42 protein-coding genes and 1 pseudogene (2 of these 43 only partly in view) are annotated in these 57,671 nt (G+C 66.5%); 29 read left to right on the forward strand and 14 right to left on the reverse strand.

All coding sequences use genetic code 11. From position 1 onward, the window contains the following. From ttcA to QTI04_RS14600, 8 genes are all read left to right on the forward strand, one after another. Positions 1-100: the final stretch of a tRNA 2-thiocytidine(32) synthetase TtcA gene (gene ttcA, locus QTI04_RS14565; protein ID WP_286601857.1), read on the forward strand. The gene continues 812 nt to the left of window position 1, outside the view; the window shows 100 of its 912 coding nt (coding positions 813-912); its start codon lies beyond the left edge, outside the window; its stop codon occupies positions 98-100. Positions 101-104: 4 nt separating this feature from the next. Next, the gene (locus tag QTI04_RS14570) at positions 105-752 is read left to right on the forward strand and encodes a DUF4136 domain-containing protein (RefSeq protein WP_286616257.1); all 648 of its coding nucleotides are present in this window, start codon (positions 105-107) and stop codon (positions 750-752) included. 32 nt (positions 753-784) lie between these two features. Beyond that, entirely contained in the window at positions 785-1,426 is a 642-nt protein-coding gene (locus tag QTI04_RS14575; protein ID WP_286601854.1) for a histidine phosphatase family protein, read from the forward strand. 349 nt (positions 1,427-1,775) lie between these two features. Next, complete coding sequence (locus QTI04_RS14580; RefSeq protein WP_286616258.1) at positions 1,776-9,146, forward strand: polyketide synthase; 7,371 nt, start codon at positions 1,776-1,778, stop codon at positions 9,144-9,146. Next, positions 9,143-14,155: a non-ribosomal peptide synthetase gene (locus tag QTI04_RS14585; RefSeq protein ID WP_286616259.1), complete on the forward strand. Its 5,013-nt coding sequence runs from the start codon at positions 9,143-9,145 to the stop codon at positions 14,153-14,155. Before QTI04_RS14580 ends, QTI04_RS14585 begins: the two co-directional genes overlap by 4 nt. Before the next feature lie 14 nt (positions 14,156-14,169). Further along, positions 14,170-14,883, forward strand: a complete 714-nt coding sequence (locus QTI04_RS14590) for a 4'-phosphopantetheinyl transferase superfamily protein (RefSeq protein ID WP_286601850.1) — start codon at positions 14,170-14,172, stop codon at positions 14,881-14,883. After that, positions 14,880-15,686 (forward strand): alpha/beta fold hydrolase, encoded by an 807-nt coding sequence (locus tag QTI04_RS14595; RefSeq protein ID WP_286601849.1) that lies wholly within the window; start codon positions 14,880-14,882, stop codon positions 15,684-15,686. The genes QTI04_RS14590 and QTI04_RS14595 overlap by 4 nt, the downstream gene beginning before the upstream one ends. Continuing rightward, positions 15,679-16,623 (forward strand): alpha/beta fold hydrolase, encoded by a 945-nt coding sequence (locus QTI04_RS14600; RefSeq protein WP_286601847.1) that lies wholly within the window; start codon positions 15,679-15,681, stop codon positions 16,621-16,623. Before QTI04_RS14595 ends, QTI04_RS14600 begins: the two co-directional genes overlap by 8 nt. Before the next feature lie 136 nt (positions 16,624-16,759). On the opposite strand, the gene QTI04_RS14605 is transcribed toward QTI04_RS14600, so the two are convergent. Together QTI04_RS14605 and QTI04_RS14610 are read right to left on the reverse strand one after the other, a co-directional pair. Further along, the gene (locus tag QTI04_RS14605) at positions 16,760-19,915 is read right to left on the reverse strand and encodes an efflux RND transporter permease subunit (protein WP_286601846.1); all 3,156 of its coding nucleotides are present in this window, start codon (positions 19,913-19,915) and stop codon (positions 16,760-16,762) included. After that, positions 19,912-21,165 carry an efflux RND transporter periplasmic adaptor subunit gene (locus QTI04_RS14610; protein WP_286616260.1) on the reverse strand — a complete coding sequence of 418 codons (1,254 nt, stop codon included), beginning with the start codon at positions 21,163-21,165 and terminating at the stop codon, positions 19,912-19,914. Before QTI04_RS14610 ends, QTI04_RS14605 begins: the two co-directional genes overlap by 4 nt. Positions 21,166-21,375: 210 nt before the next feature. On the opposite strand from QTI04_RS14610, the gene QTI04_RS14615 reads away from it, so the two are divergent. The 7 genes from QTI04_RS14615 (at position 21,376) to mdoH (ending at position 29,344) form a co-directional block, all read left to right on the forward strand. Next, complete coding sequence (locus tag QTI04_RS14615; RefSeq protein ID WP_286616261.1) at positions 21,376-21,870, forward strand: hypothetical protein; 495 nt, start codon at positions 21,376-21,378, stop codon at positions 21,868-21,870. Positions 21,871-22,014: 144 nt separating this feature from the next. Next, on the forward strand, positions 22,015-23,385 hold the full coding sequence (gene miaB / locus QTI04_RS14620) for a tRNA (N6-isopentenyl adenosine(37)-C2)-methylthiotransferase MiaB (protein ID WP_286616262.1): 1,371 nt from the start codon (positions 22,015-22,017) through the stop codon (positions 23,383-23,385). Further along, the gene (locus tag QTI04_RS14625) at positions 23,385-24,812 is read left to right on the forward strand and encodes a sensor histidine kinase KdpD (protein ID WP_286601840.1); all 1,428 of its coding nucleotides are present in this window, start codon (positions 23,385-23,387) and stop codon (positions 24,810-24,812) included. The genes miaB and QTI04_RS14625 overlap by 1 nt, the downstream gene beginning before the upstream one ends. 68 nt (positions 24,813-24,880) lie before the next feature. Continuing rightward, complete coding sequence (locus QTI04_RS14630; RefSeq protein ID WP_286601839.1) at positions 24,881-25,495, forward strand: hypothetical protein; 615 nt, start codon at positions 24,881-24,883, stop codon at positions 25,493-25,495. A 71-nt stretch (positions 25,496-25,566) separates the two neighbouring features. Next, positions 25,567-26,931 (forward strand): sigma 54-interacting transcriptional regulator, encoded by a 1,365-nt coding sequence (locus QTI04_RS14635; RefSeq protein ID WP_286601952.1) that lies wholly within the window; start codon positions 25,567-25,569, stop codon positions 26,929-26,931. A 197-nt stretch (positions 26,932-27,128) separates the two neighbouring features. Continuing rightward, on the forward strand, positions 27,129-27,329 hold the full coding sequence (locus QTI04_RS14640; protein WP_286601838.1) for a hypothetical protein: 201 nt from the start codon (positions 27,129-27,131) through the stop codon (positions 27,327-27,329). A gap of 8 nt (positions 27,330-27,337) precedes the next feature. Then, entirely contained in the window at positions 27,338-29,344 is a 2,007-nt protein-coding gene (gene mdoH, locus QTI04_RS14645) for a glucans biosynthesis glucosyltransferase MdoH (RefSeq protein ID WP_286616263.1), read from the forward strand. A gap of 89 nt (positions 29,345-29,433) precedes the next feature. On the opposite strand, the gene ffh is transcribed toward mdoH, so the two are convergent. Beyond that, positions 29,434-30,819, reverse strand: a complete 1,386-nt coding sequence (gene ffh / locus QTI04_RS14650; protein WP_286616264.1) for a signal recognition particle protein — start codon at positions 30,817-30,819, stop codon at positions 29,434-29,436. A gap of 160 nt (positions 30,820-30,979) precedes the next feature. Here ffh and QTI04_RS14655 point away from each other — a divergent pair, with 160 nt between their 5' ends. The 8 genes from QTI04_RS14655 (at position 30,980) to QTI04_RS14690 (ending at position 41,132) form a co-directional block, all read left to right on the forward strand. Beyond that, positions 30,980-31,789: an inner membrane protein YpjD gene (locus QTI04_RS14655; RefSeq protein ID WP_286601835.1), complete on the forward strand. Its 810-nt coding sequence runs from the start codon at positions 30,980-30,982 to the stop codon at positions 31,787-31,789. After that, the gene (locus QTI04_RS14660; RefSeq protein ID WP_286601834.1) at positions 31,786-32,028 is read left to right on the forward strand and encodes a PP0621 family protein; all 243 of its coding nucleotides are present in this window, start codon (positions 31,786-31,788) and stop codon (positions 32,026-32,028) included. The genes QTI04_RS14655 and QTI04_RS14660 overlap by 4 nt, the downstream gene beginning before the upstream one ends. Further along, the gene (locus QTI04_RS14665) at positions 32,025-33,704 is read left to right on the forward strand and encodes a nitrogen regulation protein NR(II) (RefSeq protein ID WP_286616265.1); all 1,680 of its coding nucleotides are present in this window, start codon (positions 32,025-32,027) and stop codon (positions 33,702-33,704) included. The genes QTI04_RS14660 and QTI04_RS14665 overlap by 4 nt, the downstream gene beginning before the upstream one ends. 4 nt (positions 33,705-33,708) lie before the next feature. Next, positions 33,709-35,226, forward strand: a complete 1,518-nt coding sequence (locus tag QTI04_RS14670) for a sigma-54 dependent transcriptional regulator (protein WP_286616266.1) — start codon at positions 33,709-33,711, stop codon at positions 35,224-35,226. Then, positions 35,219-35,809 (forward strand): 1,6-anhydro-N-acetylmuramyl-L-alanine amidase AmpD, encoded by a 591-nt coding sequence (gene ampD, locus QTI04_RS14675; protein ID WP_286616267.1) that lies wholly within the window; start codon positions 35,219-35,221, stop codon positions 35,807-35,809. Before QTI04_RS14670 ends, ampD begins: the two co-directional genes overlap by 8 nt. Before the next feature lie 346 nt (positions 35,810-36,155). Next, a complete protein-coding gene (locus QTI04_RS14680; protein WP_286616268.1) occupies positions 36,156-39,074 on the forward strand; it encodes a ribonucleoside-diphosphate reductase subunit alpha in 2,919 nt (972 codons plus the stop codon). A gap of 150 nt (positions 39,075-39,224) precedes the next feature. Continuing rightward, positions 39,225-40,463, forward strand: coding sequence for a ribonucleotide-diphosphate reductase subunit beta (locus tag QTI04_RS14685; RefSeq protein WP_286601829.1), 1,239 nt, complete (start codon positions 39,225-39,227; stop codon positions 40,461-40,463). A 198-nt stretch (positions 40,464-40,661) separates the two neighbouring features. Next, positions 40,662-41,132 carry a histone H1-like DNA-binding protein gene (locus QTI04_RS14690; RefSeq protein ID WP_286616269.1) on the forward strand — a complete coding sequence of 157 codons (471 nt, stop codon included), beginning with the start codon at positions 40,662-40,664 and terminating at the stop codon, positions 41,130-41,132. Between the two features lie 67 nt (positions 41,133-41,199). Here QTI04_RS14690 and QTI04_RS14695 read toward each other — a convergent pair whose 3' ends face one another. From QTI04_RS14695 to QTI04_RS14730, 8 genes and pseudogenes are all read right to left on the reverse strand, one after another. Next, a complete protein-coding gene (locus QTI04_RS14695; RefSeq protein ID WP_286601827.1) occupies positions 41,200-42,102 on the reverse strand; it encodes a carbohydrate kinase family protein in 903 nt (300 codons plus the stop codon). A 51-nt stretch (positions 42,103-42,153) separates the two neighbouring features. After that, entirely contained in the window at positions 42,154-43,041 is an 888-nt protein-coding gene (locus QTI04_RS14700) for a DUF3426 domain-containing protein (protein WP_286616315.1), read from the reverse strand. A 279-nt stretch (positions 43,042-43,320) separates the two neighbouring features. Beyond that, positions 43,321-43,425 (reverse strand): annotated as a pseudogene (locus tag QTI04_RS14705) (zinc-ribbon domain-containing protein); the annotation flags it as partial. 44 nt (positions 43,426-43,469) lie between these two features. After that, on the reverse strand, positions 43,470-44,354 hold the full coding sequence (gene prmA / locus QTI04_RS14710; protein WP_286616270.1) for a 50S ribosomal protein L11 methyltransferase: 885 nt from the start codon (positions 44,352-44,354) through the stop codon (positions 43,470-43,472). A 148-nt stretch (positions 44,355-44,502) separates the two neighbouring features. Next, a complete protein-coding gene (gene accC, locus QTI04_RS14715; RefSeq protein WP_286601824.1) occupies positions 44,503-45,852 on the reverse strand; it encodes an acetyl-CoA carboxylase biotin carboxylase subunit in 1,350 nt (449 codons plus the stop codon). A gap of 2 nt (positions 45,853-45,854) precedes the next feature. Then, positions 45,855-46,316, reverse strand: coding sequence for an acetyl-CoA carboxylase biotin carboxyl carrier protein (gene accB, locus QTI04_RS14720; protein WP_286601823.1), 462 nt, complete (start codon positions 46,314-46,316; stop codon positions 45,855-45,857). A 109-nt stretch (positions 46,317-46,425) separates the two neighbouring features. Next, the gene (locus QTI04_RS14725; RefSeq protein ID WP_286616271.1) at positions 46,426-46,959 is read right to left on the reverse strand and encodes a TlpA disulfide reductase family protein; all 534 of its coding nucleotides are present in this window, start codon (positions 46,957-46,959) and stop codon (positions 46,426-46,428) included. Then, the gene (locus QTI04_RS14730; protein WP_286616272.1) at positions 46,956-47,549 is read right to left on the reverse strand and encodes a hypothetical protein; all 594 of its coding nucleotides are present in this window, start codon (positions 47,547-47,549) and stop codon (positions 46,956-46,958) included. The genes QTI04_RS14725 and QTI04_RS14730 overlap by 4 nt, the downstream gene beginning before the upstream one ends. A gap of 67 nt (positions 47,550-47,616) precedes the next feature. On the opposite strand from QTI04_RS14730, the gene mpl reads away from it, so the two are divergent. Both mpl and QTI04_RS14740 read left to right on the forward strand, forming a co-directional pair. Beyond that, positions 47,617-49,065 carry a UDP-N-acetylmuramate:L-alanyl-gamma-D-glutamyl-meso-diaminopimelate ligase gene (gene mpl, locus QTI04_RS14735; RefSeq protein WP_286616273.1) on the forward strand — a complete coding sequence of 483 codons (1,449 nt, stop codon included), beginning with the start codon at positions 47,617-47,619 and terminating at the stop codon, positions 49,063-49,065. Beyond that, positions 49,062-49,574 carry a cupin domain-containing protein gene (locus QTI04_RS14740; protein WP_286616274.1) on the forward strand — a complete coding sequence of 171 codons (513 nt, stop codon included), beginning with the start codon at positions 49,062-49,064 and terminating at the stop codon, positions 49,572-49,574. The genes mpl and QTI04_RS14740 overlap by 4 nt, the downstream gene beginning before the upstream one ends. Before the next feature lie 18 nt (positions 49,575-49,592). Here the strand turns inward: QTI04_RS14740 and QTI04_RS14745 are convergent, their stop codons facing one another. The 3 genes from QTI04_RS14745 to rodA form a co-directional block, all read right to left on the reverse strand. Beyond that, the gene (locus tag QTI04_RS14745; RefSeq protein WP_286601816.1) at positions 49,593-50,711 is read right to left on the reverse strand and encodes a 3-deoxy-7-phosphoheptulonate synthase; all 1,119 of its coding nucleotides are present in this window, start codon (positions 50,709-50,711) and stop codon (positions 49,593-49,595) included. A 202-nt stretch (positions 50,712-50,913) separates the two neighbouring features. Next, positions 50,914-52,374, reverse strand: a complete 1,461-nt coding sequence (gene tldD / locus QTI04_RS14750; RefSeq protein ID WP_286601814.1) for a metalloprotease TldD — start codon at positions 52,372-52,374, stop codon at positions 50,914-50,916. A 33-nt stretch (positions 52,375-52,407) separates the two neighbouring features. Then, positions 52,408-53,562, reverse strand: coding sequence for a rod shape-determining protein RodA (gene rodA, locus QTI04_RS14755; RefSeq protein WP_286616275.1), 1,155 nt, complete (start codon positions 53,560-53,562; stop codon positions 52,408-52,410). A 94-nt stretch (positions 53,563-53,656) separates the two neighbouring features. Between rodA and QTI04_RS14760 the strand changes: the two genes are divergently transcribed. The 4 genes in view from QTI04_RS14760 to aroE are tightly spaced (at most 50 nt apart) and all read left to right on the forward strand, a layout consistent with a single transcriptional unit that may run on beyond the window. Next, positions 53,657-54,247, forward strand: coding sequence for a YqiA/YcfP family alpha/beta fold hydrolase (locus tag QTI04_RS14760; protein ID WP_286601810.1), 591 nt, complete (start codon positions 53,657-53,659; stop codon positions 54,245-54,247). A 50-nt stretch (positions 54,248-54,297) separates the two neighbouring features. Beyond that, positions 54,298-56,358, forward strand: coding sequence for a ribonuclease catalytic domain-containing protein (locus tag QTI04_RS14765; RefSeq protein WP_286616276.1), 2,061 nt, complete (start codon positions 54,298-54,300; stop codon positions 56,356-56,358). Positions 56,359-56,377: 19 nt separating this feature from the next. Next, positions 56,378-57,235, forward strand: coding sequence for an energy transducer TonB (locus QTI04_RS14770; RefSeq protein ID WP_286601807.1), 858 nt, complete (start codon positions 56,378-56,380; stop codon positions 57,233-57,235). A 10-nt stretch (positions 57,236-57,245) separates the two neighbouring features. Next, on the forward strand, positions 57,246-57,671 hold the 5' portion of the coding sequence (aroE, locus tag QTI04_RS14775) for a shikimate dehydrogenase (RefSeq protein ID WP_286616277.1). The gene runs 417 nt beyond the window's last position; only the first 426 of its 843 coding nucleotides appear in the window; the start codon lies at positions 57,246-57,248; the stop codon falls past the right edge of the window.

The raw sequence follows: 57,671 nt of genomic DNA on the forward strand, positions 1-57,671 counted from the left end.
TCTGAAGGCGACGGGCATCGCCGATGCCGACGGGGACAAGGCCTTCGACGCACCCGAATTCCCGACGGCGCCTTCGCCACTGCGCATCGTCCAACTCTGACGCCATGAGGATCCTGCTCGCCGCCCTTGCGCTGACCGCCAGCCTCACCGGCTGTGCGACGCGCTGGGTCGTCGACAGCGACGTCCGGACCTTCTCGAAGATCGAGACGGTCCCGGCCGCCTCGACCTACCGCTTCGAGCGCCTGCCTTCGCAGCAGTACGAGGAGGCGGCGCAACTGCAACTGGAGGCGATGGCGACCGCCGCTCTCGAAGGCGTGGGCCTGCGCCGCGACGACGCGGACCCGCGCTACAGCGCACTGATCGGTGCGCGCGTGACCACCGAACTGTCGCCCTGGGCCGATCCATGGTTGTATGGCGGCGGCCCGTGGTGGGGACCCGGCCCGCGCTTCGGCGGTGCTTGGGGCTACGGCCGGGGCTGGGGTGGCTGGGGCGGCCCGGGCTGGTATGGAGGTGGCTGGTGGGGGCCCGCTTTCCCGCCCCCCTCTCCCTGGTACGCACGCGAGGTCAGCATCGTGCTGCGTGAACTGCCTTCCAACCGCGTGGTGTACGAGACCCATGCGCGCAACGACGGTCCCTATACCGCGAGCGAGGCCGTCCTGCCCGTCATGTTCCAGGCTGCCCTGCAGGGCTTTCCAAATCCTCCCAAGGGCGAACGCCGCGTCAACATCGAGATCCCCACGGCGAAGAACTGAGGGATTAAGGGTTCCCCCTAGAATCCTTTCGGATGGAGCCCACCCGACTCATCGCCGTTCGCCACGGCGAGACCGCCTGGAACGTCGACAGCCGCATCCAGGGCCAGATCGACATCGCGCTCAACGACACCGGCCTGTGGCAGGCCCGGCGCGTTGCGCAGGCGCTCGTGGAGGACCCCATCGCGGCCATCTACGCCAGCGACCTCGCCCGGGCGCGGCAGACGGCGCTCGAGATCGCCCAGTCACATGGCATCGAAGTAGCGTTCGACACGGGTTTGCGCGAACGATCGTTCGGCCTCTTCGAAGGCCGCACCTTCGCCGACATCGACGCCGCCTTGCCGGATCAGGCACGCCTCTGGCGGACCCGCGATCCAGAATTCGCCCCCGAAGGGGGTGAGTCTCTGCTCACTTTTCGTGAACGAGTGACGAGTACCGCGGCGCGGCTTGCGGCGCGGCATCCGGGCGAACTCGTGGTCCTGGTGGCACACGGCGGCGTGATGGACGTCCTCTATCGCGCTGCAACAAGACAGGAACTGCAGGCACCACGCACCTGGCACCTCGGTAATGCAGCCATCAACCGCCTGCTGTGGACACCGCAAGGCTTTACGCTGGTCGGTTGGGCCGACACCGCCCACCTTCAGGGCGACGGGACGCTGGACGAAGCGACCGCCTGAACTGCGTTCTCTTCGTTTCCGCAGTGCAACAAACGATTGACGTCAGTCGTTTGTACTCATTTTGTAAAAATGAGCGCAGAATCGTATCTACACGAAGCATCTCCAGGCGGGAAACGCAACCAAGTGCGTCGAATGTTGCAAAGCATCCAAACGACATAGGCTGGCCGACATGGCTTTCGTCCGGTGGCGCGAGGGGGTTCTAGAGGGCAATATGGAGCCTCGGTCAAAAATGAGCGCTTTGTGACTACTCTTCGGCGCTGATACATCTTTCGCCGAAAAGACGTAACGGTTGAAACAGCAGGGGTTACCTGAAGGGCATCGGACCATTCATTCGCGGAGTCAGCAGTTCATGGAACAACAGCCTCTTTCCCCACCATCGTCCGAGGCGGCGGTGCTCTCGCTCATCGACTTGTTCGTGCGTCCGTCCGGCAGCCAGACCCAGGCTCGCCAAACAGGCAGCGCCGCGCTGTCCCCGGACCTCGGCGCGAGGTGGGCGGACCTGGTTCAAGCATCCCGATTCCTTCCGGACACGCTTTTCGCCGCGGCCTGGTGCCTCCTGCAGTCGCGTTGGCTAGGTTCCGCGATCGTCGAACTTGGGGAGTTCCTCGGCGAAGCGCCTGCCCGCACGGTGAGCGTCGCGATCCGTTGCGACGATACGGCCACGGCGGGCCACTGGCTCTCGGAGGTCGATCAGGCCCGTCGCAGTGCGTCCGCCGCCGTCCCGGCGGCCGAGGCACAGCCCTTTGCCTTGTGGCTTCGCGATGGCGCGCCCGCAGCCAGCGGCGAAGGCCCCCTGCTTCAGTGGCGCACCACTTGGGCCGGCCAATCCGCCGCACTCCACCTGACCGCCGCCGCCGCAGTCCTCGAAAGCACAGCCGCCGAAAGCCTGCTGGCAGCACTGATAGATACAGCATCCGATCTGCTGGAGCGGCCCACGGCCACCCTGCGCGAAATCCGGACCCTGACGGCACCTGACCGGCAGCAGCAACTGGATGTCTGGAACACCCCACCGTCCCCCTACGATCCGACGCTGACGGTTCACGCGATGTTCGACCGCCAGGTCGCGGCCCGCGAAGACGCCATCGCCCTGATCGGCGAGGATGGTCTCCTGAGCTACCGCGAACTGGCGGACCGGGCCGAGCGCATGGCACGCAGGCTGCAGGCGCGGGGCGTCCGCGCCGGAGACACTGTGGGCGTGATGCTCGACCGATCGAGCGCAGCCGTGGTCGCGCTGCTCGGCATCCTGAAGGCCGGCGCGGTCTACGTTCCGGTGCAGCCGGACTTTCCGGCCGAACGCATCGCGTTCATGCTGACGCATTCCGATGTCGGGCTGGTCGTGACCCAAACCGCGCATCGACAACTCGTGCCCACCGGACGGGCGCTGCTGTCGATCGACGAGGCCATGGACGACGACGCCTCGCTGCCGCCGCTCGCGCCCGCGCCGGCAGGCGGCGAATCGGTGGCCTACGTGATGTACACCTCGGGCTCGACCGGCACGCCGAAGGGCATCGAGATCTGCCACCGCTCGATCCTTCGTCTCGTGGTCGATGCCCGCTACGTCGAACTCCCGCCCGGCGAAGCCATGCTGCACGCCGCGCCACTGGGCTTCGATGCCTCCACGCTCGAGATCTGGGGCCCTTTGCTGAATGGTGGCATCTGCGTGGTCCATGACGAGCAGGTGCCCACCGGCGCCGGACTGGCGCGCACCATCGCACAGCATTCGGTCAAGACCGCCTGGCTCACGGCCGCGCTCTTCAACGCGGTGGTGGATGACGATCCCGCGCAACTGGTCGGCCTGCGCCAGTTGCTCACCGGCGGCGAGGCGCTGTCGGTGCCGCATGTGCGGCGCGCAATGGCCGCCCTGCCCGGCCTCACGCTGATCAACGGCTACGGGCCGACCGAATGCACGACCTTCGCGGCCACGCACCGCATTCCGCGCGACTTGCCGGCCGACGCTCGCTCGGTGCCGATCGGACTGCCCATCAACGAGACCGCGCTGCGCGTGCTGAGTCCGACGATGGCGATGCTGCCCGCCGGTCTCGTCGGCGAACTCTGCATCGGCGGACGCGGCCTGGCGCGTGGCTATCTGCAGCGGCCCGACCTGAGCGCGGAGCGGTTCATCCGTGATCCGTTCGGCGGGCCTGACGACCGCCTCTACCGGACCGGCGACCAGGCGCGATGGCTTCCCGACGGCACCATCGAGTACATCGGCCGCATCGACGGGCAGGTCAAGATCCGTGGCCATCGGATCGAGACCGGCGAAGTCGAGGCCGCACTGCTCGCGCACTCTGGCATCAAGTCCTGCGCGGTGATCGCACGTGCCGACGCGGCTGGCCGCCTTCGCCTGGTGGCTTACCTGGTGGCCCGCGGCGCCGAGGTGCCGTGGACGGCCCTGCGCCAACACCTCGCCGAGCGCCTGCCCGAAGCAATGCTGCCCGCGGCGCAGGTCTGGCTCGAACAACTGCCGGTCACGACCAACGGCAAGCTCGATCGCCGTGCGCTGCCCGAACCCCCGAGGCAACGGCCGGAACTCGCGCAGACCTTCGAAGAACCGCGCGACGACGCCGAACGCAGGGTGTGCGCGGCCTTCGCACGCGCCCTGGGTATCGACCAGGTCGGCCGCAACGACAACTTCTTCGACCTCGGCGGCGATTCGCTGCTGGTGCTCAAGGTGTTGAAGGATCTGCAGAGCGGCAGCGAACGCCGTCTCTCGACCAATCTGTTCTTTCGCCAGCCCACGCCCGCGGCCCTGGCCGCCGGGATGCAGGACAACGAGGCGGCCGCGCCGCAGCGCGAGGCCACCAGGCCAGTGCCGCAAGCGACGCACGGCATGGAACCGGTCGCGCTGATCGCCATGGCCGGCCGCTTCCCGGGTGCCGCGGACGTCGAGCAGTTCTGGGACAACCTGATGGCGGGCCGCGAATCGATCACTTTCTTCGACGATGCGACGCTGGACGCCGGCGTCAGCGCCGCTTTGCGGGCCGACCCCGCCTACGTGCGCGCACGCGGCGTGATCGACGACATCGAGCAGTTCGACGCAGCCTTCTTCGGCATCAACCCGAAGGAAGCGGAACTGATGGACCCGCAGCACCGCGTGTTCCTCGAGATCTGCTGGGAATGCCTCGAGCGCGGTGGCTACGTGCCCGATCAGGCGCCCGGCCCGGTGGGCGTGTACGGCGGCATGTACAACGCGACCTACTTCCAGCGCCACGTGACGGCGCACCCGGACCTGATCGACATGGTCGGTGAGTTCCAGGTGATGCTCGGCAACGAGAAGGACTACATCACGACCCGCGTGGCGAACAAGCTCAGCCTGACCGGCCCGGCCGTGAGCGTGCACACCGCGTGCTCGACCTCGCTGGTGGCAGTGGCGCAAGCCTTCCATGCGCTGCGCACCGGCCAGTGCAGGATGGCGCTGGCGGGCGGCGCATCGGTCACCTGCCCGCCACGCAGCGGCTACCTCTACAACGAAGGCTCGATGCTGTCGCCCGACGGCCATACGCGCAGTTTCGACGCCAAGGCGAAGGGAACGGTCTTCAGCGACGGCGCGACGGTCGTGCTGCTCAAGCGGCTGTCCGACGCGATCGCCGACGGCGACACCATCTATGCCGTGCTGCGCGGTGCGGCGATCAACAACGACGGCGGCGCCAAGGCCAGCTTCACGGCGCCGAGCGTGGACGGACAGGCCGCAGTGATCGAGGCCGCGCTGGCATCGGCGGGCGTCGAGGCCCGGAGCATTTCCTACGTCGAAACCCACGGCACGGCGACGCCGATGGGCGACCCGATCGAAGTCGAAGGCCTCACGCGGGCCTACGCGGCGCACACTGCAGATACCGGCTTCTGCACCATCGGATCACTGAAGAGCAACGTCGGCCACATGGTCACGGCCGCCGGCGCCGCCGGGCTCATGAAGGCCGCGCTCTCGATGCATGCGGAGGCGATTCCCGCGAGCCTGCACTACGAGTCGCCGAACCCGGCCATCGATTTCGACACCTCGCCCTTCCGGGTGAACGACCAGCTGCGCCCGTGGCCGCGCGAAGCAACGCCGCGCCGCGCGGGTGTGAGCAGCTTCGGCGTGGGTGGCACGAACGCGCACGTGATCATCGAGGAAGCGCCGCTGCGCGTGCCCTCCGATGCCGCGACGGGTCCACAGTTGCTGACCCTTTCCGCCCGGTCGCCCGCAGCGCTCGCCGCGGCGGCGACCCGCCTGGCCGATCACCTCGACACGCATCGCGATGCCGCGCTGGCCGACGTCGCCCACACGCTGCGTGTCGGTCGCAAGCAGTTCGCGCATCGCGCCTGCGTGGTCGCCGAGTCTTTCGATGAAGCCGTCGCGGCATTGCGCACGGCCGACTCGCCCGCTCGCGCCGGTGGCTCGGTCAATGCCTGGGTGCCGAAGCCGGTCTTCATGTTCCCGGGTCAGGGCGCGCAGTACGCCGGCATGGGCCGCGCCCTCTACGCCGGTGACGCCGTCTTCCGCGCTGCCTTCGACGAGTGCCTGAAGGCCTTCGACGACGTGCTGGGCTTCGATCTCCGCGAACGCATGTTCTCGGACGATGCGTCGGCGCTCACCCCCACATCGGTCACGCAGCCGGCCACCTTCGCACTCGAATACGCGCTCGCGCGCCAGCTCATGGCGCTGCGCGTGACGCCGGCCGCCATGATCGGCCACAGCGTGGGCGAATTCGCCGCCGCCGTGCTGGCCGGCGTGATGCGCCTCGAAGACGCCGCGCGGCTCGTGGCACAGCGCGGCGCGCTGATGCAAGCGCTGCCTGCCGGCACGATGCTGTCGGTGCGCCTCGCGGCCGCCGAGCTGCTGCCGCTCCTGCCCGAAGGCATTTCACTGGCCGCCGACAACGGCCCGGCCGTCTGCGTCGCCGCCGGTCCGAGTGATGCGATCGAGAACCTGCGCGCCGCGCTGGAGGCCAAGGGCATCGTCGCGAAGACGCTGCAGACCTCGCACGCCTTCCACTCCGCCATGATGGACGCCGCCGTCGCGCCCTTCGAGGCGCTGGTGCGCCAGACGCCGCTGTCGGTGCCCAGCCTGCCAATCTATTCGACGCTCACGGGCCGCCTGCTGACGGACGAGGAAGCGACCGACCCGCACTACTGGGCCCGGCACTTGCGCGAGACCGTTCGCTTCTCGCCCGCCGTGCGCGAAGTGCTGGGCCAGCTCGCGCATCCGTTCTTCGTCGAGATCGGCCCCCGCAACACGCTCGCAACGCTGGTGCGCCAGCACGCGACCAAGGCGGTGCCCGCACCTGCCGGGTCGCTGTTGCCGGACCCGGCACAGGGCGAGAGCGCCGCATGGCGGCTCGCCGCCGGGCGTCTCTGGGCGCAAGGCGTCGAGATCGACCTCGGCGCCCTCGATCCGCGCGAGCGCAAGCATCGCGTGCGCCTGCCCACCTATCCGTTCGAGCGCAAGCGCTTCTGGGTCGAGATGGCAACGGCTTCCGCCGCGCCAGTCGTGCCGGTTGCACCTGTCGCTCTTGCCCCTTCTTCAGACCTTTCCGCCCTTTCAGCCCCTCCTTCCACATCGATTTCGGAGTTGACAATGACTGTCGCTGCTGTCGCCACATCCGCGCCCCCCGCGCGCCGTGCATCCCTCGTCACGCGCCTGCGCGAACTGTTCGAGAACCTCTCGGGTGTCGACATGAGCGACGTCGAGGGCGCAGCGCCCTTCGTCGAGATCGGCCTCGATTCGCTCACGCTCACGCAGGCTGCGCTGCAGGTCAAGAAGAACTTCAAGGTCAACCTCACCTTCCGGCAGCTGATGGAAAGCTATCGCAGCTTCGACGCGCTGGCCGAGTTCCTGGATGCCACGCTGCCACCCGACCCGGCAGCACCCGTGGCCGCAGTGCCAATGGCGGCACCCGCAGCGGCGGCGGCCATGCCTCAACAGGTGGCGGCCATGTCGATCCCTGCGATGCCGGCGATTCAGCCCTCGGCTGGCCTTCCGGCGGGCAACGGCACCCTGATGCAGCAGGTCATCGCGCAACAGATGCAATTGATGCAACAGCAACTCGCATTGCTGTCGGCGGCGCCGACGGTTCCGGTCAGCCCAGCGCTGCCGGCATCGGTGGCGGAGCAACCCACGCCCATGGCCACCGCCGCGGCCACGGCGTCCAATTCCCCCACGCCGGCTGCCGCCGAAGAGCCCGCCGCGCCGCTGCAGAAGTACGACGTCAAGAAAGCCTTCGGCGCCATCGCGCGCATCCACACGCAGAGCAAGGAGCCGACCGAACGGCAGAAGGCGCGCCTGGCGGCCTTCATGCGGCGCTACGTGGAGCGCACGCGCAGCAGCAAGGCCTTCACCGAGCGCAACCGTCCGCACATGGCCGATCCGCGCGTGGTCAACGGCTTCCGTCCCGCGACCAAGGAGATCACCTACCAGATCGTTATCGAGCGCTCCAAGGGCTCACGCCTCTGGGACATCGACGGCAACGAATACGTCGACACGCTGAACGGCTTCGGCATGAACCTCTTCGGCTGGACGCCGGACTTCATCAACGACGCAGTGCGCAAGCAGTTGGACCTGGGCTATGAGATCGGCCCGCAGCATCCGCTCGCGGCCGACGTCACGCAACTTCTGTGCGACCTCACCGGCTTCGACCGCGCAGGCCTGTGCAACACGGGCTCGGAGGCCGTGATGGCCGCGCTGCGCATCGCGCGCACGGTCACCGGCCGCAGCACCGTGGTGCTGTTCACGGGCTCCTACCACGGCACCTTCGACGAAGTGCTGGTGCGCGCAGGGCGCAATGCCAAGGGCATGTCGGCGGCGCCGGGCGTGCTGCAAGGGATGTTCGGCGACGTCCGCGTGCTCGACTACGGCACGCCGGAAGCGCTGGAGTTCATCCGCGCCAATGCCGACGACCTGGCCGCCGTACTGGTCGAGCCGGTGCAGAGCCGCCGGCCCGACTTCCAGCCGCGCGAGTTCCTGCGCGAGGTGCGGGCCATCACGGAGAAGTCCGAAACCTGCCTGATCTTCGACGAGGTCATCACCGGCTTCCGCTGCGACCTGGGCGGCGCGCAGGCCGTGTTCGGCATCCGCGCCGACCTCGCGACCTACGGCAAGGTGCTCGGTGGTGGCTTCCCGGTCGGCGTGATCGCCGGCAAGCGCACCTACATGGACGCGCTCGATGGCGGCCCCTGGCAGTACGGCGACGACTCGGTGCCCACCGTGGGCGTGACCTACTTCGCCGGCACTTTCGTTCGGCACCCGCTGGCGCTCGCCGCATCCAAGGCCGCGCTCGAACACCTGAAGCAGGACAACAACAAGCTGCAGACCCAGCTGAACCTGCACACCGCGGCCATGGCCGACGAACTCTCGGCCTTCTGCCGCGAGGTCGGCGCGCCTCTCGAGATTCGCTACTTCTCATCGCTGTGGCGCGTGAGCTGGCTGGAAGACCACCCGCTGCAGGACTTGCTGTTCGCCATGATGCGCAGCCGCGGCGTGCACATCCTGGACAACTTCCCCTGCTTCATGACGACCGCGCACACGCAGCAGGACATCGCGACCATCAAGTCCGCCTTCAAGGAATCGATCGCCGAGATGCAGGAGGCCGAACTGCTGCCGCGCCGTGCGGCGCCGAAGCCGGCCTTCGACCCGTCCAACCCGCCCGTGCCCAACGCGCGTCTCGGCCGTGACAAGGACGGCCAGCCCGCATGGTTCGTTCCCGATCCGACCGCCCAAGGCAAATTCATGAAGTTCCAAGCATGACCACAGCCGTCCTCACCCCCTCCGACGACAGCGCCGTGGACGAGTTCGACCCGTTCGCCGTGGGCCTGATCGAGCGCATCGTCGCGACGACCGAAGCGCAGCGCGAAGTCTGGCTCGGCGACCGGCTGAGCCCCCAGGCATCGCTGGCCTACAACGAGTCGATGCGGCTTCGCCTCAAGGGCCTGCTGGACACGCCCGCGCTGGGCGCGGCACTCGACCAGCTGATCGCACGCCATGAATCCCTGCGCTCGACGATCTCGCCCGACGGCACCCAGTTGCTGATCGGCGAGGCCGCTCCGGTGCAGATGGGCCAGCATGACCTGCGACACCTCGACGCGGCCGCGCAGCAGCGCCGGCTGGAGGAAGACGGGCTTGCCGCCGTGCAGGACCCCTTCCTGCTGGAGAAAGGCCCGTTGTTCCGGGCCGCGCTGTATCAGCTCTCTCCGACCGACCATGTGCTCGTGATGACCGCGCACCACGCCATCTGCGACGGCTGGTCGTGGGGCGTCATCAGCGAGGACCTCGGCGCGCTCTATGCGGAGCAGACCGGCGCCGGCCCGGCGCTCGAACCGGCCGCGCGCTACTCCGACTACGCCACGTGGGAGGCCGAGGAAGCGTCGAGCCCCGACATGCAGACGCACATCGACTACTGGCTCTCGCGCTATGCCGGGGGCAGCCTGCCGGTGCTGGAACTGCCGCTCGACCGCCCAAGGCCTGCCGTTCGGACCTTCAGCTCCTACCGCATCGACCACGTGCTGGACCAGTCCCTGATCGACGGGCTGCGCAAGGTCGGCTCGGGAACGGGCACCAGTCTCTTCGCGACGATGTTCAGCGCCTTTGCCGCGACGCTCCACCGGCTGACGGCGCAGGACGATCTGGTGGTCGGCATCGCCGCCGCGGGGCAGATGCCCAGCGACATGCCGGACCTCGTGGGCCACTGCGTGAACCTCCTGCCGATTCGCGTGGCAGTCGACGCGAATGCGCCTTTCGATGCGCTCGCACGCCAATCGGGCAGCGCGCTGCTCGATGCCTTCGAACACCAGACGCTGACCTACGGCTCGCTCCTCAAGAAGCTGCCAGTGCCGCGCGACCCGAGCCGCCTGCCGCTGGTGAACGTGCTGTTCAACGTCGACCGCGATGCGGCGCCCAACGACGGCAACTTCCCGGACCTGAAGGTCGAGCAGAGCACCATTGCGCGCCGCTACGAGAACTTCGAGCTCTTCCTCAACATCACGCCCGTGGTCGGCGGCATGCAGATGGAGGCGCAATACAACGCCGACCTGTACGACGATGCCACTGTGCGCCGCTGGCTGGTCATGTACGAATGCCTGCTGCGCTCCGTGGTGAATGACCCGGCGCAGGCCGTCGGCAAGCTGCAGGTGCTGTCGGCCGACGAGGCGCGTGCGATCACCGCGTTGCAGCCGGCACCGACGCCGATCGAAGGCGATCCGCTGATGCACGCCGGCTTCGTGGCGCATGCGGCCGCGCAGCCCGAGCGGCCGGCCCTGCGCGACGGCGCGCGAAGCATGAGCTACCGCGAACTCGACGTGCGGTCGAATCGCCTGGCGCACGCCTTGCGCGCACGCGGCATGGGCCGCGGCCAGCGCGTCGGCCTGTGCCTGGACCGCGGCACCGACATGTTCGTGGCCCTGCTCGCCGTGCTGAAGAGCGGCGCCGCCTACGTGCCACTGGACCCCGCCTTCCCGCAGGCCCGCCTCGACTATTACGCCGAGGATGCGCGCCTGGGACTGCTGCTGACCGCATCGTCGATCGCCGCCGCACCGGTCAACTGGTGCGCCGATGCGGCCCAGCGCGTGTTCCTGCTCGACCGCGAGACCGCCTGGCTCGACGAGCCGGCAACGCCGCTCGCGGCGGGATCCCAGGACGCGCAGGCCGAGGACACGGCCTACGTGATCTACACCTCCGGCTCCACCGGCAAGCCCAAGGGCGTGTGCGTGCCGCACCGCGCGGTTGCGAACCTGATGCAGACCATGCAGCGCGAGCCCGGCATCACGGCGCAGGACCGCCTGGCCGCCGTGACCACGCTGTCCTTCGACATGGCTGTGCCCGAAGTGATGCTGCCGCTGGCGGCGGGCGCCGAGATCGTCATCGTGCAGCGCGAGGTCGCCATGGACGGCAACCGCCTGCGCGCGCTGCTCGAATCCGAATCCATCACCATCTTGCAGGCCACGCCCGGCATGTGGCGGCTGCTGCTCGATGCGCAATGGTCGGGTGCACGCGGCTTCCGCGCCTGGATCGGCGCCGAGCCGGTGCCAGCGGACCTCTCGCTCGAACTGCTGGATCGCAGCTCCGAGCTGTGGAACTTGTATGGGCCCACCGAGACCACCGTGTGGTCGACGGTCTGGCGCATGGAGCGGCCGCGCATCGCGGCGCGTGGCGTCTCGATCGGCCGCCCGATGGCGAACACCGGCGTCTGGATCCTCGACAACAACCTGCAACCCTGCCCCATCGGCGTGCCGGGCGAGATCTGCATCAGCGGAATGGGCGTCACGCTCGGCTATCTCGATCGCCCCGAGCTGACCGCCGAACGCTTCGTGACCACCGCCATCGACGGCGTGGACACGCTGATCTACCGCAGCGGCGACCGCGGCCGCTGGCGCAACGACGGTCTGCTGGAGCACATGGGACGCTTCGACTTCCAGGTGAAGGTGCGCGGCTACCGCATCGAGCTCGGCGAGATCGAGGCGCGCTGCAACGAGGCACCCGGCGTGGCCCGCAGCGTGGTGGTCACGCGCGAAGACCAGCCCGGCGACGTGCGACTGGTGGCCTACCTCGCGAATTCCCCCGGTGCGACGGTCGACCTCGCGGCGCTGGACCGCCATCTGCGCAGCCGCCTGCCGCAGTACATGGTGCCGCAGCACGTCGTCTCGCTCGACGCCATTCCGCTGCTGCCCAACGGCAAGGTCGACCGCAAGGCCCTGCCCAAGCCGAGCGCGACCCGGCAGGAAACGACGGAACGCGTCTTGCCGCGCAACGAGCGCGAGCGCGTCGTGATGGAAACCATGGAGCGCGTGCTCAACCTGCCCGGGCTCGGCATCCGCGACGACTTCTTCGCGCTGGGGGGACATTCGCTGCTCGCGGCTCGCGTGTCGACGCTGCTGAGCCGCGAGTTCGGCATCACGGTGCCGCTTCGCACTCTGTTCGAAGCCCCGACCGCCGAGCGGCTGGCAGCGGCGATCGACAGCCTGAGCGGCGATGACGCGCCGCGCAGCGAGCCCATTCCGCACATGGCCGGCCGCCGCAGCGCGCCGCTCACGCCGATGCAGGAGCGCATCCGCTTCGTCGAGGAGTTGCACCCGGGCCGCTCGGTCTACAACGCGCCTTCCGCGCACCGGCTCGGCGGGCCGCTGGACGTTCCCAAGTTCAATGCGGCGCTCCGCGAAATCATCCGCCGGCAGGCTTCGCTGCGCACCTCGGTGGGCATCGATCCACAGACCGGCGAGCCGGTGGCGCTGATCGCCGACAGCATCGACTACGAACTGCCTCTGGTCGACCTCGGCAGCCTGCCTGCGGACCAGCGCGAGGACGAGTTGCTCGAACTCATGCAGGAGCTGGCCGACCGCCCGATCGACATCCACAAGGCCCCGCTCTTCCATGCCGCGCTGTACAAGGTCGCGGAAGACGACCATGCTTTTGTCTTCGTGCCGCACCACCTGGTGTGGGATGGCTGGTCCTTCGACATCCTGCAGAGCGAGCTGTCGCAGATCTATGGGGCGCTGGTGCGCGGCGAGCCGCACGGACTGCCCGAGCCCGTCCTGACCCACGGCGACTACGCCGAGTGGTACGCGAACTGGCTGGAACAGCCGGAGCTGGAGACCCAGCTGCAATACTGGAAGAACCGTTTCGCGAATTCGCCGACGCCCAAGGCACCCCAGACGGACATGCCGCGCCGCGCGGGCATGAGCGGCCAAGGCGGCACGCACTGGATCAGCGTCGACAAGGCACTGACCGAGCGCCTGCGCGACGCCGGGCGCGGCCACAACGTCACGCTCAACATGCTGACGCTCGGCGTCTACATCCTGATGATGAGCAGCGTCATCGAGACGCGTTCCATCGTGATCGCGACGCCGGTGCGCGGCCGCGAAGCGCCGGAGACCGAGTCGATCATGGGCTTCTTCAACAACGTGCTGCCGCTGTCCTTCCAGGTCGACGGTTCGCTGCGTTTCGGGGAGTTCATGCGCTACGTCAAGCAGGAGTTGCTGTCAGTCATGAACTACCAGCAGGTGCCCTTCGAGCGCCTGGTGGTCGAGCCCGAGTTCGTCGAGCGCGCCCAGGGCGTGGGGCTCTACCAGGCCCTCTTCTCCTTCCAGGATGCGCGCGAACGGCCGCCGGGCATCGGCGATCTCCAGGACCGTCAGATGCACCTGCTGCAACGCGGCGCGACGGACGACCTCGGCATCTGGCTCATGGACAAGCCGAAGGGGCTGGAAGGCGCGATCACCTACAACGCCGACATCTACCGCCGCGAAACGGGCGCCGCCTTCAAGGAGCGCTTCGTCGAACTGCTGCACCTCGTCGCACAACGGCCGGACGACACACTGGAGGCGCTCTGGACCTCGGGCGACTCGGAAAGCGCCAAGTACCTCCAACGCCTCGCCGCCGGCGACACGCCGCCGCAGCAGGCCGTGTCCGCAGCAGCCCCGATCCAGGAGGAGAAAGGGCCGCCGGCGCTGCTGCTGCCCGAACAGGCCCGGCTTGCGCAGATCTGGGCGAGCGCACTGAACATCGACGTCAACGACATCCGCGCCAACGACAACTTCTTCGACCTCGGCGGCGATTCGCTGCTGGCGATGCGTGTGCTTCGGCAGGCGGAGCAGAGCCTCGGCTTCCGTGTGGAGCCGCGCCGCTACGTGTTCGAAAGCCTGGCGCAACTCGCCTCGACCGCCGCGGGCACCGCCATCGAGGCGACCGCGCAGGCGTCGGAAGAGAGCGGATCGAAGCGCGGCCTGCTGGGCCGCGTGTTCGGGGGCTGGAGCCGCAAGGGCTGAAGAGGGCGACGGCCATGTCCATCGTCCAGATTCCTTCCGTGGCGCACTGCCAGTTGTGGCGTGTGGATCTCGATGTCGTGCCGGGGCCGGAAGCGGCCGCCTGCCTGTCGAACGAAGAATGGGAGCGGGCCCACCGCTTCGTCTTCGCGCGGGACCGCCATCGCTACGTCGCCGCCCACTCGGCGCTGCGCAGCACGCTGTCGGCGCACACCGGTATCCCGGGCGCGTTCCTGGACTTCACGCATGGCGCCTTCGGCAAGCCCACACTGGTCGAGCCGGCCGGCGTGCGCTTCAACCTGAGCCATAGCCAGTCGGTGGGACTGATTGCGATCAGCACGGATGCGGAGGTCGGCGTCGATGTCGAGTTGTTGCGCCACATGCCGGATGCCGAGGCTCTGGCCGACGCGCATTTCACGGAAACGGAGCGGTGTGCATTGGAAGAGTTTCGACCGGACGAGCGTGACCGCGCCTTCCTGCGCTGCTGGACGCGCAAGGAAGCCTGCCTGAAAGCCACGGGGATGGGCCTCAGCGCCGACACCCGCAGCTTCGAGGTGGGCCTGGCCGGCGATGCGCGCGACGTGCAGATCGCCAGCGACGGGAGTCTGGTGCGCCTGGCGCTGAGTTCATTCGATGGCGGGCAGGGAGTGGTGTGCGCGATCGCCCGAGTGGTGGCGGTCGATGCGATTGCGCCGCGCCCCATGATGCAGGAAAGCGAGTTGTACGCATGACCCCGATGCTCTTCGGCCCGGCCTCACGCCAGTTGTTCGGGCTGTTCCATGCCCCCGAACGCGACGGCAGCGTGGCCCTGCTGATCTGCCAACCCTTCGGCCAGGAAGCCATCCGGGCGCACCGGCTGTTCCGCGTGCTGGCCGACCGCCTCGCACGCGGCGGCGTGGCGGTGCTGCGCTTCGACTATTACGGCACCGGCGACTCGCCAGGCGAGGACACCGACGGCGAGCTCGAAGGCTGGCGCCGCGACGTCTGCTCGGCGCACGAGGAATTGCGCCGGCGCGCGGGCTCGCGCCGCATCTTCTGGCTCGGCTCGCGCCTGGGCGCCGCGATGGCAGTGCTGGCGGCCAAGAGCGGCCGCTGCGACCCGTCGCGGCTCGTCCTGTGGGACCCGATCGTCGATGGTGCCCGCTACCTGGACACGCTGCGCGCCGGCCACGTCGACGCGCTCGAACGCTCCTTTTGCGTGCCCGACCCGACGTGGCGCCGCCGCCTCGCGAAAGACCCCGACGCCTTCACCGAAGAACTGTTCGGCTTCGGCATCTCGCCCACCATGCGGCAGCAGCTGCGCGCGCTCGCTCCGCAAACCCTCCAATTGACCGCACTGCACGAAACCGTGATGCTGGCGAACGCGGAAGACCAAGCAGCGCACCAGTGGGCGCAAGCCGAAGCCGCTCGTCACATGCCGGTGAAGATCTCCCAATTCCAGCACCCGCTGATCTGGACCTCGGACCCACACCCCAACAACGCCATGGTCCCGACCGAAGCGCTGCAACGTCTGATGGCAGAAGTTCATGAATGATTGCAAGGAAACCCCGGTCCAGTTCGGCGCCGATGGCTCGCTGATCGGGATCGTCACGACCCCCGGCGAAGGTTCGATGGCGCCGGTCGCCTGCCTCATGCTCAACATGGGCGCGAACCACCACATCGGGCCGCGTCGCATCAACGTGAAGCTGGCGCGCCAGCTCGCCACGCGCGGCATCAGCAGCATCCGCCTGGACCTCTCGGGCCTCGGCGACAGCGGACCGGCCAGCGGCTCGGAGCACTTCCTCACGCAAGCTGTGTACGACCTGCAGGCCGCGATGAGCCTGATCGAGACCATGCTCGGCGTGCGCCGCTTCATCGTGATCGGCCTGTGCTCTGGCGCGACCAACGGCCTCTCCCTCGCGGTCGCGGATGCGCGGGTGGTCGGGCTGCTGATGTTCGACAGCTATTCGTTCCCCGGACGCCGCACCCGCCTGGAACGCATGGTGCGCCGGGCGCTGGCCGCGCCGACCAATCCGGCCTTCATCGGCAAGCTCGGGCGTTGGGTCCAGCGCAAGCTGTCCCCGAGCGCGGCGGCGGCAGCGGCACCCCACATCTTCGACCCCGATCCGCCGGAAGTTACGGCCGCGACCTTCCGCCGGTCGATGTCTCAGGTGGCAGCGCGGAATCTCGCCGTGCTGCTGCTCTATACCGGGACCCTGCACGTCACGGACCGGAACCGCGACCAGCTCGGCCCCTTTGCCAACGAACCCTTCATGCGTCAGTTCGAGTACGAGTTCATCGGCGAGATCGACCACGGCCTGACCTCGATGGCTGCGCAGCAGACCTTCATGAACGTGGTGTGCGACTGGGTGCTGCGTGTGACGCACGGCGGACAGTCCGCATCGCCACAGCAGGCAGCCACCGCGACCGAACGGCCTTCGGCACGCATGCCGCTGGCAGCGCAGGCCTTCGCACGCGACGCTTTACCTTGACGCTCGCCCCCAGTCTTCGCGCACTTCGTGTCGCTTCGCCAACCCCCTGCCGGGGGCAATACGAACGGCCCGGCAAAGCCAGTTCCGCGGTATTCCTGGAACACTGACACCGGCGCGCAGCAGCGGCCCGGCCCGTTCAGGTCGCCGTGCCGGCAGCGGGCTGCGGCAGCTTGTTCTCTCCCGGTAGTTCCTGCATCGGCCCGCTGCCGCTGTAGCGGTCGAGCGCGAGGTAGATCGCCGGCGTGATGTAGAGCGTGATGACCTGCGAGAAGATCAGACCGCCGACCACCGCCACGCCCAGCGGCTGGCGCAGTTCGGCGCCGGCGCCCAGGCCCAGCGCGAGCGGCAGCGCGCCCATCATCGCGGCCAGCGTGGTCATGAGAATCGGGCGGAAGCGCAGCCGGCAAGCCTCGCGGATGGCGTCGATCGGCTTCATGCCCTCGGTGCGCTGCGCTTCGAGGGCGAAGTCGATCATCATGATCGCGTTCTTTTTCACGATGCCGATGAGCAGCAGGATGCCGATGGTCGCGATCAGCGTCAGGTCGAAGCCGAAGAGCTTGAGCGACAGCAGCGCGCCCACCGCAGCCGAGGGCAGGCCGGCCAGGATGGTGAGCGGATGGATGTAGCTCTCATAGAGCACGCCCAGCAGCACGTAAATCACCAGCACCGCCAGCACGAGCAGCACCGCCTGGCTGCCTTGCGAACTCTGGAACACCGCCGCATCGCCGCCGTAGCTGGTGATGATCGAGGGCGGTATCTTCAGCTCGGCCTTGAACTGGTCGATCTTGGCCGTGGCATTGCCCAGCGGCACGTCGGGCGCGAGGTTGAACGACACGGTCACCGCCTGGAGCTGGCCCTGGTGGTTGACCGAGGTCGGCCCCACCGTGCGCTTGACGGTCGAGAAGGCTGAGAGCGGCACCAACTGGCCCGCCTTGTTGCGCACGGACAGGCGCGACATGTCTTCCTCGAACTGGCGGTCGCTGTCGGCCGCCGAGAGGATCACCTGGTAGGTGTTGCTCGCGCCGTAGATGCTGCCGATCTGGCGGTCGCCATAGGCGTTGTAGAGCGCGGTGCGCAGGTCGCCCACCGCGACGCCGAGCACGCCGGCCTTGTCGCGGTCGATGTCGAGCGTCGCCTGCAGGCCGCGGTTCTGGGAGTCGCTGGTGACGTCGCGGAAGACCGGGTCGGCGCGCATGCGTTCCATCAGCTTGTCGGCCCACACGCTCATGGTGCCGGCGTTCACGCTCTGCAGCGTGTACTGGAAGCGCGCCTTGCTCTGCCGGCCGCCCAGACGCAGGTTCTGTACGGGCTGCATGTACACGGCGATGCCCGGAATCTCGCGGAAGCGCTTGCGCAGCGATTCGAGCACCTGCGGCATGGGCGGGCGCTCCTTGCGCGACTTGAGCACCGCAAACAGCCGGCCCGAATTCTGCGTGGCGGTGGGCCCGCCGACGCCGATGAAGGAATTGACGTAGTCCACGCTCGGGTCGGCCTGCAGCGCTTCGGCCACGCGGTCCTGCAGCGCCTTCATCGCGGGGAAGGAGATGTCCTCGGCTGCCTCGGTCGTGATCTGGATCTGCCCGATGTCTTCCTCCGGGAAGAAGCCCTTCGGGATGGTGATGAACATCCACGCCGTGAGCGCGAAGGTCGAGGCCGCGACGATCAGCATGATCGGTCGATGGCGCAGCGTCCAGTCGAGCGTACGCATGTAGTTGCTGTGCACCCAGCGGTAGCCGCGCTCGAAAGCCCGGCCGATGGCGGTGCCCGGCTCGGGATGCTCCTCCTCGTGATCGACCGCGCCGTCCTCGCGCGGCGTGTGCTTGAGCAGCCGGCTCGCGAGCATCGGCACCAGGGTCAGCGAGACGATCGCCGACACCATGACCGCCAGCCCCACCACCACGGCGAATTCGTGGAACAGCAAGCCGATGACGCCGGGCATGAAGAAGATCGGGATGAACACCGCGACCAGCGAGATCGAGATCGAGATGATGGTGAAGCCCACTTCGCGCGCGCCGCGCAACGCGGCCGCGAAGGGCTCCATGCCCTTTTCGACGTAGCGCATGATGTTTTCGAGCACCACGATCGCGTCGTCCACCACCAGCCCGACGGCCAGCGTGATGCCGAGCAGCGACACGTTGTCCAGGCTGTAGCCGAAGGCGTAGAGCAGCGCCACCGCGCCGATCAGCGAGATCGGGATCGTCAGCGCCGGGATCAGCGTGGCCACGAGGCGGTGCAGGAACAGGAAGATCACCAGCACCACCAGCAGGATGGTGCCCAGCAGCGTGAGTTGCACATCGTGCACGGCCTCGCGGATCGACAGCGAGCGGTCGTTGACCATGTTGATCTCGACCGACTGCGGCAGCTCTTCCTTGAAACGCGGCATCAGCGCCCGCACGGCATCTACCACCTGCACCGTGTTGGCGTTCGGCTGGCGCTGCACGGCCAGGGAGATGGAACTCTGGCCGTTGAAGCTGCTCGCGGTCTTGACCGACTCGAAGCTGTCTTCGATGGTCGCGACCTCGTCGAGCCGCACCGGCGCGCCATTGCGCTGGCCGACGATGACCTTGGCGAAGTCCGCCGCCTTGAGCATCTGCTCGTTGGCCTGGATGGTGAGCGTCTGGCGCGGGCCGTCCAGCACGCCGACCGGCGTGTTGGCGTTCGCTTGCCGGACAGCGTTGGCAAGTTCGTCGAGCGTGATGTTGCGTGCGTTGAGCAGGTCGGCATCGGCCTTGACGCGCACCGCGAAGCGCTTCTGCCCGTACACCGCCACCTGCGCCACGCCGTCGATGGTCGACAGGGTCGGCGAAATCAGGTTCTCGGCATAGTCGTTCAGCTCTGCCGGGGTCATCGAGTTCGAGACCATCGCGATGAACAGCACCGGTGCGTCGGCCGGGTTGACCTTGCGGTACGACGGCAGCTGCGTCAGTTCCTGCGGCAGTTGCCGCTGGGCGCGCAGCAACGCGGCCTGCACGTCGACCGCGGCCGCGTCGATGTCGCGCGAGCTGACGAATTCGAGCGTGACGGAGGTCACGCCCTGGGTGTTGACCGAACTGATCGTCTGCAGGCCCGGGATGGTGGAGAACTGCTTTTCCAGCGGCAACGCGACCGATGACGCCATGGTCTCCGGACTGGCGCCAGGCAATTGCGCATTAACGTTGATGACCGGCGTGTTGTAGCTGGGGAGCGCCGCGACCGGTATCTGGAAATAGGCAAAGATGCCGATCACCACCACCGCGGCAGAGAGCAGCACCGTCATCGCAGGACGACGGATGCACAGCTCGGAGATGTTCATGTGCGCTCCCGCTCCGCGACGATGCTCGCGTTAGAGGGCGCGACCGATGCCGCGCTGCCGGGTCCGGGCGCCGCGTCGCCCGGCCGTTGCGGCTGGGCGGGGGTATCGAGGCGCACCTTGCCGCCGGGCCGCACGTTCTGCTTGCCCTCGATGACCACCTGTTCGCCCGGCTCCACGCCGCGCACGACAACCTGCGTGCCGAAGGTGTAGAGCGATTCGACCTTGCGCCGCGCCGCCTTCTTGTCGGCGTCGACCACGTAGACCGAGACGCCGTCCGCCAGCATCATCAGTGCGGAAGCCGGCAGCACTGTCGCGTCGTTGATCGTGCGGACGGTGACGCGTGTCTCGACGAACTGGCCGGGCCAGAGGCTCTGATCGGCGTTGTCGAACACGGCCTTGGCGCGCACGGTCCCGATCAGCGGATCGACCGTGTTGTCGACGAAGCTGAGCGCCCCCTTCAGGGGCTCCTTGCGTCCGGCCACGACAGCTTCGACCGGTGTGTGCGAACGCGCCGCCGCCAGCAGGTCCTGCAGCTTGCCTTCGGGCACCGGGAAGCTCACCGCGATCGGATCGAGCTGGGTGATGGTCACCAGTGACAGGCTCGGCTGCACCAGCGTGCCCGGGTAGATATTGACCGCGCCGATGCGCCCCGCGATGGGTGCGCGCAGCGTGGCATAACCCAGCGCCACCTGCGCCGATTGCACCGCCGCGCGATCCGCCGCGACCGCCGCGCGCTGCGCTTCGAGTTGCGACAGCGTCGCGTCGGCAGCGCTCTTGGCGATGAAGTTCTGCGACACGAGGTCCTGGCTGCGCTTGTATTGACGCTCCAGGTCGGCCAGCATGGCCTCGTCCCGCTGCTGCTGCGCCTTGGCCTTGGCGAGATTGGCCTGATCGGGGCGGTCGTCGAGCGTGAAGAGCAATTGGCCGGCCTTGACGAACTGGCCTTCCTTGACATGCACTTCCCGCACCGTGTTCGTCACCTGCGGCCGCAGGTCCACGCTATTCAGCGACACGACGCTGCCATTGACCTGCACCGTGACCGGAACGTCCTGCTTCTTCGCCGCTGCCAGGGTGACCAGCGCCGGAGCGCCGGCCCCGGTGCCCCCTGTGCCGGACTTGCCCGCGCCGGCCTCGACCGCCGCGCCGCCCTGGGCCGTTCCGCGCGTCTTGGCCCCGGACCACCACCAGGTGCCCGCTGCCGCAGCCACGACCAGCACACCCGACAGGGTGAGAACGAGATTCTTCTTCATGGGGCCTTGCTATTGAATCGAAAGGGTTCGCCGGGCCTGAGCGCAGGCACTATTTTCACGGCGGCAACTATTGGAGCAGCGCAAGCGAAAAAGAGCCCCTGGCTGCCGTAAAGATAAGTAAAGCGTTCATGCACGATGGCACATTCCGCGGCTCGTCTGGTGGAATGCGGCCGCTAGAATCCCCGCACCCACAGCCTCTGGATGTACCCCATGAACCGCTGCAACAACCCCCTGAACGCTCTCATTTTAATAGCGCTGAGCGCAATGCTAGTGCTCGCTGCCGCCCTTTTTTCGGGCAGCGCCGCTGCTCAGCTGCAAGATCCTTCCGCCACCCAGAACGAGGCCGCCAACGGTGGCCGCAACTTTCCGGTCGGCACGCTGCGCGGCAAATTCATGGTCGTGAACGCGCCCGAGATCCAGCTCGACGGCCAGGCTGAACGCCTCTCGCCCGGCGCACGCATCCTCGGGTCCAACCGCATGCTCGTGATGCCGGCTGCCATCACCGGCCAGAACCTGCTGGTGAACTACACCCGCGACGCCGCAGGCCTGGTGCGCGAAGTGTGGATCCTCACGCCCGACGAAGCGCGGGCCAAGCGCGCATCGGCCGAGAAGCCGCTGCTGAACTTCTGGCCCTTCGTGGCCGACAGCGGCCCGCGCGACGACGGCAAGACGCCGTTCGACCAACTGCCCAGGTACGGGCAGTAGAGCTCGCCCCCAGGCTTGCTCACTTCGTGTAGCCGCCGCCCCCTGCCGGGGGCGACGCCTGCGGCCTGGCGAAGTCAGTTCCGCGGCATCCCGCGAACAAACCGGCGTTCGGCGGGCGACATTTGAATTTCTCGGGAGAGAACCATGAACCCCAAAGTTTTTATCAAGACCTTCGGCTGCCAGATGAACGAGTACGACTCGGACAAGATGGCTGACGTGCTCCGCGCCGCGGAAGGCTACGAGCCCACCACCAACGTCGACGAGGCCGACCTGATCCTCTTCAACACCTGCTCCGTGCGCGAGAAGGCCCAGGAGAAGGTGTTTTCCGACCTCGGCCGCGTGAAGCACCTCAAGGCCAAGGGCGTGAAGATCGGCGTCGGCGGCTGCGTCGCGAGCCAGGAAGGCGCGGCCATCATCGCCCGCGCGCCCTATGTCGACGTGGTGTTCGGTCCGCAGACCCTGCACCGCCTGCCCGACATGCTGAACCAGCGCGACCGCGAAGGCCGGCCGCAGGTGGACATCAGCTTTCCCGAGATCGAGAAGTTCGACCACCTGCCGCCTGCGCGGGTCGAAGGCGCAACCGCCTTCGTGTCGATCATGGAAGGCTGCTCCAAATACTGCAGCTATTGCGTGGTGCCCTACACGCGCGGCGAGGAAATCAACCGGCCGCTCGACGACGTGCTGGTCGAGGTCGCCGGACTGGCCGACCAGGGCGTGCGCGAAGTCACGCTGCTGGGACAGAACGTGAACGCTTACCGCGGCCGGATGGGCGACACCGCCGAGATCGCCGACTTCGCGCTCCTCATCGAATACATCGCCGAGATTCCCGGCATCGAGCGCATCCGCTATACGACGAGCCACCCCAACGAGTTCACGCCGCGGCTCATCGAGGCTTACGCCAAGGTCCCGCAACTCGTGAGCCACCTGCACCTGCCGGTGCAGCACGGCAGCGACCGCATCCTGATGGCAATGAAGCGCGGCTATACGGCCATGGAATACAAGAGCACGGTGCGCAAGCTGCGCGCAATCCGTCCCGGCCTGGCGCTCAGCAGCGACTTCATCGTCGGCTTCCCAGGTGAGACCGACGACGACTTCGGCAAGATGATGAAGCTCATCGACGACCTCGAATTCGACGCGAGCTTCAGCTTCATCTTCAGCCCGCGCCCCGGCACGCCCGCCGCGGCGCTGCACGACGACACGCCGCATGCCGTCAAGCTGGCGCGGCTTCAGCAGCTGCAAGCTGTCATCGACCGCAACGTCAAGCGCTTCGGCGAGAGCCGCGTCGGCACCGTGCAGCGCGTGCTGGTCGAAGGCGCATCGCGCAAAGACGCCCGCGAGCTGATGGGCCGCACCGAGTGCAATCGGGTCGTCAACTTCGAAGGCGACGACCGGCTGGTCGGCCAGATGATCGACCTGCGGATCACGCGCTCGCTCGCCTATACCTTGCGCGGCGAGGTCGTGACGGCCGAGTCGACGCACGCGGCCTGCCGGCCTGCACCGGTGCCCGTCGCCTGATGGCGAAGCTGAAGTCGGCGCGCGGTTCTTTCCAGCAGCTGCTGCTGTTCGCCTTTCTCCTGATCACCGCGCTGCTGGTGGGCGTCGCGCTGCGCGCGGTCTTCCAGTACGACCTCCTCATGACCGAAAGCCGCGACGCGGCGGCGCGCGCGCTCACGCTGTCGGGCGCGGCGCAGTCGCTGGCCGAGCGCAGCGCCGCGATGGAGCGCGCCGGGCGGCAGTCGCTGGTGCTCAACGACGCCGTGCTGCGCCGCCGCTTCGACGACGCTGCGCGCGACGCGCGCCAGGTGCTCGAGCGCCTGGCCGCCAACGGCCTTTCGAGCGACGGCCCCGACAAATGGCGCGAGCAGTTCGAGGTGATCCAGGGCCTGATGAGCGGCGCCCCCGAGACGGCACTGGCGCGCGAAAGCTCCATGGCGATGCAGTTCCGCGATCTCGATGCGCTGAACACCAACATCGCGCAGCAGGTGCAGTTCCTGATCGAGACCCGGAACAACGCTCTCGCGGAGCGCATCGAGACGGCGCGCACGCGGCTGATGCGGCTGGTGGTCGCCGCCAGCGCGCTGGCAGTTTCCCTGGCGCTCGCTTTCGGCGTCTGGCTGGCGCGGCCGTTCAAGCGGCTGGAGCGCGCCATCGTGGGACTGGGCGAAAACCGCCTCGACGAGCCGATCGACATCCATGGCCCCTCCGACGTGCGCCGCGTGTCGCAGCAGCTCGAATGGCTGCGGCTGCGGCTCACCGAGCTGGACGCCGACAAGGCACGCTTCCTGCGACACGTCTCTCATGAACTCAAGACGCCTCTGGCCGCCCTGCGCGAAGGGGTCTCGCTGCTGGAAGACGGCGTGACCGGCGCATTGAACCCCGCGCAGCGCGAAGTCGCGCAGATCCTGCAGCAGAACACCGTTTCGCTGCAGAGCCAGATCGAGGCCCTGCTGCGCTTCAACGCCGCGGCCTTCGAAGCGCGCCAACTGCACCGCGAACGCACGCCGCTGCTGCCGCTGATCGAGGACCAGATCGAGGCGCAGCGACTGCAATGGCAGGCCAACGGGCTTACCGTTCGGGCCGAGGGCGAACCGATCTCCGTCGCGGTGGATCCGGTGAAGCTCGGCACCGCGCTCGCCAACCTGCTGTCGAACGCCATCCGGTTTTCGGCGCGCGGCGGCACCATCACCATGGCGGTATCGAGCACGGCCGACAAGGCCTACATCGACATCAGCGACGCCGGACCCGGCATCGCGGAAGGCGATCGCGACCGCATCTTCGAACCCTTCTTCCGCGGCGAGCGACAACCCCAGCACTCGGTCAAGGGAACGGGCATCGGTCTATCGATCGTGCAGGAGTACATTGCAGCCCATGGCGGCCGCATCGCGCTGCTGCCGGAGGGGCCGGGTGCGCGATTCCGCGTCGAGCTGCCGCGCTCCACCTGACGACCACCGCCTGACGCGCCATTTTCCGACCCATGTGTTTCTCGATCTTTTGCAGATCCGCCCTCGTCATGACGATCGTCATGCCGCTGCTTGTGGCCGGCTGCACTACGCCACGCAGGCCGCCGGCCGAACCGGTGACTGTCGCTGTCGTCCCACCGCCGCCCCCGGCCGTCACGCCGGTCGAGGCTGAGCCCGTCGCGCCGGCGACGCAGCCCGGCGGCATCTTCGCGCAACAGCCGCAGGGCCCGGTCGGCACCATGCTCACCTATGCCGACAAGGTGCGGCAGCTCGGCCCGCCCGAACTCGCCAACGAGCTGGCGCGGCTCGGCGATCTCATCGAGACGCCGACCACGCAGATGCAGACGGCGATCGTCCTGGCCCAGACCCGCGCTCCGGCGGACCTCGCCAAGGCGCAAGGTCTGCTCCAGCGCGTGGCAACGAATCCTTCGGCGGATGCGCTGCCGCTGCAGCCACTCGCGCGGGTGCTCGGGGCGCGCTACGCTGAACAGCGTCGTGTCGAAGAAGACCGCGACAAGCAGGCGCAGCAGGTGCGCGACAGCCAGCGCCGCATCGACCAGTTGAACGATCGCATCGAGGCGCTGCGGGCCATCGAGCGCAGCTTCACGCGCCCGACCCCGCCTCCGGCGGCCCCAGTGAACAACAACCCGAAGCCCGCACCGTGAGCAGCCCGGCACCGCCCCCGCCCGCCAAGGACGTCGCAGCCGCGACGGCCCGCGAAACGCGCGGCGCGCGCCTGCTGGTCGTGGATGACGATCCGGACATGCTGCGGCTCCTGTCGATGCGGCTCACCTCGTCCGGCTATCAGGTCACGGCCGTGACTTCGGCGGAATCGGCGCTGACGCAACTGGAAATCGAACACCCGCAACTCGTGCTCAGCGATGTCCGGCTGCCGGGGCGCGACGGGCTCGCGCTCTTCGACGAAATCCGCAAGCGCCATCCGACCCTGCCGGTGATCCTCCTGACGGCGCACGGCACGATTCCCGATGCGGTCGAAGCCACGGCGCGCGGTGTCTTCACCTATCTGACCAAGCCCTACGACGGGCGTGAACTGCTCGACAAGATCGCGCAGGCGCTGGCCCTGGGCGCGCCCGCGGCGACACCCGGCAAGGGCGGCGACGAAAGCTGGCGGGCAGAAATTGTCAGCCGCAGCAATCGCATGTCCGAATTGCTGGCCGAGGCCCGCATGGTCGCCAAATCGGATGCCAGCGTGCTGCTGCGCGGGGACAGCGGCGCGGGCAAGGAACTGCTCGCCCGCGCGATCCACCGCGCGAGCGCACGGGCCGACAAGCCCTTCGTGGCCGTCAATTGCGGCGCCATTCCGGAGGCCTTGCTGGAGTCCGAGCTGTTCGGCCACATGAAGGGCGCCTTCACCGATGCGGTCGCCAATCACAAGGGCCTGTTCCAGCAGGCCGACGGCGGCACGCTGCTGCTCGACGAGATCGGGGACATGCCGCCAGCACTGCAGGTCAAGCTGCTGCGGGTGCTGCAGGAACACGCGGTGCGGCCGCTCGGCGCCAGCCAGTCGATAGAAGTCGACGTGCGGATCATCTCCGCCACCCACCGCGATCTGGACGCCGCGATGGAGGCCGGCCAGTTCCGCGAGGACCTGTACTACCGTCTCAACGTCGTGACACTGAGCCTTCCGCCCCTTTCGGCGCGGCGCGAGGACATTCCCCTGCTCGCGAACCACTTCCTCCAGCGGTTGTCGACCAAGTACGGCAAGCGGCTGTCCGGCTTCGCACCGGAAGCACTGAAGGCCCTGACGACCGCGTCGTGGCCCGGCAATGTGCGCCAGCTGTTCAATGTGGTCGAGCAGGTGTGCGCTCTCTCGAGTTCGCCCCTGATCCCTCTGGCGCTGGTGCAACGCGCGCTCCGCGTGCCGAGCGTCGAGGTGCAGACCTACGCCGAGGCCAAGCAGCGGTTCGAGCGCGACTACCTGGTCGGACTGCTCAAGCTGACCGACGGCAACGTCGCCGATGCAGCACGCCTCGCCGACCGCAACCGGACCGAGTTCTACCGGCTGCTGCAGAAGCACGAACTCACGCCCGGACATTTCAAGGCCGACGGCGTGTCGCCCGGACCGGAAAGCGGTCGCTGACCAGCGACACCCCTAAGTCGTTGATTTCATTGCGTTTTGCTGGTCAGGCTCGGCGGCTTGTCGGGATTCGGCGACAGATTCGGGTGTTTTGGGGCCATTTCGGGCATCCTGGCCGGGTCAGCCTGCTTCAAATCACCCTAAGTGCTTGATTTGAAATAGCTTTTCCGTGCTGGCACAGGGTTTGCCCCTGTAAAGGCATGACAGCACTTACCAGCCCCTCTTTCGCGATGCGTCCGCAGCGCGATGGCCTGCGTCAAAAGCAGTTTTCCCTCTCGCGGCCCCGCGCCGCGGGTCAGTCGCTGGCGGCACTCGAAGCTTCCAGCGGCATTGCGCCGGATTGCGTGTTCAAGCGCTTTCCGGCTATTGGCGACACGCCCTCCGTCCAGAAGCAACGCTGAGCTGCCGCATGAAGCCCAATGAATACTCCCAATTGAAGGTCCTGACGGAAGGCGATTTCTCGCACCGCAGCGTCCTTCGCGAAGAGCGCCACCCCAACTCGGTGACCGCTCCCCCCATCAACCGCGGCTCGATGATGCCCCGTCCCTGGCGCGGCTTCTGGAACAGCATCGGTACTGCACTGCTGGTCAAGCTCGGCGCTGGCGGCGCGGCGAAGGCCTCGCGGCAAGCCGCGGCGCCGGCCGCCCGGCAACCATGGGAGCGCGCGGCGAAGCAGCGCCGTTTCACCTTCATGGCGCTCGCGCTGTTCAGCACTGTGCTTGCTTCCACCCTGTTTGCGCGCGTGCAACCGGACTACGACAACCTCTGGCTCGAATACAGCCAGATCGCCCTGTACGGCCTGCTGTCGGGCTGGGTCGTGACCGGCTTCGTGACTGCGCTGATGGGCTTCTACGTCTCGGTACGCGGTGACAAGCATGCGCTGTCCGCCAAGCAGGTGGCGAACCACCCCATGAACCCCGAGGCGCGGACGGCAATCGTCATGCCGATCTGCAACGAGGACGTGGCGACCGTGTTCGCCGGCCTGCGCGCCACCTGCGAATCGGTCGCCGCGACCGGCCATGCCCAGCAGTTCGACGTGTTCGTGCTGTCAGATAGCTACACGCCCGAGATCGCCGCCGCCGAGCACGCTGCCTGGGAAGACCTGCGCACCGCCTTGGCGAGCAGCCCCAACCAGCCGCAGGTCGAGGTGTACTACCGCCTGCGCACCCGCCGCACGCACCGCAAGGCCGGCAACGTCGCCGACTTCTGCCGCCGCTGGGGCAAGGACTACCGCTACATGGTCGTGCTCGACGCCGACAGCGTCATGAGCGGCGACTGCCTGACCTCCATGGTCAAGCTGATGGAAGCCAACCCCACGGCCGGCATCATCCAGACCGCGACGCAGGCCATCGGCCACGTCACGCTGCACGCCCGCGCCCAGCAGTTCGCCTCGCGCATGACGGGTCGCCTGTTCACGCTCGGCATGCAGTTCTGGCAGCTCGGCGAGTCGCACTACTGGGGCCACAACGCGATCATCCGCGTCCAGCCCTTCATGGACCACTGCGCGCTGGCGCCCATCAAGGGCAAGGGCGGCATGTCCGGTGGCATCATGTCGCACGACTTCGTCGAAGCCGCGCTGATGCGCCGCGCCGGCTATCACGTCTGGCTGGTGGCGGATCTGGTCGGCAGCTACGAGCAGCAACCGCCGGACCTGCTGGCCGAACTGCAGCGCGACCGCCGTTGGTGCCAGGGCAACCTGCAAAACGCCCGCCTGATGGCCGAGCCCGGCCTGCACTCGGTGCACCGCGCGATGTTCGTCACCGGCACGATGGCCTACGTCTCCGCGCCGCTGTGGCTGGCGTTCCTGACGCTGGGCACCGCCCTGTGGCTCACCGGTTCGACCGTTGTCGACCACTGGCTCGCCATGCCGATGGAATTGGCCGGCCTCTGGCTGTGGACGCTGTGCTTGCTGTTTCTGCCGCGCGTGCTGGGGATCGTCGCCGTGGTGATCCGCGGCGAGCAGCGCCAGTTCGGTGGCGTGGGCGGTCTGCTCAAGAGCGCAGCCCTGGAAAGCACCCTCGCCATCGTGCAGGCGCCGGTGCGCATGCTGGCCCACTCGCTGTTCGTGGTCGTGGCGCTCACTGGCATCAAGCTCGAATGGAAGTCGCCTCCGCGTGAAGCCGCTGCCGTGCCGTGGCGCATCGCCGCCTCGCAGCTGGCCCCGATGACTCTGGTGATCGCCGCGCTGGCCGTAGGCGTCGCACTGATCGACGCCAGCGCGCTGGCCTGGCTGATGCCGGTGGGCCTGCCGCTGCTGCTGGCGATCCCGCTGACGGTCCTGACCAGCCAGATCGCGCTAGGCAACTCCCTGCGCGACAAGGGCTTCCTGCTGATTCCGGAGGAGTCGCGTTCGCCGGCCGTGCTGCGCAGGGCCTGGATGCACGCGGTGCGCCTGGCCCGGCCCGTGGCGGCCTGAGTCGTAGGACGCCAACAAAAAGCCCGCTTCGGCGGGCTTTTTCTTTGTCAGGAATACCGCGGAACCGGCTCCGCCGGTCCGCAGGTGAGTCAGAACCGCGGCATCCCGCCGCCACCACCCATGCCGGGCATGCCCTTCATGCCACCCATGCGCTTCATCATCTTCATGAGGCCGCCGCCCTTCATCTTCTTCATCATCCCCTGCATCTGCTCGAACTCGTTGAGCAGACGGTTCACTTCCTGAACCTGCACGCCGGCGCCGGCCGCGATGCGCCGCTTGCGCGTTGCCTTGAGGAGTTCGGGCTTGCGTCGCTCCAGCGGGGTCATGCTGTTGATGATCCCTTCCTTGCGGCGAATGTCGCGTTCGGCGCGGGTCATGTCGGCTTCGGTGGCCTTGGCGGCCATCTGCGCAGGCAGCTTGTCCATGATGCTGGAGAGCCCACCCATCTGCTTCATCTGCTGCAACTGGCCGAGGAAGTCGTTGAGGTCGAAACCGGCGCCGCTCTTAACCTTGGCCGCGAGCTTCTGCGCCGCGGCGACGTCCACGCCGGCCGTGACCTGCTCGACCAGCGCGACGATGTCGCCCATGCCCAGGATGCGGCCCGCATGCCGCTCGGCATCGAAGACTTCCAGGCCATCGATCTTTTCGCTGACACCGGCGAACTTGATCGGCACGCCCGTGACCTGTCGCACCGACAAGGCCGCGCCGCCGCGCGAGTCACCGTCGGTCTTGGTCAGGATGATGCCGGTCAGCGGCAGTGCTTCCTTGAAGGCCTTGGCGGTGTTGATCGCATCCTGCCCTTGCATCGCATCGACCACGAACAGCGTCTCGATCGGATTGAGTGCAGCGTGCAGTTGCTGGATTTCGGTCATGAGCACTTCGTCGATCGCGAGCCGGCCGGCGGTGTCGACCAGAAGCACATCGAAGAAGTGGCGCTTGGCGTGGTCGAGCGCGGCGCGCGCGATGTCGAGCGGCTTCTGGTCCGGGCTGCTCGGGAACCATTCGGCCCCGGCCTGCTTGGTGACGGTCTTGAGTTGCTCGATGGCGGCGGGACGGTACACGTCGCCCGAGACGGTGAGCACCTTCTTCTTGCGCTTCTCGATCAGGTGCTTGGCCAGCTTGGCGGTGGTGGTGGTCTTGCCGGCGCCTTGCAGACCGGCCATCAGGATCACGGCTGGCGGCTGGGCGACGAGGTTGATGTCGGCCACGCCCTCGCCCATGGTCGCGGCGAGTTCGCGGTTCACGATGCCGACCAGCGCTTGTCCGGGCTTCAGCGAACCCAGTACTTCCTGGCCGAGTGACTTCTCCCTGACGCGCGCGACGAAGTCGCGAACGACCGGCAGCGCCACGTCGGCTTCGAGCAACGCCATGCGCACCTCGCGCAACATGTCCTGCACGTTGCTTTCGGTGATCCGGGCCTGGCCGCTCATCGTCTTGACGAGGCGGGAAAACTTTTCTGTGAGCGCGGTGGCCATGAAAGGGGTACCTTGTTGCTCCGCTGAAGCGGGGCGAAAGAAAGTCGTGAAACACCGCGGATCCGGCTCCGCCGGTCCGCTGGTGTTGCCCCCGGTCAGGGGGTGGGCGAAGCGACACGAAGTGCGCGAAGCCTGGGGGCGAGCCATTAAACTCCGACCGATGATTTTAGCGATCCCCTCCCCACTCGGCGTGGCACTGGGCATCGCCACCGCCGCAGCCTATGGCTTCACCGCGGCCGCATCCTCCTGGCTCAGCCGCTCGTCCACACAGTCGCTGCTGGTGCTGGCGTGGCTGCTGCACGCGTTCGCGCTGGGCTGCGGGCTGGTCGGCGGCACCCCGCGCTTCGGCTTCGCGCCGGCGATTTCGGTCACAGCCTGGCTGGTGCTGACGGTCTACGCCATCGAAAGCCGGATGTATCCACAACTGAAGGTGCGCCGAGCACTTGCAGCGCTTGGAGCTGCGGCCGTGCTGCTTGCCGTCCTGTTCCCGGGCACGCCGCTGCATGTCTCGGCCTCGCCCTGGCTGCCGCTGCACCTGGCGCTGGGTATTGCTTCCTACGGCCTGTTCGGTGCCGCGGTGATCCATGCATGGCTCATGACCCGCGCCGAAAAGCAGATCCGTCTCGCTGCCGAACCACAGGGTGGCGTGCCCCTCCTCACGATGGAACGACTGACCTTCCGCTTCGTCGCGGCAGGCTTCGTCCTGCTGTCGGCCACATTGCTGGCGGGCCTTCTGTTCAGCGAGACCCTTTACGGCACGGCCGTGCGCGGCTGGAAGTGGGACCACAAGACCGTTTTCTCCGTCCTGGCCTGGCTCGCCTTCGCCGTCCTGCTGATTGGACGCGCACGCTTCGGCTGGCGCGGCCGCACCGCGCGCCGCGTGCTTTACGCGGGTTCCGCCCTGCTGGTGCTGGCCTATGTGGGTTCGCGCTTCGTGCTGGAAGTCGTCCTCTCGCGCGCCCCCGCATGAAATATCTTCTCGTCCTCGCCGTCATCTTCGTGGCCATCTGGATCTGGCGAAAGAACCGCCGCGAAGAAATGCAGTCGCGCCCCCCACCGCCCGCCAAGCCACCGGCCGTCGGCGCCCCCCAAGCCATGGTCCGTTGCGCCCATTGCGGCCTCCACCTGCCAGCCGCCGATGCAATCACCGGGCCATCGGGGATCTACTGCAGCGCAGCCCACCGCCAAGCCGCAGGGCGAGCCAAGTGACCTGGTCACGGAGCGACCCGGCCACGGACTGGAGCTCGCTCGAACATTTCAGCGGCGAAAGCTCGGCGCTGCAGCGCCTGTGGCGGGGTTTCATGGCCGCGCGATGCTTTGTCGCGGCGGTGCTGCTGCTGTTGCAGGCCCTGGCCATGGTCCTGGGACAGTCGATGCAGCCGGCAGCCGTTGCATTGTCGGCCGGCTATGTCATCGCCGCGCTGCTGGCGGCGCGGTTTGCGCCGTTCAAGCCGATACGGGGCGTCGGAGGTGCGTGGCTCTCGACCATCGGGGTCGACCTCGTCACTTTCACGGCGCTGCAAGTGATGCAGGTCGGCAGCATCAACTACACACCGCTGTTCGCGCTGCCCGTGTTGATGGGCGCGGTGCTGGGCACGAGCGCGGTGGGCCTCGGCACGACGGCTGCAGCCACCTTGCTGCTGCTGGCGCATGCGACCTGGTTCTGGCTGGAGCAGCCCACGGACACCTCGCCCCGGTTCGTCCAGGCGGCGCTGACCGGCACGGGGCTCTTCGTGGTGGCCTTGCTGGCGCACGAGTTGGCGCGCCGGCTGACGCGCGAGGAAGCGGTGGCGCAGCGAAACCGCGGCGCGGCGCAGATGCATGCACTGGTCAACGACCTCGTGATCGAGACGCTGAGCGAAGGCGTCCTGGTGATCGATGCCCAAGGCCAAGTGCACGCCACCAACCCGGCCGCCGATGCCATCCTCGGCCAGGGCCTGGCGGAACTCGCGCTGCCGTTCGCGCTGAGTGCGCATCCGGCATGGGCTCCGCTCGCCGCACTTGCGGGGCAGACCTTCTCACGGCGCACGCCCCAATCAAAGGAAATTCCCGTCGCGCAAGCACAGGGCACGGCGCGCGAAGTCCGGGTGCGCACACGCCTCACGCAAACGAGGGATCGCCACACCGAAAGCTTGTGCGTGATGTTCCTGCAGGATCTGCGCGAACTCGAAGCCCGCATCCGCACCGAGAAGCTGGCAGCCATGGGACGCATGTCGGCGGCGGTCGCGCACGAGATCCGCAATCCGCTCGCCGCCATCACCCAGGCCAGCGCACTGCTCGGCGAGGACCTGGTCGACCCTGCGCATCGGCAGCTCACAACGATGGTGCAACAGAACGCGCAGCGCCTGTCGCGCATCGTCGACGATGTGCTCGATGTGGCGCGGGCCCGGCAACAGCGCGTGCTGCCGCTCGGCGAACAGATCATCCTCGACCCGACCGTCCGTACGCTCGCGGAAGAATGGGTGCAGCACGCGCAGCGGCAAGGCGTGCTGCTGGCGCTCGACGCGACCGGAAGCGACGTGCGCTTCGACGTCGAGCACCTGCGCCGCATCCTCGTGAACCTGCTCGACAACGCAGCGCGCTATGCAGGGGACCGCGAGGGTTCGATCCAGATCACCACGCGCGTGAACTCCGCCGGCCGGCCTTGCCTCCAGATATGGAGCGACGGTGCACCGCTCGAACCCGCGGTGCAGCGGCATCTATTCGAACCCTTCTTCTCTTCCGAAAGCCGTTCGAGCGGCCTGGGTCTGTTCCTGTGTCGCGAGTTGTGCGAGCGCCACGGCGCGACGATCGGCTACGAGCGCCGCACTCTCTCCCCGACAGGGCCGGAGGGCAACGAGTTTTTCGTCGCGTTTGCAGCGGCCGAAACTCGACTGACACAATAGCAGTGTGAGCACCCCTAACCCGTCCGCGCCGCGCCCCGCCCAGATCCTGGTCGTCGACGACGAACCCGATCTGCGCACACTCTATGAACTCACGCTGCTTCGCGAGGGCTACCGCGTCGAGGCGGCCGGCAGCGTGTCGGAGGCCTGGCAGCACCTGGAGGCCGGCCGCTTCGATGCCGTGATCACCGACATGCGCCTGCCCGACGGGCTCGGCATGGAGATCCTCCTGCGCATCCAGCAGGACCAGCGCGCCGAGCGCTGCGTCGTGATGACGGCCTACGGCTCGGCTGAGAATGCAGTCGAGGCGCTCAAGGCCGGCGCATTCGACTACCTCACCAAACCGGTCGACCTGAAGCAGTTCCGTTCGGTCGTGGCGTCCGCCGTGCAGGCGACGGCACAGCCGACCACGGCGAAAGCGGTTCGTACGGGCGACGACGGCGGCAAGGCGGTGCCGGCCATCGGCAGCAGCGGCGTCGCTGCGCTCGAACGGCTGGTAGGCGAATCCGAACCGATGCGCCTCGTCAAGGCACGCATCGCCAAGGTGGCGCGGGGCATGGCGCCGGTGCTGGTGCGCGGAGAATCCGGCACCGGCAAGGAACTGGCCGCGCGCGCCGTGCATGCGTGCAGCCAGCGCAGCGACGGTCCGTTCGTCGCAGTCAATTGCGGCGCCATTCCCGAGAACCTTCTCGAAGCCGAATTCTTCGGCGCGCGCAAGGGCTCCTACACCGGCTCTTCCCAGGACCGCGACGGCTATTTCCAGGCGGCACGCGGCGGCACCTTGTTCCTCGACGAGATTGGCGACCTGCCGCTGGCGATGCAGTCCAAGCTGCTGCGCGCCATCCAGGAGCGCAGCGTGCGCCCCATCGGCTCGACGCAGGAGGATGCGGTCGACGTCCGCATCGTGAGCGCCACGCACAAGGACCTGCACGCCGAGGTCCAGACCAGCCGCTTCCGGCAGGATCTTTTCTACCGCCTCAACGTGATCGAGATCGCCGTGCCGGCCTTGCGCGAGCGTCGCAGCGACCTGCCCGCGCTGTGCATTGCGCTGCTCGAACGCATCGCAGGCGATGCCGGCATGCCGGTGCCCTCCCTGTCGGCCGATGTGCTCCAGCGCCTGTCCGAGCACCCGCTTCGCGGCAATGTCCGTGAACTGGAGAACCTCCTGCATCGCGCCGTCGCGTTGAACGACGGCGACATGCTGCATCTCGACCTCGTCGACAGCGCGGTGATCCCTGCGGAACCCGCGTTGGCGGAGCCCGTCCTTCTGCCGGAACCCGGTCCCGCGACCGCGCCCCCATTGCCCACGCGCCAGGCATCGGCGATGCCGAGTGATCTGCAAGGCTACCTCGATGAGCAGGAGCGCCAGATCCTCATCCGCGCCCTGCAGGAAACCGGCTTCAATCGCACGGCGGCGGCGGCGCGCCTCGGCTTGAGCCTTCGACAAATCCGCTATCGCATCGCGCGCCTAGGCATCGCGACACCGAATGGCGATGATGGCAATGGTCTCGGTGCCGATGAATGAACCCGGCGCCGGACTCTGGCAGTCCGGCTGGTATCGCTTCGCCCGACAGTTGCGCTCCCCCAATTTCGGGCCACGCCCGGACGGCGCGCAGATCGACCTCGTCGTCCTGCATTCGATCAGCCTGCCACCCGGCCGCTACGGCGGCGACGAAGTGCAGCAGCTCTTCACGAATCGCCTCGACTGGGACGCGCATCCCTACTTCGCCGCCATCCGCGGCCTGGAGGTCTCCGCTCACTTCTATATAAGACGCAACGGCGAGCTGTGGCAGTTCGTGAGCTGCGACGACCGCGCGTGGCACGCCGGCGCTTCGTCCTGGCGCGGCCGCGCGAACTGCAACGACGATTCGATCGGCATCGAGCTCGAAGGGCTGGAGGGCGAACCCTTCGAAGGCGCGCAATACGAAACCCTGGCCAGCCTGTGCCCGGCGATCGCGCAGCACTACGCGATCGAATTCATCGCCGGCCACGAACACATTGCGCCGGGCCGCAAGGAAGACCCGGGCGCCGGCTTCGATTGGCGCCTCCTGCGCGCGGAACTCGGTTGGGATCCGGCGATGTTCCCCCCGGACGTCGCAACACGCTGAAATTTTTCAATCGCGAAGCAACGGGCGATGTATCCCGGGTGCATCGCCGCGAATGATCCCCCGCGCTGCGCAAGCGCAGCAACCATGCGGTTTTCAGGCCCAAATCCCTCTGAAACCCCCGTAGATCGCGGACCCAGTTAACGTGGGGCACTGGTGATGCGGGATAAATGTGCCTTCGGCGTCCAGCAACAAAAATCACGGTCGTTGTAGATTGTCGAAAACACTATATCTAGTGGGTTGTGGACCCCATGGGCCCCAGATATAGTGTGCCTGCCCGGCGCGTACCGCCCGGAACAATGGCCAACACGGCACTGCCGCCCCAACAAGAATTGCCAACGAGGATCGAATGCAAACAGCCCTGACCCCCCCCTCCTCTACTTCCCGCGCCGTACCCTCGACGCCGCAAAACCGCGACGTTGCCGGCTCGCCTGCAGGTAACGCGCTCGCCCATTACCAGATCATTCGCCGCAACGGCGCGGTCGTGCCTTTCGAGCCGAACAAGATCGCCATCGCGATGATGAAGGCCTTCCTTGCAGTGCATGGCACGCAGGGCGCGGCTTCCGCCAGCGTGCGCGAGACGGTCGACAACCTGACGCAAGGCGTGGTCCGCGCCATGGTCCGCTCGCGACCGGGCGGCGGCACCTTCCATATCGAGGACGTGCAGGACCAGGTCGAACTCGGCCTGATGCGCGGGGGCCACCACGAGATCGCCCGCGCCTATGTGCTGTACCGCGAACGCCGCTCGCAGGAGCGCACGAAGCAGGGCGGTGCGGACACGCAGGTGGCAGTCTCCACGCTGCACGTGCTGGACCGCGGCGAGCGCGTGGCGCTCGACCTGAACGAACTCAAGGACCTGATCGAATCCGCCTGCACCGACCTGGGCGACAGCATCACGGCCGGCCCGATCGTGGCCGAGACGATGCGCAATCTCTACGACGGCGTTCCGCTCGACGAGGTCTACAAGGCTTCGATCCTCGCTGCCCGCACGCTGATCGAGAAGGACCCCGACTACACCTTCGCCACCGCCCGCCTGCTGCTGCACACGATCTTCAAGGAAGTGATCGGCCGCGAAGTGCCGCCGGCCGAACGGGCCCAGGCCTACGCCGACTACTTCCCGCAGTTCATCAAGAAGGGCGTCGACAACGAGTTGCTCGACGAGAAGCTGCTGCAGTTCGATCTGGCCCGCCTTGGCGCCGCGCTCAAGCCCGAACGCGACATGCAGTTCGACTATCTCGGCCTGCAGACGCTCTACGACCGCTACTTCCTGCACGTGCGCAAATCGCGCATCGAACTCCCGCAAGCCTTCTTCATGCGCGTCGCGATGGGCCTCTCGCTCAACGAGATCGACCGCGAAGCCCGGGCGATCGAGTTCTATGAAGTGCTGTCCTCCTTCGACTTCATGTCGAGCACGCCGACCTTGTTCAACAGCGGCACGCTGCGCTCGCAGCTGTCCAGCTGTTACCTGACGACCGTGCCCGACGACCTCGACGGCATCTACGAGTCGATCAAGGAAAACGCGCTGCTCTCCAAGTTCGCCGGTGGCCTGGGCAACGACTGGACGCGCGTGCGCGCCCTCGGCAGCCATATCAAGGGCACCAACGGCGAATCGCAGGGCGTCGTGCCTTTCCTGAAGGTCGTGAACGACACCGCGGTCGCAGTCAACCAGGGCGGCAAGCGCAAGGGCGCGGTCTGCACCTACCTGGAAAGCTGGCACCTCGACATCGAGGAATTCCTCGAACTGCGCAAGAACACCGGCGATGACCGCCGCCGCACGCACGACATGAACACGGCGAACTGGATTCCCGACCTCTTCATGCGCCGCGTGATGGAAAAGGGCACCTGGACGCTGTTCTCGCCTTCCAACGTGCCTGACCTGCATGACAAGTTCGGCGCCGACTTCGAAACCGCCTACGTGGCCTACGAAGAAAAGGCTGCGCGCGGCGACATCAAGCCGAGCCGCACGCTCCAGGCCACCGACCTCTGGCGCAAGATGCTCACGATGCTGTTCGAAACCGGGCATCCGTGGATCACATTCAAGGATGCCTGCAACGTGCGATCGCCTCAGCAGCACGCCGGCGTGGTTCATTCGTCGAACCTCTGCACCGAGATCACGCTCAACACCAGTGACACCGAAACCGCCGTCTGCAACCTCGGCTCGGTCAACCTGCTGCAGCATCTGAAGGACGGCAGAGTCGATCAGGAAAAGCTCAAGCGCACCATCTCGACCGCGATGCGCATGCTCGACAACGTGATCGACATCAACTACTACGCTGTCAAGAAGGCGCGCGATTCGAACCTGCGCCATCGCCCGGTCGGCCTCGGCCTGATGGGCTTCCAGGACGCACTGTATGAACTCCGCATCCCCTACGCCTCGCAGGAAGCCGTGCAGTTCGCCGACGAATCGATGGAAGCGATCTGCTACCACGCCTACTGGGCCTCGACCGACCTGGCGCGCGAACGCGGCAAGTACTCGAGCTACAAGGGCTCGCTGTGGGACAAGGGAGTGCTTCCGCCCGACACGCTCGACCTGCTCGAAAAGGCACGCGGCGGATACGTCGAAGTGGACCGTTCTGCAACGCTCGACTGGGACGCGCTGCGCCAGAAGATCAAGGCCGACGGCATGCGCAACTCCAACTGCGTCGCCATCGCACCGACCGCGACCATCTCGAACATCATCGGCGTGGATGCATCGATCGAGCCCTGCTTCGGCAACCTCTCGGTCAAGTCCAACCTCTCCGGCGAGTTCACCGTCATCAACCATTACCTGGTGCGCGACCTCAAGCGCCTGGGCCTGTGGGACGACGTGATGGTGATGGACCTGAAGCACTTCGACGGTTCGCTGCGTCCCATCGACCGTGTGCCGCAGGACGTCAAGGCGCTCTACGCGACCGCGTTCGAGGTCGAGACCACGTGGTTGGTCGAGGCCGCTGCGCGTCGCCAGAAGTGGATCGACCAGGCGCAGTCGCTCAACATCTACATGGCCGGTGCATCAGGCAAGAAGCTCGACGACACCTACAAGCTCGCATGGCTGCGCGGCTTGAAGACCACCTACTACCTGCGCACGCAGAGCGCGACGCATGCCGAGAAGTCCACTGTTCAATCGGGTCGGCTCAACGCGGTGTCTTCAGGCAGCGGCGATGCATCGCAAGGCATGAGCGCACTCGAAGCCGCTGCACTCGCAGCGCAAGCGCAGTTGAATGCGATGCCCGCAACCGACATCGCTTTTTGCGGCGTCGACGATCCGACGTGCGAAGCATGCCAATGATGTCGGCATGAAGTGGAGGTCGTTCGCGGCATTGCCTGACAAATTGCGATGCATGCGAACAACATAACGACAACATAATTGGAGCGCGATGTGAAGGAGCACTTTGCAACTCACATCGTTGCTCACATAATTTGAGCATTGGATTTTTCTATGTTGACCTGGGACGAAGAAGTCAAGCCCTCCTTGCCAAAGGATCTGCAACAAGGATTGCGGCACACATCGAACAGCGGCACGCAAGTCGGCCGCTCGACGGAGTTTCCGACTTCGCAAATTGCTTCCCCTCTCTCTTCCGCTTCGCCCGTCGCGCGCACGCTCGATGACGGCGCAGCATTGCGGCCCGCACAAGCAGTGTCGTCCGTCGCGCCGGTGGCGCATCGCGTCAAGGCTGCCGACAAGCGCATCATCAACGGCCAGACCGACGTCAACCAGCTGGTTCCGTTCAAGTACAAGTGGGCCTGGGAAAAGTACCTCGCCACCTGCGCCAACCACTGGATGCCGCAGGAAGTGAACATGACGCGCGACATCGCGCTCTGGAAAGATCCCAACGGCCTGACCGAGGACGAGCGCCGCATCGTCAAGCGCAACCTCGGCTTCTTCGTGACCGCCGACTCGCTGGCCGCCAACAACATCGTGCTGGGCACCTACCGCCACATCACGGCGCCCGAGTGCCGCCAGTTCCTGCTTCGCCAGGCCTTCGAGGAAGCGATCCACACACACGCGTACCAGTACATCGTCGAGTCGCTCGGCCTGGACGAGAGCGAGATCTTCAACGCCTACAACGAAGTCCCGTCGATCCGCGAGAAGGACCAGTTCCTGATCCCGTTCATCGACGCCATCAGCGACCCGAACTTCCACACCGGTACGCACGAGAACGACCAGACCTTGCTCAAGTCGCTGATCGTCTTCGCCTGCCTGATGGAAGGACTCTTCTTCTACGTCGGTTTCACGCAGATCCTCGCGTTGGGCCGCCAGAACAAGATGACCGGCGCCGCCGAACAGTACCAGTACATCCTGCGCGACGAGTCGATGCACTGCAATTTCGGCATCGACCTGATCAACCAGCTCAAGCTCGAGAACCCGCACCTCTGGACCGCCGAGTTCAAGGCCGAGATCAAGGCGCTCTTCATGAAGGCCGTCGAGCTCGAATACCGATATGCCGAAGACACCATGCCGCGCGGCGTGCTCGGCATGAACGCATCCATGTTCAAGGGCTACCTGCGCTACATCGCCAACCGGCGCGCGCAGCAGATCGGCCTCGAAACGCTCTTCCCGAACGAGGAAAATCCGTTCCCCTGGATGAGCGAAATGATTGACCTGAAGAAGGAGCGCAACTTCTTCGAAACCCGCGTGATCGAGTATCAGTCGGGTGGTGCGCTCTCCTGGGATTGAATCTTTCCGACAAGAACAAAAAGTGAATTCAAGAATAGTTCTCGCCGACGACCAGCACCAAAGAGTGCGGCATCGGTGAGGGCGCAGGTGTTCATGGTGCTGGAGCCTGCTCCAACGCCATGAATCGCTTCACGCTGACCAACATGCGTGGAGTGCTTCAAAAGGTTGATTTTTCAACTTGATCAAGGAGAAATAGAAATGGCAACTGCAAAGAAAGCGCCGGCTAAGAAAGCCGCTGCAAAGAAGGCCCCGGCAAAGAAGGCTCCGGCAAAGAAGGTCGCCGCCAAGAAGGCACCGGCCAAGAAGGTCGTAGCGAAGAAGGCGCCGGCGAAGAAGGTTGCAGCCAAGAAGGTTGCGGCGAAGAAGGCGCCGGCGAAGAAGGGTGCAGCCAAGAAGGTTGCGGCAAAGAAGGCCCCGGCGAAGAAGGTAGCCGCCAAGAAGGCGCCGGCGAAGAAGGCCGCTGCCAAGAAGGCCCCTGCCAAGAAGGCCCCTGCGAAGAAGGCCGCGGCCAAGAAGCCTGCTGCCAAGAAAGCAGCGAAGAAGCCCGCTGCCAAGAAGGCCGCCAAGGCGCCCGCGAAGGCTGCCGTCGCCCCTGCCCCTGCTCCCGCAGCGCAGACTACGCTGAACCCGCAGGCAGCATGGCCGTTCCCGACGGCCAGCAAGCCCTGAGTCGTTCAGCGGCCTTGAAGGCAAAGCCCGGCACCGCAAGGTGCCGGGCTTTTTTGCATCCGGCGCGTCAGAGGCCGATGGCCTTCAGATCCACCTTGTAATTCTGCGGCCCGCGCTGCGCGATCTTGAGCGCGCCCAGTTGGTTGCCCAACGCGGCGCAACGCACGAGGGGCCAGCCCTGCTCCAGTCCGAACAGCAGCGCGCCACGCCACGCGTCGCCGCAGCCGGTCGGCTCGATCACGGCCGTCGGCTTCACCGCGGGCACGTGCTCGCTCTCGCCGTGGGTCCACACCTCGCAACCTTCGGCGGCCAAGGTCACCACCAAGCCGCGAACGCGCTTCGAGATCTCGGCGAGGCTCCAGCCCGTGCGCTGCGCGAGCATCTTTCCTTCGTAGTCGTTCACCACGACCCAACTGGCCAGGTCGACGAAGTGCGCGAGTTCCTTGCCATCGAACATCGGCAAGCCCTGGCCCGGATCGAACACGAAAGGAATGTCGGCCGCCTTGAATTGCTCCGCGTGCTGCACCATCGCGTCGCGGCCATCCGGCGCCACGATGCCGAGCTTGATGTCCTCGCGCGCCGTGACGCGCGTGATGTGCGCCTGCTGCATCGCGCCAGGATGGAACGCTGTGATCTGATTGTTGTCCCGGTCGTTCATGATCATGGCTTGCGCAGTGAAGGTGTCGTCCACCTGCCGGACGAACTCGGCGCTGATGCCCAGCGAGCGCAGGCGCTCCAGATAGTCGCCGCCGTCGCTGCCGACCGTCGCCATCGGCAGTGCCGTGCCGCCGAGCGCGTTGAGGCTGTAGGCGATGTTGCCCGCGCAGCCGCCGAAATCGCGGCGCAGGCCGGGCACCAGGAAGGACACGTTGAGGATGTGCAACTGATCGGGAAGGATCTGGTCCGCGAACCGGCCCTCGAAAGTCATGATCGTGTCGAACGCGAGGGAACCGCAAATTACCGCTGCCATGGATGATCCAATGAACCGTTGGTTGGAATGGGAAGGAAAGGCCGCTGCCGCTCAGGGGTAGAGCGTCTCGACACGAAAGCCCGCGACTGGCGGCATCATTGCGGCCTCGGGGCCGGTGAGTTTCAGCGACATCGACGCCGCGCGTTCGGCACGCGCCGGCAAGATCGACGGCGCGCCAAATTCGGAAGGCATGAGCACGCGCCGCACCACGGCCCGCTCCTGCGTATCGAGCAGCGACAACTCGACGGCGGGCATCGCGAGCGGCACGTCGGCGGAATTGCGCAAGGTAAAGCTGAGGCGGAACCCTTCATCGCTCTTCTCGCGCGAGAAGGACGCGCCATCGACCTTGATGTCGTTGATCTGCCGAAGCGCGGAGAGCTGGCAGCCTAGCGCCTGGCACATCGACGCCATCGCCGGGCGCAAACCCGGCTGGCGCGCAACGATGAGATCACGCTCCTGATAAATTATTTGCCCGATCAGGACCAGTGCGGCGAGAACGGCCGCCGCCACCATCGAACGCCGAGCCGCAGGACGCTGCCAGAAGGCCTCCGATCCCGATGCGCCCATGAAAGATGGCGTGCCGCGGACAACTTCAACCGGTGGTTCAGGCTCACTGGCCGCCAGGACCACTGGCGCCGTTTCGACCGAAGCGGCCTTCTGATCACGGGCCTTGGCCTTGGCAATCTTGGCTGACTTGACTCGTGCACGGCGCAGCGCCTTTTGCAACTGCGCATTGCTGACGTCCTCGGTGGTCGGCTCGGTTTCGGGAATGCTCGGAGGAGGTGCAGGCACTGGCGCCGGCAAGGACAGATCGATGTTCGGAAACGAAAGTGGTGGAGGCAACGGCGGTCGCACAACGGTGCGGCCTTCATCACCCAGATTCAACAGATCCGAATCGGGCCAAGGCTCGTCAGCGACGACGCCTGCGAAAGACAGCATGTTCGCTGCCGGTTTCGAAGGCCCGGCGTCGAACGCATGTTCGCCGTCCGTCGTCAACATCCCCTGATGGTCGTCGTCGAGAAAGTCAGCCTCCACCGCTTCCCGTGCGTGCTCATCAGCATCCGGCGGCGCTGAGGGTTCCGACGCCTGCTCCTGTTCGTCAAGCGGCTCGACCGTAAAGCCATTTTCGGCAGGAGTCGATGCGGGGGCTGGAACAGGAGCAGATGGCGACGGTCCAGACCCGGGCGCCTCTCGCAGATCAAGGGTCGCATCGAACACCTGGCTGCAGCGACCGCAGCGCACCCAGCCATCCGAAATGCGAAGCTGGTCCTTCACCACCTTGAAAGTGGTTTCGCAGGCGGGGCAACGCGTGACCAAGCTCATCTGGCGCAGATTGTAAAAGCTGGTTGCGCGCAGCCCGGCGCCAACTAGATCTTTGCAGTCATGAGGATCCAGCCATCCTCGCTGTCGCTCACTTCCAGCGAGGCGTACGGTGCATAGGCGAGTTTCAACTCGTCTGCCTGACGTTCGAGGATGCCTGCCAGCACCAGAGCGCCGCCCGCCACCACGTAGTCGCAGAGCAAGGGAGCCAGCACCTTAAGCGGCGTCGCGAGGATGTTGGCAAGCACGACGTCGTAGCGTCCAGCCGCTGCCTCGGGCAGACCGGCATTCAGGTGCACGCCATTGGCCTCGGCATTGAGCCGAGTCGACTCCACTGCGGCTTCATCGATATCGACCGCATCGATCTCACCCGCGCCGAATTTCGCGGCGCCGATCGCCAGGATGCCGGAGCCACAGCCGTAGTCCAGCACGCGCTGGCCCACCGGATGGCCGCGACGAGCGATCCACCGCAGGCACATGCGGGTGGTCGGGTGCGTACCGGTGCCGAACGCCAGCCCCGGGTCCAGGCGAATGATCTGCCGCGCCTGCAGGGGCGGCTCATGCCATGTCGGTACGATCCAGAACTCAGGTGTGACCTCGACCGGCGCGAACTGCGACTGCGTCAGCCGAACCCAGTCCTGCTCCGGCACGTCCGCCAACCCCAGCACGCGGCAATCTGCAAAGAACTCCTGCGCCGCCAACACCACGGCCGCCTCACGCGCCAGTTGCTCGGTGGAGAACAGTGCGATCACGCGCGACCGCTGCCAGCCCTCCTTCGGCGGCGGCATGCCCGGCTCGCCGAACAGCGCCTGCTCCGCATCGGTCTGCGCATCGGCATCCTCGACCGAAACACTCAACGCATCGAGCGCATCCAGCGCATCACTGACGGTCTCGACCAACTCCTCAGGCGCCATCAGACGAAGTTCGAACATAGGAAATCCCTCTCAATGGCAATGCCCCCGGCAAGCGAAGCGAAGCCCGTTCGTAAAACACCGCGGAACCGGCTTTGCCGGGCCGCAGGTGTTGCCCCCGGCGAGGGGGTAGGCGAAGCGACACGAAGTGCGCGCAGCCTGGGGGAGTTCAACGCTTATGTGCAGCCAGCCACTCTTCCAGGTAGTGGATGTTGGTTCCACCGCCCATGAACTTGGCATCGACCATCAGTTCGCGATGCAACGGCATGTTGGTCTGAATGCCTTCGACCACCGTCTCGTTCAGCGCCGTGCGCATGCGCGCCAGCGCCTGCTCGCGGGTGTCGCCGTGAACGATGATCTTGCCGATCATGGAGTCGTAGTTGGGCGGCACGAAGTAGTTGGTGTAGATGTGCGAATCCACGCGCACGCCCGGTCCGCCCGGCGGGTGCCACATCGTGATGCGGCCCGGCGACGGCGTGAACTTGTAGGGATCCTCGGCGTTGATGCGGCACTCGATCGCATGACCCCGCATCTCGATCTGACGCTGGGTGAAAGGCAGCTTTTCGCCTGCCGCCACCATGATCTGCGTCTTCACGATGTCGATGCCGGTGGTGAACTCCGTGACCGGATGCTCCACCTGCACGCGCGTGTTCATCTCGATGAAATAGAACTCGCCGTTCTCATAGAGGAACTCGAAGGTGCCGGCACCGCGGTAGCCGAGCTTCTTGCACGCCGCCGCGCAGCGCTCGCCGATCTTCTCGATGAGCTTGCGCGGAACGCCCGGTGCCGGCGATTCCTCGATCACCTTCTGGTGACGTCGCTGCATCGAACAGTCGCGCTCGCCCAGGTAGACGGCGTTCTTGTGCTTGTCGGCGAGGATCTGGATCTCGATGTGGCGCGGGTCCTGGAGGAACTTCTCCATGTAGACGGCCGGATTGTTGAAAGCCGCGCCCGCCTCCGCCTTGGTCATCTGGATGGCATTGACCAGCGCAGCCTCGGTGTGGACCACGCGCATGCCGCGTCCACCACCGCCGCCCGCCGCCTTGATGATGACGGGATAGCCGATCGCCCGTGCGATGCGCTTGTTGGTGGCAGCGTCGTCCGAGAGTTCGCCCTCTGAGCCCGGCACGCAAGGCACGCCCGCCTTGATCATGGCCTGCTTGGCCGACACCTTGTCGCCCATGATGCGGATCGATTCGGGCGTCGGGCCAATGAACTGGAAGCCGCTCTGCTCGACTCGTTCGGCGAAGTTAGCGTTCTCGCTCAGGAAGCCGTAGCCCGGATGGATGGCTTCCGAGTCCGTCACCTCGGCGGCCGAGATGATCGCCGGCATATTGAGGTAGCTCTGCGATGAAGGCGCGGGACCGATGCACACGGCCTCCTCCGCCAGCTTGACGTATTTCGCCTCGCGGTCGGCCTCGGAATAGACCATCACGGCCTTGATGCCGAGCTCACTGCAAGCGCGCTGAATTCTTAAGGCAATCTCACCACGATTGGCGACCAGTATCTTCTTGAACATGGTCACTCGATGATGAACAGCGGCTGTCCGTATTCGACCGCCTGGCCGTTCTCGGCGAGGATCTGTGTGACGGTGCCGGACTTGTCGGCCTCGATTTCGTTGAGGATCTTCATCGCCTCGATGATGCACACGGTGTCGCCTTCCTTGACCTGGCTGCCAATCTCGGCGAATGCAGGGGCCCCAGGGCTGGACGAGCGATAGAAGGTGCCCACCATGGGCGACTTGATGGCATGGCCGGTGGAAGCAGCTTCGGCCGGCGCGGCCGCAGGGGCCCCGGCAGCGGCAGGAGCCGGTGCGATGGCAGGGCCTGTGGCTGGCGTCGCCACCGCCTGGACATACTGGACCGGTGCGGCCACGCCACCCTTGACGATGCGGACCTTGCCTTCGGCTTCAGTGATTTCCAGCTCGGAGATGTTCGATTCAGACACCAAGTCGATCAGTGTCTTGAGCTTGCGTAGATCCATGGGACTCCAGCGTATGCCGGTTATTAGAAGGTAACTCGCCTGAAGATCGGCTTATTTCGGCGTTTCAACGCCAACTGCGCGATTTGTGGGGCTGGATTCTAGCCGCGAACTATGCCCGCCGCCACGACTGCAGGTCGCCGGCGTCAAGCTTGCCCATTTTACGCGCCGCCACGGAACCGCCCCCGTCGATGAACAGCGTGAAGGGCAAGCCGCCTGCAGTATTGCCGAGTTGCTTGACGAGTTCGGTGCCTTGCATGCCTGCCAAGCCGATGGGATAACTCACTGGCGTCTTGGCCAGAAATTTCCGCACCGCACTGGGCTGATCGATGGCCAACCCGACGACTTGCCAACCGTTGGCAGCATTTTCACGGAAGAAGGCGTCGATCATCGGCATCTCTTCCACACAAGGCGGGCACCATGTGGCCCAGAAATTGATGATCAGCGGCCTGCCACGCAAGGCATTGAACGCGACCTCGCCGCCCTCTGGGCGCTCAAAGCGCTGCGACCAGAACCCCTCGTCGAGGCGCCCACCCCCCCCTTGCGGAGCGCGGCTTCGCCAAAAGGCGCCGCCCGCCCCGGCCAGCGCCGCGACTCCGGCGACGCTAGCGTAAAGCCAGGCACGACGCGTTGACCTGGTAGTCATCCACTGTCCTTTTCGATCAGCCGCCGGAGCGCGGCCAGATTTCCTCTCGGCACACGACCCTGAGCGTCGTGCTTGAGCGCTCCCCTCAGATCGTCCAAGTCATAGACCAACAGGTGCACGCCGATTTCCTCGCCCAGCACACGGCTGGTCGCGTGCACGCTCAACGCCTCAACCTGCTCGCCGTGAAAGCCGGTGACCATGCGCGGCTCATAGTCCACGTGGTGGTCGATGAGCGCGATTTCGGCCGACTTCGAGTCGTCGCAGAAGAGCTGGATATAGATATCTGACAAGCGCGTGGCCGTGCCATGCCACACCGCACCCCCCACATGGGGCCGGAACTGCGCCATCCGCTCCATCCATTCCAGCGCCAGTACGCGCAGTGCGTGCAGTTCCTTGGGCTGGGTATCGGCGCAATAAAGCTGGACGTAGTCGCGGACCTCAGCCTCGACCTCGTCGTTGTTCGGCAGTGCGGTACGCACGGGCAGGCCCAGGTCGCGCAGCGCTCGGCGCTTCGCGGGCCCGTACTCCAGGCCTTCCTCGACGACGAGGCGGGCCGCAGCGGCGGCGATTTCCTGCTTGGACATGTCCATCGGTTCATTTTGCCCGCAGTACGCCCCTCGCAAAAGGCCGGATCACTTGCGTCCCTAGAATCGCCGGATGCACATTCACATTCTCGGCATCTGCGGGACTTTCATGGGCGGCGTCGCGGCACTGGCGCGCGAAGCCGGCCACCGGGTCACTGGCTGCGACGCCGGCGTCTACCCGCCGATGAGCGATCAGCTGAGGGCGCTCGGCATCGACCTGATCGAAGGTTTCGACGCCGATCAGTTGGCCTTGAAGCCGGATGTCTTCGTGGTCGGCAACGTGGTGTCACGGGTCCGGCTGGCCGATGGCACGCCCAAGTTTCCGTTGATGGAAGCCATCCTCGATGCGGGCGCAAGCTACACCAGCGGTCCGCAGTGGCTGGCCGAGCACGTACTGCGGGGCCGCCACGTGCTGGCCGTGGCCGGCACGCACGGCAAGACGACCACGACATCCATGCTGGCCTGGATCTTGGAGCGTGCAGGATTGACGCCCGGATTCCTGGTGGGCGGCGTGCCATTGGATTTCGGCGTCTCGGCCCGTCTGGGGCGCGGCACGAGCGCCCCGTCGGGGGGCAGCGACGACACGATGTGCCGGAGCGTGAGGGCGACATTCGTGATCGAAGCCGACGAATACGACACGGCCTTCTTCGACAAGCGCAGCAAGTTCGTTCATTACGGGCCGCGCACCGCGATCTTGAACAACCTGGAGTTCGACCACGCGGACATCTTCGATGATCTGGCGGCGATCGAGCGGCAGTTCCATCACCTCGTGCGTACCGTGCCGGGCACGGGGCGCGTGGTCGTCAATGCCACGGAGGACAGCCTGCAGCGCGTGCTGGCGCAGGGCTGCTGGAGCGAACTCGCCCGTTTCGGTGCCGGTGGCGAGTGGCAGGCACGGGGCTCGCACGACACCTTCGACGTGCTTCGCCACGGCGAGCGCGTCGGCCGGGTCGAATGGGCGCTTTCCGGCTTGCACAACCAGATGAACGCGCTCGCTGCGATCGCGGCGGCCGAGCATGTGGGCGTCGCGCCCGCCGCTGCGGCCGACGCGCTCGGCAGCTTCCGCAACGTGCGCCGTCGCATGGAACTGCGCGGAACGGTGAACCGCGAGCAAGGCGCGATCAGCGTCTATGACGATTTCGCGCACCACCCGACCGCGATCCGCACGACGCTCGACGGCCTGCGGCAGAAGCTCGATGCCGAGGACAGGAAAAGTGAGCGCATCCTTGCGGTCTTCGAGCCCCGCAGCAATACGATGAAGCTGGGCACCATGACGGCCCAGTTGCCCTGGAGCCTGGAGGCGGCCGACCTTTCGTTTTGTCACAGCGGCGGGCTGGACTGGGACGCCTCGGCCGCGCTCGCACCGATGGGCGCGCGCGCTCGAGTCGCAGGCAACATCGAAACGCTGGTCGCCCAGATCATTGCAGCCACGCGGCCCGGAGATCACATCGTCTGCATGAGCAACGGTGGTTTCGGCGGCGTGCACGAAAGGCTCCTTTCCGCGCTGAACGCGACAAAATGAGCCCCATGCGCGCGAAGCAACTCATCGAGACCCTTCAATTGCAGCCCCATCCCGAGGGCGGATGGTTCCGTGAGATGTTTCGCTCTTCCAAGCAGGTGATGCCCGCCGACGGCCGGCCGGCGCGCGACGCGCTCACCACCATCTACTTCCTGCTGGAAGCGCACCAGCATTCGCGCTGGCACCGGGTGCAGTCCGACGAGGTGTGGATTCATCTTGAAGGAGCCCCGCTTGCGCTCTGGATCAGCGATGCGGCACTTCGCACCGCGCCGGCCCATGTGCGGCTGGGGCCGGTCGATGTGCACGGCATGCGACCCCAGCACACGGTGCCGGCCGGCCAATGGCAGGCGGCCCGTCCCATCGTTGTGCCACAGGCGCCCGACGACTACACGCTGGTGAGCTGCACCGTCGGCCCCGGCTTCGACTTCAACGACTTCTCGTTCATGAGGCCCGACGGCGACGAAGCCGGACTGCTGCGCCACCACTGGCCCGATCTCGCCACGCTGATCTGACCAGCGCCGCGCAGGGGTTCAGCCACGGCGCTGCTTGACGGCCTGCGACAGCACGTCCAGCACCTGCGTCGAATCGTCCCAGCCCAGGCAGGCGTCGGTGATGCTCTTGCCGTATTCGAGGCCGGCGATCGGGTCCTTGCCCGGCGTGAACTTCTGGGCGCCGGCCGTCAGGTGGCTTTCGACCATCAGCCCGAACACGCTGCGGCTGCCGCCCGCGATCTGCGAGGCGATGTCCTTGGCCACATCGATCTGCTTCTGGTGCTGCTTGCTGCTGTTCGCGTGGCTGCAGTCGACCATGAGAGTCTGCGGCAGCTTGGCGGCTTCCAGGTCCTTGCAGGCGGCCGCGACGCTGGCCGCGTCGTAGTTGGGCGCCTTGCCGCCGCGCAGGATCACGTGGCAGTCCTTGTTGCCGTTGGTCTGCACGATCGCGACCTGGCCGTTCTTGTGCACCGAGAGGAAGTGATGCCCGCGCGCGGCCGCCTGGATGGCGTCGGTCGCAATGCGGATGTTGCCGTCCGTGCCGTTCTTGAAGCCGATCGGTGCTGACAGGCCCGAGGCCAGCTCGCGATGCACCTGGCTTTCCGTGGTGCGTGCGCCGATCGCGCCCCAGGAGATCAGATCGCCGATGTATTGCGGCGAGATCACGTCGAGGAACTCGCTGCCTGCCGGAAGGCCCATCCGGTTGATGTCGATGAGCAATTGGCGCGCGATGCGCAGTCCCTCGTCGATGCGGAAGCTCTCGTCGAGGTACGGGTCGTTGATCAGCCCTTTCCAACCCACCGTGGTGCGCGGCTTCTCGAAGTACACGCGCATCACGATTTCCAGCGTGCCGGCGTACTTCTCGCGCTCGGCTTTCAGGCGCCGGGCGTATTCGAGTGCCGCGGCCGGGTCATGGATGGAGCACGGGCCCATCACGACCAGCAGCCGATCGTCCTTGCCATGCATGATGTTGTGGATCGACCGACGGGTGCCGGTGATCAGCGACTCCACCGGCGTGCCCCGGATCGGGAAGAAGCGAATCAGATGTTCGGGAGGAGGCAACACAGTGATGTCCTTGATGCGTTCGTCGTCGGTTCGGCTGGTCTTTTCGACGTTCGCATACCAGGTGTCGCTGGCCGGGGCGGCTTTCGTGCTCATGTGTCGGTCCTTTTCGGGTGTCTTGATTTCGTGAGGCAATAAAAAAACCGCCGGGGCTTTTGGCACCGGCGGTTTTGGGAGGTTCTGCTGTCTGCTGCTTTTATGCGCGCGCCTCTCGTCCGCCGGAAACCGGGAACCAAAAGTAGGCAAAGTAATAAGCGCGTGCGGCGGACATAAGTCGCGAATGTAGCACAGGAGAGGCTCAGGCAGTGCCACCGACGGTGAGGCCGTCGATTCGCAGAGTTGGCTGGCCGACGCCTACCGGCACGCTCTGGCCTTCCTTGCCGCAGGTGCCGACGCCCGAATCGAGCGCCATGTCGTTGCCGATCATCGTGACGCGCGTGAGCGCATCCGGACCATTTCCCACGAGCGTGGCGCCCTTCACCGGATACTGGATCTTGCCGTTCTCGACCCAATAGGCCTCGCTCGCCGAGAACACGAACTTGCCGCTCGTGATGTCGACCTGGCCGCCGCCGAAGTTGGTGGCGTAGAGGCCCTTCTTGATACTTGCCACGATTTCTTGCGGCACGCGGTCCCCGCCCAGCATGTAGGTGTTGGTCATGCGCGGCATCGGCGCGTGGGCATAGCTTTCGCGCCGGCCGTTGCCGGTCGCCTTGGTCTTCATGAGCCGCGCATTGAGCGAATCCTGTATATAGCCCTTCAGGATGCCGTCCTCGATGAGCACGTTGCGCTGCGTCGCGTTGCCTTCGTCGTCGACGTTGAGCGAGCCGCGGCGATCCGCGATGGTCCCGTCGTCGAGCACCGTCACGCCCTTGGCGGCCACTCGTTCACCGATGCGGCCCGAGAACGCGCTCGAGCCCTTGCGGTTGAAGTCGCCTTCGAGCCCGTGGCCGATGGCTTCATGCAACAGGATGCCAGGCCAGCCCGGGCCGAGCACGACCGTCATTTCGCCGGCAGGGGCCGGGCGCGAATCCAGGTTGACGAGTGCCGACTTGACAGCCTGGTCCACGTATTCGGCGATGTGCTCGTCGTCGAAGTAGGCGAGCCCGAAGCGCCCGCCGCCACCGCCCGAACCCACCTCGCGGCGACCGTTCTGCTCGGCGATCACGGTGACCGACAAGCGCACCAGCGGCCGCACGTCGGCGGCCAGCGTGCCATCGGCGCGCGCGACCAGCACCACGTCGTATTCGCTCGCGAGGCCGGCCATGACTTGCGCAACCCGCGGATCACGGGAGCGGGCGAGCTTTTCGACCTTTTCGAGAAGTTGGACCTTCGCCGTGCTGTCGAGCGTGGAGATCGGGTCGACTGCGCCGTAGAGCGAGCGGCTGGATGCGATCCGGCGTGCCGGCGCCTTGACCCGCGCCGTGCGTCCCGCGGCAGAAATAGTGCGGACCGTGCGCGCGGCGTCTAGCAGCGAGGCCTCGGAAATGTCGTCCGAGTATGCGAACGCCGTCTTTTCACCGCTGACCGCCCGCACACCAACGCCCTGGTCGATGCTGAAGCTGCCTGTCTTGACGATGCCCTCTTCCAGGCTCCAGCCCTCGCTGCGCGTGTACTGGAAATAGAGGTCGGCGTCGTCCACCTTGTGCGCGGTGATCTCGGCGAGCGCACGCGAGAGGTGCGTTTCGTCAAGACCGAAGGGCGTGAGCAGAAGTTGCTGCGCCGTGGCGAGGCGCTCGATGGTGGGTTCGCGGGAGATCATCGAGGCATTCTAGGAGGGGAATGCCGCAAGCTGTCAGCTCTGCATCAATCGCTTGGCGCGAGATATGGACATCAGAATGCCCAGCCCCAATCCCAGCGTGACCATCGCGGTGCCGCCATAGCTGATGAAGGGCAGCGGCACCCCCACCACCGGCAGGATGCCGCTCACCATGCCCATGTTCACGAAGGCATAGGTGAAGAAGATCATGGTGACCGCCCCGGCCAGCAGGCGCGAGAACAGCGTCGGCGCATCCAGCGCGATCGCGAGGCCGCGGAAGATCAGGAAGATGAAGGCCGCGATCAGGGCCAGATTGCCGGCCAGGCCGAACTCTTCGGAGTAGGCCGCGAAGATGAAGTCGGTGGTGCGCTCGGGAATGAATTCCAGGTGCGTCTGCGTGCCCTGCATGAAGCCCTTGCCGCCGACGCCGCCGGAGCCGATGGCGATCATCCCCTGGATGATGTGGAATCCCTTGCCGAGCGGATCCTTGGTCGGGTCCAGCAGCGTGCAGACACGCTGCTTCTGGTAGTCATGCAGGATCCGCCAGTCGAATCCGTCCGCACACAGCTGGGATTCGAAGCTCACGATGAGCGTCACCGCCACGATGCCGATCAGCACCGGCGGCACGATCAGCTTCCACGACAGTCCTGCAAAGAAAATCACGGAAAGTCCCGTGGCCAGCACGAGCAGTGCGGTGCCGAGGTCGGGCTGCTTCATGATCAGGCCGACGGGCACGGCCAGCAGGGCCGTGGCGACCACGAAATCCAGCGCGCGCAGCTGGCCTTCGCGCCGCTGGAACCACCACGCCAGCATCAGCGGCATCGCGATCTTGAGGATTTCGCTGGGCTGAATGACCACGCCCACGTTGATCCAGCGCTGGGCGCCCTTCTTGGTGATGCCGAAGAGCGCCACGGCTACCAGCAGACCCACGCCCACCGTGTAGATCGGGACTGCAAAAAACATCAGGCGCTGCGGCGGCACCTGGGCGACCACGAACATGATGAAGCCGGCCAGGAGCATGTTGCGGCCATGGTCCATGAAACGCGTGCCGTGGTCATAGCCCGACGAATACATCGTCATCATCCCGGCGAACGCCAGGAGCAGGACGGCAAAAGCGAGGAAGCCGTCGTAACCCTGGAACACGGGCAACAGGCGTCGCGCGAGCGAGGGTTGATGAAAAACGGCTGACATAGGGGAGCGAATATTGGGGAGCGAATTATCGCGCCCCGCGCACCCGGGAGAGGCTCCGAGGGCAATTTCGGCCGGAGTGCCCATAATGCGCGCCATGTCGCGAACCACCCACCTGCTCTACCTGCATGGCTTTCGCTCCTCGCCCCGCTCGACCAAGGCGTCGCTCATGGCCCAGCGCGTCGCCCGCGAGCACCCCAACCTGCGATGGTGGTGCCCCCAGCTGCCGCCATCGCCACGGGAGGCCATCGACCTCGTGATGCGGGGCATCGCCGACTGGCCGCGAAGTTCGATGGCCGTCGTCGGATCCTCCCTGGGCGGCTTCTATGCCACTTATGTCACCAGCACGACCCACTGCCGCGCGGTGCTGCTGAACCCCGCGGTCCACCCTGCCCGCGACCTGGTTCGCCAGATCGGCGACCAGACGCTCTGGCACAACCCCGCGGAGCATTTCCATTTCCGGCCCGAATACATCGGGGAGCTGCGCACGCTCGACGTCGGCCCGCTGGCGCGGCCCGACCAGGTCTTCGCCATCATCGCCAAGGGCGACGAAGTGCTCGACTGGCGTGAAATGACCGACCGCTATCCGGGAAGCCGGATCGAGCTGCTCGAAGGCAGCGACCACGCACTGTCGGATTTCGAAGAGCGCCACCTCGACGACGTGCTGGCCTTCATCGACCCCGTCTGAGGGTCTGCGAGCAGCCGGGATGCGCTGCAGCGCATGGGACAATCCGCGCCATGTTTGTATTGTTCGAAGAAGCCGGCAAGTACCTCGGTGGCCGCATCCTGTCGGAGGCCGAGGCCTCGGCGCAGGTCGAGCTCGAGACCGGCAAGCGCGTCAAGGTCAAAGGCGCCAACATCGTCCTGCGCTTCGAGAAGCCGGCCCCGCCCGAACTGCTGGCCGAAGCGCGCGCAATGGCGGCCACGGTCGATCTCGACCTGGCCTGGGAGTTCGCGCCCGAGGGTGAATTCAGCTTCGGCGAACTTGCCACCGAATATTTCCAGGCCCAGCCGAGTCTCGTGCAGCAGGCCGCGGCGCTGCTGGCGCTGTTCGAGGCGCCACATTACTTCCGCCGCGCCGGCAAGGGTCGCTTCAAGAAAGCGCCGGCCGAGATCGTCCAGCAGGCGCTGGCCGCCATCGAGAAGAAGAAGGCCGTGCAGGCGCAGATCGCCGAGTGGTCGACCCAACTGGCCGCCGGCGAGTGCCCGGCGCCGGTGCGCGAGCAGCTTTTCAAGATCCTGTTCCGGCCCGACAAGAACGCGCCGGAATACAAGGCCGTCGTCGAAGCCTCCCGCGCCACGCAGCGTGCGCCGCTCGACCTGCTGAAGCGTGCCGGCGCCATCGACTCGTCCTACCAGTTCCACTGGCGCCGCTTCCTGTTCGAGAACTTCCCGAAGGGCACCGGCTTTCCGACGCTCAGCGCCCCCGTCATCGCTGATGACCTGCCGCTGGCCGACGTGCAGGCCTTTTCCGTCGACGATTCGCAGACCACCGAAATCGACGATGCGTTGTCGGTTCGGGGCATCGGCACCGGCACGGTGGTCGTCGGCATCCACATCGCCGCCCCGGGTCTCGCGCTGGTGCCGGGCAGCCCTATCGACCAGGTGGCGCGTGCGCGCATGTCGACGGTCTACATGCCCGGCCACAAGATCACGATGCTGCCCGATCACGTGGTCGAGGCGTTCACCCTGCAGGAAGGTCGCGACTGTCCGGCCGTCTCCATCTACGCGACCTTCGACGAAACCTCGCTCGCCCTGAAGGGCACCGAAACGAAACTCGAACGCGTGCCGATCGTCGCCAACCTGCGGCACGACCAGCTCGACAGCGTCGTCACGCAGGAGTGGCTCGAGGACGCATCGGTCAACGCCGACAGCACGCCTGAGGTCACCCAGCGCGTGCGCGAACCGCTGTCCTTCCTGTTCCGGCTGGCGAAGCAACTGAAGGCGCAGCGCGAAGTGGTGCGCGGCAAGCCGGAGAGCTTCAACCGCCCCGACTACAACTTCCGACTCGTCGGCAATGATGGCGAGCCCACCGGCAACGAGCAAGTGCGGATCACAACCCGCCAGCGTGGCGCGCCGCTCGACCTGATCGTCTCCGAAGCGATGATCCTGGCGAACAGCAGCTGGGGCGGCTGGCTCGGCGAACTCGGCGTGCCCGGCCTCTACCGCAGCCAGGCCAGCCTCGCGCCGGGCATCAAGGTGCGGATGGGCACACGTGCCTTGCCGCACGCCGGCCTCGGCGTGAAGAGCTACGCGTGGAGCACTTCGCCCCTGCGTCGCTACACCGATCTCGTGAACCAGTGGCAGATCATCGCGGCGGCGCGCCACGGCAAGACCGCTGCGCTGGCGGCGCCGTTCAAGCCGAAGGATGCGGATTTGTTCTCGATCCTCTCGGGCTTCGATGCGGCCTACAGCACCTTCAACGCGCACCAGGGCGGCATGGAGCGCTTCTGGACGCTCAAGTATTTGCAGCAGCAGGGCATCACCGAACTCGACGCGATCTTGGTCAAGGACGTGCCGAACGGCGCGCTGGTGCGGGCCGACACACTCCCGCTGGTGTTCCAGGTCACGGGGACACAAGGCTTGCTGCGAGGCGCGCGCGTGCGCGTCAAGCTTGGCGAGATCGACGAGATCGCGCTCGACGTGCACGGCACCGTGATCGAACGCCTCGATGCGGCGCCCACCGAAGCAACGCCAGAGGACGAAGCCGGCGAGGACGAGGAAGAAGTCGCCGGCCCGATCGCCATCGCCGTCGACCTCGCGGACAGCGAGGCTGCACCGGAGAACACACCGGTATGAGCCCTAGGGAGACCGCTCCATGAACCTGCGCGACTTCAGCACGCTGCAGATTGCGCTTGGCCTGTCGGTGGTCGCCCATGCGGCCTTGCTGACGGTGCGCTTCGTCGACCCGGAGTCCTTCAACCGCGTCTTCAAGGAGACGCCGCTGGAGGTCATTCTGGTCAACGCCAAGACCAACGAACGCCCCGACAAGGCGAAAGCCATCGCCCAGGCATCTCTGGCCGGCGGCGGCGATCTCGACAAGGGACGCGCCACCAGTCCGCTGCCGCCCTCCACCTTCACGGCCGTCGGCGACGCGATGGAAGAACAGCAGCGACAGGTCGAGGCGATGCAGCAGCAACAGATGCTGCTGCTGGCCCAGATCAAGCAGGAGCTCGCATCGATGCCGGTGCCCGACCCGCGCAGCCAGGGCAACCCGAGCGATTCCGCCGCGCGCGAGGAGAAGCGCCGCCAGCTCGTCAACCTGCTCGCCGAGATCGAGCGCCGCGTCAACGAAGAAAACGCCCGACCCAAGAAGCGCTACATCAGCCCGGCCACGCGCGAAGCGGCCTATGCGGCGTACGTCGATGCGCTGCGCCGGAAGATCGAGGTGCGCGGCACCGAGAACTTCCCCGAGGCCGCGGGCAAGAAGATGTACGGAGAGCTCACCATGATGGTGACCGTCAACCACGATGGCTCGATCCTCGCCACCGACGTCGTCGAAAGCTCGGGCAACCGATTGCTGGACCGGCGCGCGCAGGCGATCGTGCGCAGCGTCGGCAGCTTCGGCAAGTTCACCGATGCGATGCGCCGGCAGACTGACCAGATCGTGCTGCCCTCGCGCTTCAAGTTCACCCACGACGAGACGCTCGAGACGCAGCTTTCGTCCAGACAATGATCGAGACGCCATGGACCTGTACTGCGTGATGGGCAATCCGGTCGAGCACAGCCGCTCACCCTGGATTCATGCGCGCTTCGCCGAGCTGACCGGTCAGGCGCTGAGCTACGGTCGTCGCCTTGCGCCGATCGGCGGATTCGCCGATGCCGTGGCGGCGTTTCGCGCCGACCCATCGGGCACGGCGCGCGGCTGCAACGTCACTGTGCCCTTCAAATTCGATGCGGCGGCGCTTGCGCAGCACCTGACGCCGCGCGCCACCCTCGCGCACGCCGTCAACGTGCTGAGCTTTCGCGGGGACGGCATCCACGGCGACAACAGCGACGGCATCGGGCTGGTCAACGACATCGCATTGAACGCGGGCGTGGCGATCAGGGGCAGCGAGCTGCTGCTGCTCGGCGCAGGCGGTGCCGCCGCGGGCGTACTCGGTCCCCTGCTG

Origin of the sequence: Variovorax sp. J22R115, assembly GCF_030317005.1 — a bacterium.
Taxonomy (GTDB): domain Bacteria; phylum Pseudomonadota; class Gammaproteobacteria; order Burkholderiales; family Burkholderiaceae_C; genus Variovorax.

Bases quoted from the DNA above. Each gene is read 5' to 3' on its own strand.
- QTI04_RS14685 (WP_286601829.1), top strand. From the start codon at position 39,225: ATGTTGACCTGGGACGAAGAAGTCAAGCCCTCCTTGCCAAAGGATCTG.
- QTI04_RS14575 (WP_286601854.1), top strand. From the start codon at position 785: ATGGAGCCCACCCGACTCATCGCCGTTCGCCACGGCGAGACCGCCTGG.
- QTI04_RS14680 (WP_286616268.1), top strand. From the start codon at position 36,156: ATGCAAACAGCCCTGACCCCCCCCTCCTCTACTTCCCGCGCCGTACCC.
- QTI04_RS14595 (WP_286601849.1), top strand. From the start codon at position 14,880: ATGACCCCGATGCTCTTCGGCCCGGCCTCACGCCAGTTGTTCGGGCTG.
- prmA (WP_286616270.1), bottom strand. From the start codon at position 44,354: ATGTTCGAACTTCGTCTGATGGCGCCTGAGGAGTTGGTCGAGACCGTC.
- QTI04_RS14730 (WP_286616272.1), bottom strand. From the start codon at position 47,549: ATGGACATGTCCAAGCAGGAAATCGCCGCCGCTGCGGCCCGCCTCGTC.
- QTI04_RS14765 (WP_286616276.1), top strand. From the start codon at position 54,298: ATGTTTGTATTGTTCGAAGAAGCCGGCAAGTACCTCGGTGGCCGCATC.
- QTI04_RS14600 (WP_286601847.1), top strand. From the start codon at position 15,679: ATGAATGATTGCAAGGAAACCCCGGTCCAGTTCGGCGCCGATGGCTCG.
- QTI04_RS14745 (WP_286601816.1), bottom strand. From the start codon at position 50,711: ATGAGCACGAAAGCCGCCCCGGCCAGCGACACCTGGTATGCGAACGTC.
- QTI04_RS14655 (WP_286601835.1), top strand. From the start codon at position 30,980: ATGATTTTAGCGATCCCCTCCCCACTCGGCGTGGCACTGGGCATCGCC.
- QTI04_RS14610 (WP_286616260.1), bottom strand. From the start codon at position 21,165: ATGAAGAAGAATCTCGTTCTCACCCTGTCGGGTGTGCTGGTCGTGGCT.
- miaB (WP_286616262.1), top strand. From the start codon at position 22,015: ATGAACCCCAAAGTTTTTATCAAGACCTTCGGCTGCCAGATGAACGAG.
- QTI04_RS14725 (WP_286616271.1), bottom strand. From the start codon at position 46,959: ATGACTACCAGGTCAACGCGTCGTGCCTGGCTTTACGCTAGCGTCGCC.
- QTI04_RS14570 (WP_286616257.1), top strand. From the start codon at position 105: ATGAGGATCCTGCTCGCCGCCCTTGCGCTGACCGCCAGCCTCACCGGC.
- QTI04_RS14605 (WP_286601846.1), bottom strand. From the start codon at position 19,915: ATGAACATCTCCGAGCTGTGCATCCGTCGTCCTGCGATGACGGTGCTG.
- ffh (WP_286616264.1), bottom strand. From the start codon at position 30,819: ATGGCCACCGCGCTCACAGAAAAGTTTTCCCGCCTCGTCAAGACGATG.
- tldD (WP_286601814.1), bottom strand. From the start codon at position 52,374: ATGATCTCCCGCGAACCCACCATCGAGCGCCTCGCCACGGCGCAGCAA.
- mpl (WP_286616273.1), top strand. From the start codon at position 47,617: ATGCACATTCACATTCTCGGCATCTGCGGGACTTTCATGGGCGGCGTC.
- accB (WP_286601823.1), bottom strand. From the start codon at position 46,316: ATGGATCTACGCAAGCTCAAGACACTGATCGACTTGGTGTCTGAATCG.
- mdoH (WP_286616263.1), top strand. From the start codon at position 27,338: ATGAAGCCCAATGAATACTCCCAATTGAAGGTCCTGACGGAAGGCGAT.
- QTI04_RS14660 (WP_286601834.1), top strand. From the start codon at position 31,786: ATGAAATATCTTCTCGTCCTCGCCGTCATCTTCGTGGCCATCTGGATC.
- QTI04_RS14770 (WP_286601807.1), top strand. From the start codon at position 56,378: ATGAACCTGCGCGACTTCAGCACGCTGCAGATTGCGCTTGGCCTGTCG.
- QTI04_RS14740 (WP_286616274.1), top strand. From the start codon at position 49,062: ATGAGCCCCATGCGCGCGAAGCAACTCATCGAGACCCTTCAATTGCAG.
- QTI04_RS14700 (WP_286616315.1), bottom strand. From the start codon at position 43,041: ATGCTGTCTTTCGCAGGCGTCGTCGCTGACGAGCCTTGGCCCGATTCG.
- QTI04_RS14690 (WP_286616269.1), top strand. From the start codon at position 40,662: ATGGCAACTGCAAAGAAAGCGCCGGCTAAGAAAGCCGCTGCAAAGAAG.
- QTI04_RS14625 (WP_286601840.1), top strand. From the start codon at position 23,385: ATGGCGAAGCTGAAGTCGGCGCGCGGTTCTTTCCAGCAGCTGCTGCTG.
- QTI04_RS14580 (WP_286616258.1), top strand. From the start codon at position 1,776: ATGGAACAACAGCCTCTTTCCCCACCATCGTCCGAGGCGGCGGTGCTC.
- rodA (WP_286616275.1), bottom strand. From the start codon at position 53,562: ATGTCAGCCGTTTTTCATCAACCCTCGCTCGCGCGACGCCTGTTGCCC.
- QTI04_RS14760 (WP_286601810.1), top strand. From the start codon at position 53,657: ATGTCGCGAACCACCCACCTGCTCTACCTGCATGGCTTTCGCTCCTCG.
- ampD (WP_286616267.1), top strand. From the start codon at position 35,219: ATGAATGAACCCGGCGCCGGACTCTGGCAGTCCGGCTGGTATCGCTTC.
- QTI04_RS14590 (WP_286601850.1), top strand. From the start codon at position 14,170: ATGTCCATCGTCCAGATTCCTTCCGTGGCGCACTGCCAGTTGTGGCGT.
- QTI04_RS14585 (WP_286616259.1), top strand. From the start codon at position 9,143: ATGACCACAGCCGTCCTCACCCCCTCCGACGACAGCGCCGTGGACGAG.
- QTI04_RS14640 (WP_286601838.1), top strand. From the start codon at position 27,129: ATGACAGCACTTACCAGCCCCTCTTTCGCGATGCGTCCGCAGCGCGAT.
- accC (WP_286601824.1), bottom strand. From the start codon at position 45,852: ATGTTCAAGAAGATACTGGTCGCCAATCGTGGTGAGATTGCCTTAAGA.
- QTI04_RS14630 (WP_286601839.1), top strand. From the start codon at position 24,881: ATGACGATCGTCATGCCGCTGCTTGTGGCCGGCTGCACTACGCCACGC.
- QTI04_RS14695 (WP_286601827.1), bottom strand. From the start codon at position 42,102: ATGGCAGCGGTAATTTGCGGTTCCCTCGCGTTCGACACGATCATGACT.
- QTI04_RS14615 (WP_286616261.1), top strand. From the start codon at position 21,376: ATGAACCGCTGCAACAACCCCCTGAACGCTCTCATTTTAATAGCGCTG.